Here is a 55,061-nt window from a genome sequence, read left to right as displayed (position 1 = left end):
ACTGAGTGCAATTTGCAATTCCGGCTCCAAGCCAAGGATGGTCCATCCATGGATGGATACTAAGGCGTTCCTCCATTTTTTGCACGCTGCAGCAGAATGCTTGGGAGAAATGGCGGCTAGGGGACCGGGCGACCCGGTTCCGGCGGATGACGAAAATAGAGTTCTCGAAAAGGATGCTCATCAAGCAGGTTGGCCGCGATGCCTCCGAGCCGAGATCCGTCATAAAGCATGATGCCAGAGTAAAAGTAGATGGGAAGGATGGGAAGTTCCTCGTTTACGAGAATCGCCTCGGCCTTATGCAGCAAGGCAAAACGCTCCGTGGGCGCAAGGGTGGCGGACGCTTCGGCGAGGAGCGTTTCGTACCGGTCGCTGAACCAGCCCGTGTTGTTGTTTCCGCTGTTGCGCAGAAAGCAGCCGAGGAAGGTGAAGGGATCTTCGTAATCGCCTACCCAACTGGATCGCGCGATCTGATAGGAGAGGGATTGCACGGAGTTGAGATAGACCTTCCACTCCTGATTGCGCAGGCTCACCGAGATCCCCAGAATCTTCCGCCAAAGGGCTTGGATCTCGGTGGCAATCTCTTCGTTCTGCTCGCTGGAGTTATAAAGGATGGTAAGCGGAGGAAAACCGCGACCCTCGGCATACCCTGCCTGGGCCAGAAGAGTTTTGGCCTGAACCGGATCAAAGTTCAAACCGTCCGGTGGGGTATAACCGGGAATTCCAGGAGGAGTCAAAGAGTGGGCTGGGAGTTCTCCGCCACGGGTGATCGTGCGGATGAGCCGTTCACGGTCGATGGCCAGGGAAAGCGCCTTCCGGACCCGAGGATCGTTGAGCGGCGGAGCGGTCACGTTGATCCGGTAAAAATAGGTCGCCAGGAAGGGAGCGGAGTGAAAATAGGGCTGATTTCGCAAATCGGAGAGGAAAAAGGTCGGAACAAGACCCTTGTCGAGGACAAGGTCGGCATTGCCGCTGACAAAGAGATTGAACGCCGCCGACGCACGAGTCACGGCCAGGGCTTCGATACGCGGAATGCGGACCGTGTCTGCCCGCCAATATCGCGGATTTTTCCGGAGGACGATGCGATCATTGATTTTCCATGATTTGAGAAGGTACGGACCATTGCCGATGAGTTTACCGGGCTTGATCCAATTTTCCCCCTCTCTGCGTATCGCAGCGAGGGAAACGGGAAAAAAGATGGGTTGGGCGCAGAGGGAGGGAAAAAACGAGGTAGGGCCGATCAGCCGAACCTCGAGCGTTCGAGAATCGATCGCACAGACGCCGACTTGGGAAAAATCCCGGAGCTGTCCCATGTGATACGCCTCGGCATTCTCGATGAAATGGAAGAGATCCGCATATTTGGCTCCCACTTGCGGATCGAGAGCACGCTGCCAGGACGCGACGAAATCCTCTGCGGTTAGCGGGCTGCCGTCGCTCCAGGAACTCCGGCGGAGGATAAACCGGTAGACTCGTCCATCCGGGGAGGTCGTCCATTCTTGCGCGATTCCCGGCACGATCCGCCCATACTTGTCCTCCGCCGTCAGTCCTTCAAAAAGGGCTTTGCAAATGCGCCCCTCGGGTTGCCCTGTGATGATGTGGGGATCGAGGCTTTCCGGCTCGGGGCCGTTGATCAGTACCAAGCGATCGGATCGCGGCGGCTGGCTGCAGTTCGCCAGGACGACGAAGAAGAGAGCGCAAACGAGAGTTCGATGCCAGCGCGAACCCATCGCCCCGGGTTATTTTGCCTGCTTCTGCGTCTTGGCCGGAAGGAGCGGGGAGGCGGTGGATGTGGAGGGATGACGCAATTTCTCTTGGATCGTTCCATGATCGGAGGCAAGCCGACCAGAAAGAAAAGAGAGAATCACGGCGAGGAGAAAGAAGAGGGTTGCCAGCCATGCCGTTCCTTTGACGAGGATGCTCGAGGTTTGAGCTCCGAAAAGGGCATCGGTGACCCCACTGCCGAATGCAGCTCCCAATCCCTCTTGCTTGCTCCGCTGCATCAGGATGACAAAAACGAGCAAGAGCGCGACCAGCGCATACGCCACAGCGAGAATTTCGAAAAGATTCCGTACCATTTCCGTCCTATCCTACAGCAAGCACAATGGAGGTAAAGCTTTCGGCATTCAAGCTTGCACCACCCACGAGCAGCCCGTCTACGTCGGGCTGGATTAAAAGCTCGTGGGCGTTCTGAGGTGTCACGCTCCCGCCGTATTGGATGCGCATTCGAGACGCGATGGACGCGCCGTGAAGCGCCTCCATCTCTTTGCGAAGTAAGGCATGGGCCTCTTGCGCTTGCTCGGGCGTGGCATTTCGCCCAGTGCCGATGGCCCAGACCGGCTCGTAGGCCAGGACGATTTCCGAGAGAACATCGACCGGGACGCCGTGAAGAGCGCCTTGGAGTTGGGAACGGAGATGGACTGGCCATCGGCCCGATTCTCGATCGGGAAGTTCCTCTCCCACGCAGAAGATCGGCCGCAATCCCGCCGCGACGGCGGCAAGCAGCTTTTCACGAAGGAAGGCGTCGGTTTCCCCGAAATTTCGGCGGCGCTCGGAATGGCCGACAATGACAAATTGGCAGCCGACATCGCGCAGCATCGCGGCGGAAATTTCTCCAGTAAAGGCTCCTTGTGGTGCGGGATGGAGATTTTGCGCTCCAAGATGAATCTTGGGAAAGGAGCCCAAGAGCTTTGCGACGCTTGGCAGCGCGGTGAACGGAGGGCAGAGGATCACATCGCCGCCGGAGAAGGCAGCCAGATCTTTCTTGAGCTGCTCGACCAGGGAGATTGCCTCGGCAACTGTTTTATTCATCTTCCAGTTGCCGGCGACGATTTTTGTGCGCGCCGTCACGCTGGGAGAAGAACCACGTTTGAACCTTCGTCGGAAGAAGGCGATGCCTTCTGGTTTGCCTCCTGCTCGACTTTGTCCGGGATTACAGAAATCCCCGGAAGTGGCTTGCCCTCGAGAAACTCGAGGGAAGCACCGCCGCCGGTAGAGATGAAGGTAATTCGGTCGGCGAGCCCGGACTGGTGAAGGGCCTTCACCGAGTCCCCGCCGCCCACGATGCTTACCGCATCCCGATTCTCGGCGACCATTTCCGCGACGGCGAAGGTGCCCTTGTCGCACCCGCGAATCTCGAACACTCCCATAGGGCCGTTCCAGAACAGCGTCCGTGCTCCGGCAATCTCCTGCCGCATGGCAGCGAGCGTGGCCGCTCCGATATCCACGCCGCGCCAGCCTTCCGGAATCTCTTCCCCGGGCCTGGTATAGCGCCCCGGCGAGGTCTGGCGATTTTCGAAATCGATCGATTCGACAACATAGCTGTCGACGGGGAGGAGAAGGTCTATGCCTTGGGCAGCCGCTTTTTCCAGCGCCTTCCGCGCTAACTCCACCCGATCTGGTTCAACCAGCGATTTTCCAACTGGCTTACCCTGCGCCAAGTAGAAAGTGTAAGCCATCGCGCCGCCGATGAGGATGGCGTCGGCTTTGCTGAGAAGATGATCGATCACGCCGATCTTGTCGGAAACTTTCGCCCCGCCCAAAATCACCACGAAAGGGCGAGCCGGGTTTTCCAACTCTTCACCAAGAAAGTGGAGTTCCTTTTCCATGAGGAAGCCGATGGCGCGCTCCCGGATAAGGTGGGCGACTCCCTCGGTCGAGGCATGGGCGCGATGCGCCGTTCCGAAGGCATCGTTGACGTAAACGTCCCCAAGCCGGGCAAGTTGCTGGCTAAATGAGGGGTCGTTCTTTTCCTCTTCCGGATGGAAACGAAGATTTTCTAGGAGGAGCACGTCTCCATCCCGTAGGGAATTCACGCAATTTTCCGCCGCTGCGCCGACGCAATCGTTTGCAAAGGAGACCCGAGTTTGCGTCAAATAACTCAGGCGGTCGGCAATAGGGCGAAGGCTCAGTTTCGGATTCGCTTTGCCCTTGGGACGACCCAAGTGGCTCATCAGCACGACGCGCGCGCCACGCTTCACGAGGTTCTGCACGGTCGGCAAGCTGGCACGAATCCGGGTATCGTCGGTAATTCTCGGATCCCCATCGACGTATTCCACCGGAACGTTGTAATCGACCCGCACAAGTACCTGCTTTCCTTGCACGTCCACATCGAGGATTGTTTGCTTTGCCATGTTTTTCTTGCCTCTGTTAGAGGGTGAATGTTCGGTTTCGATCGCTTCGCCTTCGGCTTATTTCGATTGGAGGAGATATTGAACAAGGTCCACGCAACGATTGGCATAGCCCCATTCGTTGTCATACCAGGAGATCAACTTGAAGAAATGGCCGTTGAGACCGATCCCGGCCCCGGCATCGAAGATGCTCGAACGGGGATCCTTCAGAAAGTCTCGCGAAACGACCGGATCTTCCGTATAGCCGAGGATGCCTTTGAGGTAGGTCTCGCTTGCCCGCTTCATTGCCGCACAAATTTCCGGATAGCTCGTCGCTTTCGTTGTCCGCACGGTGAGGTCGACGACGGAAACGGTGGGCGTGGGAACCCGGAACGACATTCCGGTCAGCTTTCCCTTTACCTCCGGCAAAACAAGGGCAGTTGCCTTGGCGGCACCGGTGCTTGCCGGAATGATATTGCCCTCGATCGCCCGTCCGCCGCGCCAGTCTTTTCGGGAAGGTCCATCCTGCACCTTCTGGCTTGCGGTGGCGCTGTGCACCGTGGTCATGAGACCCTCCTCGATGCCGAAACCCTCCTTGAGCAGGACGTGGACGATCGGAGTCAGGCAGTTCGTCGTGCAGCTCGCATTCGAAATGATCGAGTGCTTGCTTCGGTCGATCTGATCATGGTTGACGCCCACGACGACGGTAATGTCGGCATCTTTGCCGGGTGCGGTGATGACCACGGTTTTGGCTCCGGCCTTAAGGTGACCTCGCGCCTTGTCGGCGCTCGTGAAGAGGCCGGTGGATTCGAGCACGAGATCGACCCCGAGATCGGCCCAGGGCATGGCCGCCGGTCCTTCCCTCACTTCCAAGCAGCGAATCTCGCGCTTGTCGATTCGCAGAATATCGTCCTTATCGAGCCTCGGATTGGATTTGGCCGACTCGATCGAGTAGGAAAAACCGTGATAGTTGCTGTCGTAGCGCAACAGGTAGGCGAGATTGTCGGCAGGAACGAGATCGTTGACCGCGACCACTGGAATCTGCTCCAGCAACTTTCGCTCCGCGATGATGCGCAAAATGAGCCGCCCGATGCGTCCAAACCCATTGATTGCAATTCTTGCCATGACGTTTCTCCAGAAAATTTACGATTTTCTTGCGCTCATTCGACTTAATCCTATCGTTGAGGGTAGATGTCGAGCATGCCCGCGTCAACGGCAAAAGAGGTAATCGCATCAGAATCCGGCTTCCCATTCCTCAGGGGTGACTTTCTTGAGGAGAATGGAGGAAAATGCAACAGCAAAATGGGCTCGAATTTCTATCAGCGGGAGAAAAAGCTACGCTCCTTTCTTTTCTTGTTTTTCCTGGGGATCCATTTCCCGCTTACCGGAAGCGTATCTGAAGCCGCGCCCGGAGGCGCCCTTATGGAGCAAGGAACGTTCGTTTTTTTGGATGAGTGGGGACGGCCGAGCTCTCCGACAAAGGGCGCCTTGATCCGGAAGCGGAACGAACAATGGCGCTACCTGTTGGGCGAAGAAACCTATGCGATCACTCGGGAAGCGGGGACGGAGCGCCCGTTCTGCGGCCGGTTCGTGGCCAGTAAGGAAGAGGGTTTCTACTTGTGCGCCGATTGCGGCCTACCTCTCTTTTCCTCGGCGGCGAAGTATGTTTCGGGAACTGGCTGGCCGAGCTTTTTTGCTCCTTTTGCTCCCCAGAACATTCAGCAGACGGAAGATAGGAGCCATGGGATGCTTCGGGAGGAGATCCTCTGCGCGCGTTGCGGAGCCCACTTGGGACACGTCTTCCCTGACGGACCTCGCCCGACTGGACTTCGTTATTGCATCAATTCCGGAGCGCTTGTCTTTGTGCCGGAGCGCCTGCTCCAGGGAAGAGGGAAGGACGGCAGGCCGTTGCAGCGGGCGGTCTTCGCCGGAGGCTGCTATTGGGGGATGGAGCAAAATTTTGCGAAAGGCAAGGGGGTGGAAGCAACGTTCGCCGGATATTCGGGTGGAACGGTTCCGTTTCCAACCTATGAGGAGGTTTGCACCAGCCGGACGGAGCATGCCGAAGCAGTGCTGGTGTTCTTCGATCCTCAGCAGGTTTCGTACGAAGGGCTTTTGGCCAGGTTTTGGGAGTTCCATGATCCGACGACTCCGAATCGGCAGGGTCCGGACGTTGGGCCTCAGTATCGCTCGGTGATTTTTGTCTATGACGAGGCCCAGCGGAAGGCTGCCGAACGTTCGCGGCAGGCTTTGGCGGAGAGCGGAAGGTTTCGCGACCCGATCGTGACAGAAATCGTGCCGGCCAGGGGATTTTTTTTCGCCGAGGAATATCAACAAAGATATAACGAAAAGCACGGCATCTCGGGTGGTTGCGGGCGCGTCCCTTGAGTTTCATCTCCCCTGCGACCAAGCCGATTTGGCTTGGGGATTGCCGAACTTCTTTTCCCGGTGCTGGGTGAGGTGACGCGGAAAGGAGGGTGCTGCGTCGTGCTCGCCCGACAACGATGGGGAATACAGAAGGGGGTTCTATGTCGCTGGCCGCTGCTGTCGACTTAGGGTCCAATAGCTTCCATCTGCTGGTCATCCAGGAGGAAAAGGGGCAGCTTCGCGCAATCGATCGCCTCAAAGAGCCAGTACGCTTAGCCGCAGGACTCGACGCTGCTGGGATCTTAACCGGAGAGGTCATCGAGCGCGCCTTGCGATGCCTGGAGCGGTTCGGGCAGAGATTGAAGCCGATTCCGCCGTCGCGGGTGCGAGTGGCGGGAACCAATACCTTGCGGAAGGCGAGGAACGCCGACGAATTCATTCGGAAGGCCGAAAAGGCCCTCGGCCATTCGATCGACGTAATTTCCGGCCACGAGGAGGCGCGTTTGATCTACCTGGGTGTTGCCCACGGCACCGAGGATGACGGTCGATTGCGCTTGGTGGTGGACATCGGAGGAGGAAGTACGGAGCTCATCCTGGGAAGGGGGCTGGTACCGGAACGGGTGGAAAGCTTGTTCATGGGCTGCGTAAGCATGAGCAGGGCACACTTCGCCGAAGGGACAATCACCCCCTCCCGCATGCGTCGAGCGGAACTGGAAGCCCTTCGTGAATTGGAGCCGATTGCCGCCACTTACGGGTCCGCGGGATGGGGAAGGGCCATAGGTTCCTCTGGGACGATTCTTGCCGCCTTGGATGTCATCCAGGCGGAAGGATGGTCAAATGATGGAATTACGTCTGGTGCACTCAAGAAAACAGAGAAGGCTCTGGTGGAAGCGGGCAGGGTGGATAAGCTGCCCTTTGGGGGGCTCGATGAAGAGAGGAAGCTCGTCTTCCCCGGTGGGGTCTCGATTCTCGTGGCGGTTTTCCAGGCGCTCGGCATCGATGTGCTGGAAGTGTCTCATAACGCTTTGCGGGAAGGACTGCTTTATGATCTGCTGGGCAGGAACTCGGAGGCCGATTCCCGGGAGACGACGGTGCGAAATCTAGCCGAGCAATTCCACATCGATGCTCAGCAATCCCATCGAGTGCAAAAGCTCGCTTTGAATCTCTTTGAACAGGTAGCCGCGATCTGCCGATTCACGGACGAAGACCGCCATGTTTTATCCTGGGCAGCTCTCCTCCATGAGATTGGGCTCTTCATCTCTTACACCCAGTATCACAAGCACGGTGCCTATATTTTGAGTCACATCGACATGCCGGGGTTTTCGCTGGGGGATCAGCAACGGCTGGCCTTTCTGGTCCGGAGCCATCGTCGGAAGTATCCGGGGCAAGAGCTTCTTCTGCTTCGGGAAACCGATCGGAATTCCACGTTTTGCTTAAGCATCCTGTTGCGGATCGCAACCATTTTGGCGCGGGGTCGGCAAGATCCTCTCCTCCCGGAGATCGGGATGGAGGGAGGGGGACGCCGTTGGAAGCTTCGGTTTCCTCCGAACTGGCTGAATGAGCACCCGCTGACGAAGGCCGACTTGGAAGCGGAAGCAGCTTACCTGGAGCCGCAGGAATTCCGATTACGATTCGATTGAAGGTTCTTCGCCCTTCTTAGAAAGCTCTCCCATCCACCACCCGAGGTATCGTTCTTCGACCTGCTCCGGACCTAGGGCGACTATTTCGGGACATTCATAACTATGGATTTGGTGGACAATGGCTTGTAATGCATCCCACTGCTCTTGCGCGCTCTTCACCAGTAGAAGGACTTCTTCGGCCTCTTCCCGCTTGCCTCGCCACCAGTAAAAGGAGCGGACTCCGGACAGGAGGTTGACGCAGGATGCCGCTCGGGCTTCCAAGAGGGCTCGCGCGAGCTGTGCTCCCTCCTCGGAGGAGGAGGCGGTGAGGAGAACCAGGATCGGGCTCATGGAGTGACCTCAGCTCGGTCCTCTCCGGTCGATGGCTCGATCCATCCGCCGCCGAGCAAGAGATCATCGACGTAGCAAACCGCTGCCTGGCCTGGGGCGACTCCCGGCTGAGGAGACTCGAAATCGAGTCGGGCCCGCCGATCGGAAAGAACGGTAAGGCGCGCCAGGGAAGCCGGATAATTGTACCGCACCTTGACGGTTACCGGAAGAGGTGTTGTCGGCGGTTGCTGCTGCCAGTTCGTCTCGTTCAAGAAACAATGTGTTTGGTAGAGGGCTTCCCATGGGCCGACGACAATGCGCCGCTGGGCGGGATCGATGGCGAGCACGTAAAGGGGCTTGCCTTGGCCTCCGGGAAGGCCGCGACGTTGGCCGACCGTGTAAAACTCGATGCCCCGATGTTGGCCAATCGGCCGACCGGAAAGATCGACGATCTGACCAACCTTGTCTTTTCCCTCGCCGATCCGTTCCGCTAAAAAGGCTCCATACTCGTTACCTGGAACGAAGCAGATCCCTTGGCTCTCTTCTTTATCCCAGACTGAAAGGCCCGCTTTTCGCGCAAGCTCTCTTACCTCCTCCTTGGTATAGTCTCCCAGCGGGGTCAACATCCCATCGAGGGTTTTTCGCCCCAGCCGGAAGAGAAAATAGGTCTGGTCCTTCCGTTCGTCTTTGGCTCTTTTCAGCAGAGCGCCTTCCTCGATGTGTTCGATTCGGGCGTAGTGGCCGGTGGCCACATATTCCGCACCCCACGCCTTTGCTTTTCGTGGAAGACGGTCGAATTTCATCTTTTCGTTGCAGAGTACACACGGGTTGGGGGTGCGGCCATGCTGATACCCCCTCACAAACGGTGAGATCACTTCCTCTTCGAATGCTTCCGCTTCATCGAGGACGAAGTGGGGAATCCCCAACTGGTGGGCGACGAGGCGTGCGTCGACAATCGACTGGGGCCCGCAACATTTTTCGTGGGAACGAGAAAGGCATGAGTCGGACCAGACCTTGAGCGTAACGCCGATTACCTCATATCCCTGCCGTTGGAGAAGATAGGCGGCAACGGAGGAGTCCACTCCCCCGCTCATTCCTACGACGACTCTCGTCTTGGTCGACATTCTCCCGTTTCCCAGACCGTCAGCCTAACCGCCATTTCTCACAAGCTCTCTCCTGCGGCTTGCAAAATGGGCTTGTCTGCTTCGTTGGGCCTTGGTTTTCCCTCCTCGCAGTATGCATCATACAGCTCCGGGGGAAAACCGGCGCCGCGCCTCTCGCATCCAAACCCGTTCGCCGCGCCTCGGGTACGAACTTTGTGAGATAGGCAGGCTAGGCTGCTTCTCGTTCGGAGCGGCGGCGTAGGATGGGCGGACGTTTCCCTTCCACGACGGGACGGCTGATGACGACTTCTTCCAAGTCGTTTCGGGAGGGAAGATCATACATGACTTCGAGCATGATCTTTTCCAGGGCAGCGCGAAGGCCGCGCGCACCCGTCCCTTTCCGGATTGCCTCTTGCGCCAGAAGCCGCAGGGCGTCTTTCGTCAACGACAGCTTAACTTGGTCCATCGCCAGCAGTTTCGCGTACTGCTTGGCTAGGGCGTTCTTTGGTTCTGTAAGAACGCAGACGAGTTCTTCCTCGCCCAATGCCTGCAGCCAGGAAACGATCGGCAACCGACCAACAAATTCCGGGATCATCCCGTACTGGACAAGATCTTCGGGCTCGATCTCCAGGGTCGCAGCTTCGGCCAACTGTTGATCTTCAGGCCGCGTGGAAAAGCCTAGGCATCCTTTTCCATGACGGCGTGCGATGATCTTGTCGAGACCGACGAAAGACCCGCCGCAGATGAATAGAATATGTTGAGTGTTCACACGGATGCATTCCTGTTGTGGATGCTTCCTTCCTCCCTGGGGCGGCACATAGCAGACCGTACCTTCCAGCATCTTGAGCAAGGCCTGCTGCACGCCTTCTCCAGACACGTCTCGAGTGATCGACGGACTATCGCTCTTGCGAGCGATCTTATCGATCTCATCGAGATAGACGATGCCCATCTCGGCACGTTTCACATCAAAATTCGCGTTCTGGAGCAGCCGAAGAAGGACGCTTTCGACATCATCGCCGACATATCCGGCTTCCGTGAGGGATGTGGCATCAGCCAGGCAAAAGGGAAGATCAAGCATTCGAGCGAGCGTGCGGGCCAAAAGGGTCTTGCCCGAGCCAGTCGGACCAATCAGCAGGACATTGCTCTTTTCGATTTCGACATCGGGATGCTTATCCAATCGGTTTCCCGCTGCCGTGCCGCTTCCGAGCGTCATCACGCGCTTATAATGATTATGAACAGCAACCGAGAGAACTTTCTTAGCTCGCTGCTGACCGATCACATAGCGATCAAGAAAGCGATGAATTTCGGTTGGCTTCGGAATCGCCATCGTCCTAACAGGAGAGGCATCCCCTTTTTCCTCCCGCTCGAGAATGTCTTTGCAGACGTTGATACAGCTATCACAGATGTATACTCCTGGTCCCGAAATCAGCTTGCGAACCTCCGCATGGCTTCTCCCGCAAAAGGAGCACATGGTTACTTGAACGGGGCGCGCCATGGAGCACTCCTACCCGATGGTCGGCTCGGCGACTTGCGGGACGGTGATCTTGGTCTTCACCACTTCGTCGACGATCCCGTACTCCTTCGCTTCTTCAGCCGACATGAAGAAATCTCGATCCGTGTCCTTGACCAGCCTCTCCAGGGGCTGGCCGGTATGTATCGCCAAGATCTGATTGAGCTGACGCTTCGTCCGTAGAATTTCCTTGGCTTGAATACTGATGTCCGAAGCTTGTCCTTGGGCTCCTCCCAGCGGCTGATGAATCATGATCCGGGCGTTAGGCAGGGCAAAGCGTTTGCCTTTGCTTCCCGCAGCTAAAAGAACCGCTGCCATGCTCGCGGCTTGGCCGATGCAATAGGTGGCGACATCGCAACTGATGAACTGGAGCGTGTCGTAGATCGCCATGCCCGCCGTGACGTATCCGCCGGGAGAATGAATGTAGATGCTCACATCCTTCTTGGGGTCTTCCATTTGAAGGAAAAGCAGCTGCGCAATGACGACGTTGGCAATCATGTCGTCGATGGCAACGCCCAAGAAGATGATGCGATCTTTGAGTAGCCGGGAATAGACATCGTACCGACGCTCTTCTCGGCCAATCTGCTCAATCACGGACGGAATGATTTGTGCGGTGAACCGTTGCTCTCTCATACGGAGGCAACCTTGGCTTTTTCGATGAGGAAGTCCATTACTTTCTCCAGCAAGAGCTGTCTTTTCAGGGGCTCCAGGCTTTCGCGCGGGAGCCGCTGCATGAATTGCCGGAGGGAGAGATTCTGGCGCAGCGCGAACGAAACAAGCGATCGGGAGAACTCCTCGTCGCTGACCGTAATCGATTCGTTCTTTGCAATCCGGTCAATGAGAAACCGGAGCTTGACCCGTTGAGCGGCCATCCCTTGGGCGTTTGAAAAGAGTTCGCTCTTCTTCTCCTCGAGCACGGACAGAGGAACTCCGCGTTCCTGATTTTCCGCAACGATTTCTCGAACGGCGTTTGCCGTTTCCTCTTCGACAAGCGATTCCGGTAGGGCGAACTCCACCGAGTGGAGGAGGGAATTCAGAATATGATTGCTCTGTTCGCGCCGCGCGGTCCGCTTTTTTTCCTTTTCCACCGCGGATTGCACCATGGAAAGGAGTCCAGATTGATCGGTCCCGGCAATCTCATTCGCGAAGGCATCGGATAAGGGAGGAATCTGGCGTTCCTTGAGCGCCGAAAGGGTGATCGAATACTCTACGGTCTTTCCGCGCAGCGGCTCAAAAAACCAATCCTCCGGGAAACAAACCGAAAGCTGGCGGGTTTGCCCAACTTCCATTCCGAGAATTCCTTCCGCGAATCCGGGAACGAAGACGCCCGGTTTGACCAGTAGCCACTGGTCCTCGGCCCCAGCCAGAATTCCTGCGGCGGGGAGAACCTCTTTTACGCGCTGGCCATCGATCGTGCCTTCGTATCGAAGAACCGCGTAGTCGCCTTCGGACAATGGGCGGGCCGGAGCATCCGAAAACGTGGCACGTCCTTCTAGGAGCTTGTCGAGCGCCTGGTCCACTTCCTCCTTGCTTACCTCAATTTCCGTGCGGGGAAGAGGCGTCCCCAAGTAATTGGGCAGACCAAAGGTGGGAGCGCAATCGACCAGAGCGGCAAAGGAAAAGGAAAGTCCCTTGAGATAGCGCACGTCCTCGGTTCCGAGCCCGCGGACCACGTCGATCTGCTGCTTTTCAATGGCTTCTCGAAGCCCATTGGTCACGAGCATTTTCTGCAGCTCCTCGTTGATCTCCTTCTGAAACTGTTTCTCGACCAGCGGAATGGGAGCTTTCCCTGGGCGGTAACCCGGCAGCCGAGCCATTTGGGAGAAGCGCTGAACCACTTCCTTCCGGACTTGAGTGACCTGATCGGCAGAAACCTCGATGCGGAGCCGCTTCCGGCAAGGAGCTAACTCCTCGATCTGAACCGTTACCATGTTGGCCTTCTTGTAAAAGGTTTCACCCTATCTCTTGGGCACTCTGGAATCAAGCGCGGGAAGCCGTGGAGAGTGCGGAGAGATAGCGTTCCGCATCCAAGGCGGCCATGCAGCCCATTCCCGCCGCCGTCACGGCTTGCCGATAGGTGAAATCGACGCAGTCTCCTGCGGCAAAGACCCCGGCCTGGCTGGTCAGGGAGCCATCGTGAACGCGGATATACCCGCGTTCGTCGAGGTCGATCTGCCCCTGAAAAGACTCGGTGCTGGGTTGGTGTCCAATGGCGACGAAAAGAGCAGCGCAAGAGAGCACCCTCTCTTTGCCCGTGTGCAGGTCGCGGAGGCTCAACCCGGTGAGCTTGCCTTCCTCGCGTCCCATCACTTCGGTAACGACCGTGTTCCAAACCGGTCGGATCTTGGGGTTGCTCAGGACCCGATTGGCCATAATCGGAGAAGCGCGTAACCGATCACGCCGGTGGATCAAATAGACCTCAGAGGCGAAACGAGTCAGGTAGAGGGCTTCCTCGCAGGCGGAATCGCCTCCGCCCACGACGACCATGGTTTGATTGCGAAACGCGGGAAGGGCACCGTCGCAGGTCGCACAATAACTGACTCCTCGCGTCTCCAACTCCGTTTCCCCTGGTGCAACCAGGTGCCTTGGACGAGCTCCAACGGCGAGGATCACGGCTCTGGCTTCCAGCACCTGATCCTCGAGCACGACTTGCTTGAAGCCGTCGGAGAGCCGGGTGCCGGTTACCGTTGCCATGGAGAGGACACGCGCTCCAAAACGCTTGGCCTGTTCTTCCATGGCGACCATCAAATCGGGTCCCTGTATGCCATTGGGAAAACCGGGGAAATTTTCGACAAGGGTAGTGGTCGTCAAAAGCCCCCCCGGCTCTGTTCCTGTGATGACGAGCGGGCGAAGGTCCGCTCGCGCGGCGTAGATCGCCGCCGTCCAGCCGGCGCAACCGGAACCAACGATGAGGAGTTCTTCCATAGCAAGACCGATATAAGCGGCTTCCGAGGGATGGCGCAAGCGCTTGGGTGAATCCCTCCGATCGAGCGATGTCTCGTCGAATCGAGAGCAGGAAACCTTAGAGCAGAAGCAGACTATTTTCATAAGCAATGGATCATCGCGGCTGGCTCAATCGTTCTTTGGGGGCGAGTGTGGACGCTATCTCACGTGCCGGAGAAGAAGTTGACGAGCCGGTGTCCGGCGAGCTATCAGAGCAATGGCTTCAAGCTCCCTTTTGGAAGCATGCGGGAAAGTGGGTCGCTCACGCTAGCGTCGCAGGCTTGGCGGCTGACCCGAAAGTTCTCGCCTGGATGTTACGTTTAGAATGCAGTCGAATCCTGTACGGAGGGCGAATTGTTTTTGCAAAGGCCGCCTAGCCTGCATGTCTCCCAAGCGTTCTCCTGCGGCTTGCGAAATGGACTCGGCTGCTTCGTTGGGACTTGGTTTTCCCTCCTTGCAGTCTGTCGTCATCCAGCTCCAGGGGAAAATCTGCGCCGCGCCTTCCATCCAGGGCCATTCGCCGCGCTTCGGGTACGAACTTTGTGAGACATGCAGGCTATGTCCGGCGATCATCCAGAATCCGATTCGATTTTGAACGCCCACGATCGATTGTCGCTGCTGCGTAGTGGAATGCCGACTTCCGGGCTGCTTGCCCAGAAGGAATGGCGCGTGAGCGATGCCGCATTCCCCCTGAGCGCGCGGCATGTGGCTGTCTTAGGCAGGTTAGGTCCGGTTCTGCTGCGTTTTGTGCAGGGTTGCAACCTTCTCTACCGATGGAGCTTGCAGGGGAGGGCTCCCACCTGGATCGCCGACCTTCTCGATCGAGGTAAGCCTCCAGAATTGGTCTCCCTCTCTCGGCAGCCTGCACTGGCAGGCCGGGTTCCGTGCGTGATTCGGCCCGATCTTATCTGGACGGAATCGGGCTTTTCCCTTTGCGAGCTGGATAGCGTGCCGGGAGGCATTGGAGTGACCGCCTGGTTGCAGAAGCAATTCTCTCTCTGGGATTCGGCTCTTCTGGGAGGGGCTGCCGGGATGAAGGAAGGGTTTGCCCGTATCTTTCCGACCGGGGACGTCGTGGTTTCCGAGGAAGCTTCTTCCTATCGTCCTGAAATGGAATACCTCGTGGGTTCCGATCGGGTGCGCGCAGCGGAAGACTATCGCTGTAGCGACCCAGCGATCTACCGCTTTTTCGAGTGCTTCGACTGGGAAAGGCTCTCCACGATCCGAGAGAGCTTCGATCCAGAACGAGTCCCGATGACGCCGCCGCCGAAGCCCTACCTGGAAGAGAAGCTTTGGCTCGCACTCTTCTGGTTGCGACCGCTGCAAGATTTTTGGCGACGCCAGCTCACGGACAAGGGATTCCAGCTGTTACGAGAAATCATTCCTCAAAGCTGGATTCTCGATCCAGATCCTCTTCCCCCGCAGGCGGTCTATCCAGGTTTGGAGATCAACGACTGGCGGGAACTCAGCCATTTTAGCCAATCGGAAAGAGATCTAGTGCTCAAGATATCTGGTTTCTCTCCGTTAGCCTGGGGGTCGCGGGGAGTCTTCGTGGGATCCGATTTGGCCCAAGCCGAGTGGCAGAAACGGATCGAACATGCCCTGGAGGAGTTTGGATCGCATCCTTGGCTTTTGCAACGATTTGCCAAGGGCGCGCTCGTCGAACATCGATTTTTCACATCCAATGGAGAGGAAGAACGAATGACCGGCCGGGTCAGAGTTTCTCCCTATTATTTCGAATGGAACGGAAGAACGGAACTTTGCGGTGTCCTGGCAACCATCTGTCCCGCAGACAAGAAGCTGGTTCACGGAATGCGCGATGCGATTCTCGTTCCTGCTACCCGGATGGAAGGAGCGGATGAGTCGAGGAGATCCCGTGATCGGGAGCGCAAGATCGGTGCTGTCCCGTGAATGTCTTCGAATATCAGGCAAGGGATCTGCTGGGTCAATATGGCTTGCCCATCCCCGTTGGGGGTGTGGCGACAAGTCCTGAGGAGGCTCGGCACATTGCGGAGCGGCTAGCCAAGGGTCCCTTCGTCGTGAAGGCACAGATTTTGGCTGGCGGGAGAGGAAAGGGACGCTTCCTAAGCGGGTTCTCCGGAGGCGTGCGGCTCTGCAGCCACCCGGCGGAGGTGGAGGAAATCGCGCGGGTGATGCTGGGAGGGGTTTTGGTCACGATGCAGACCGGTCCGGAAGGGCGGTCCGTGAACAAGGTGCTGGTTGCCGAGGCGCCGCAGATCAGCCGCGAGCTCTATTTGGCGATCCTCATCGATCGTGGACGTCGATGTCCCGTGGTGATCGGCAGTGCTCAGGGTGGGGTCGACATCGAAGAGGTGGCCCGAAAGGATCCTGAGGCAATCCATCGGATCTGGGTCGATCCCCAAGTTGGATTTTGGCCCTATCAAGCAAGGGAACTTGCCATGCGCATGGGTTTGCATGGCCCGTTGCTCAATCCGGCAGCGGATGTAATCGTTCGGCTCTATCGTTTCTTTTGCGAATGCGACGCGAGCCTTTCCGAGGTCAATCCGCTTGCCGTAATCGAGAACGAGAAGTTCGCTGTGATCGACGCAAAAATCGGTTTTGATGAAAATGCCCTATTTCGCCATCCGGAGATCGCTGCTTGCCGAAACGAAGTGGTGGAGGACGCCCGTGAGGCGGAGGCGTTGAAGGCTGGCCTCAATTATGTCGGCCTTTCGGGAGAGATCGGCTGCATGGTCAACGGGGCCGGGCTTGCCATGGCGACGATGGACATCCTCCATCGCTATGGCGGAGAACCAGCCAATTTCCTCGACGTCGGCGGAGGTGCCGACCAAAACCAAGTAACCAAGGCGTTCGCCATCCTGATGGCGGACCCTAAGGTGCGAGCGATTTTCGTTCATATTTTTGGCGGCATCATGCAATGCGACGTGATTGCCCGAGGCATTGTGGAAGCGGTTTCTCACACGAAGCCTAAGGTGCCGGTTGTCGTGCGGCTGCAAGGCACGAACTTCGAAGAGGGCAAGGCGATCTTGCATCAGTCGGATTTGCTGATCCGAACCGCGGATGATCTCGCGGAGGCGGCCCAAAAAGCCGTGGCCGCAGCTAGGGAGACTTGATAAATGTCCATTCTCGTCGATGGTTCCACTCGAGTCGTCGTTCAGGGTATTACCGGAAGGGCTGGATCCTTTCACGCCCGTGCGTGCCTGGATTACGGGACGAGAATCGTGGCTGGGGTGACGCCTGGGAGAGGGGGGCAAAAGCTCGACGATCGGGTGCCCATCTTCGATTCGGTGGCCGAAGCGAAGCAGTTGACCGGATGCAACGCGAGCTTGATCTTCGTGCCCGCCTCCGGAGCGGTGGACGCCATGCTGGAGACGGCGGCTTCCGGGATTGAGCTGATCGTCTGCATTACCGAAGGGATTCCGATTCTAGACATGGTTCGGGCGCGGCGATCCTTGGAGGGGACAAGCACGCGCCTGATCGGGCCAAATTGTCCGGGTGTGATTACGCCGGGACAATGCAAGATCGGAATCATGCCGGGCTACATTCATAAACCGGGTCCGGTTGGAATTGTCTCTCGCAGCGGGACTCTCACCTATGAGGCGGTTTGGCAGCTTTCGCAAACGGGAATTGGGCAGAGCAGTTGTGTTGGCATCGGAGGGGATCCCGTCCACGGTCTCGGACTGCGCGAAGTCATCGAGATGTTTGACAGGGATCCCGCAACCGAAGCGATCTTGGTCATTGGCGAAATCGGAGGATGTGAGGAACAGGAAGCGGCCGTATTCTGGGAAACTTCCTCTCGCAAGCCGACAGCGGTTTTCCTGGCGGGAGTCACCGCGCCCCCTGGAAGACGTATGGGCCACGCGGGCGCGGTCATTACGGGAACCTCTGGCACGGTAGCGGCGAAAATCGAGGCGTTCCAGGCAGTGGGGATCCCCATCATCCTTTCCCCTGCGGACATCGGAAAAGGCATGGCAAAGGCGCTGGCGGCCGCCGTTACCTGACCTACAAGTCTCACAAGCGTTCTCCTGCGGCTTGCGAAAAGGTGCTGCCTGCTTCGTTGGGCTTGTTTTTCCTCCTAGCAGGATGTCGTTATGCAGCTTCGGCGGAAGACCGGCGCCCCGCCTTGCATCCAGGCCCATGCGCCCCGCCGCGGGTACGAACTTCGTGATCCATGCAGGTTAAGCGGCGCCTGGATTGGGCCGCAACGCCATTGGTCAGGCGATCACGCGGATCTCGCGAACCGGAATGCCCAAGGCTTCGGAAAGCTTATGGGGTAGATCCGGCTGTCTGCGCAGCGAGAAGGCGAGCGAAGCGTTGTGCGATCGCAAGATCGCGCGCTCCGCGGCCCGGTCGATACGAACAAGCTGCGATTCCGAAGCAATTTGGGAACCGACGGTCTTCTGCCAAACCAGATCGAGCCCAGCGCGGCTGTTCCTGCGACGCCGTTCGATGTGCGAGAGGACCCTTTGCACCAGGGTACGACGATAGAGATGGGCTCGCCGATCCGGCGAGATCGGGGCCGTTGTCATGTCCGACGGGCGATCTTGCTCTCGCAGCAGCTTGTCATAGACATTGGATCGGAAGCGCTCGCGGAAGTAGGCCGTGAGAAAGGCTGGTGAGAAAGGAGAGAATGGGCTCGTATGACCGCGAAGCTGCTCGCGGACGAGTTCGCTAAGGGTCTTCTCATAGCGGCTTCGTCCGATGAGCATCCGAGGGAAGTCAGGAGTCTCTCCTCCAAGAGCGACGGCCTTTTCCCGAAGACCAGGCTCGCCCTCCAGCCGCAAAGGAACTCTCCCCAGTCCCAGCGCGCGATAGGTTGCCTCGGCGTCTTGCCCGTCGAAGCTCATGGCGTCGAACTCGCTACGTTGGTTCGCCTCTGTTCGGCTACGAGTTGGCGGCAAGCACTTTTCATGCGCGCGAGGATGTAATAGATGGTCTGACTTCGCTGACGCACCAACTCCGTGCCCACGATTTTCGGCACAAAACCGCTGGGAAGCGCCATTACCTCTTCCGCAGTGGAGCCAGCCAGACCCTGACAGAGGATGGATGCCATAGCGCGCGTGAGGGTCTGCACATGAGAGCCGAGGGACATTCGAAAAAGAAGCCGATTTTCCGAATCAACCTTCAAAAAGACTCCGACCGAATCCGTGCACTCCTGATCCTTGCGGATATCGGAGAGAGTAAACGACTCCCCCTCCTTGGGAGCACATTCGCGGCACCGATCGCTGTAGGCGATGAGCAACTCCCGCTTCTCCTCCTCAGGAAGATTTTGAAAGAGGTTGATGATCTCTTGAAGGCGTGGGGGTAAAGACGGGTCAACGTTTTGCATCAAGGATGAATCAAGACCCAATTGGCTCGAACGTCAATCCCCCCTCTAACCTGCACGTCTCACAAGCGTTCTCCTTCGGCTTGCGAAATGAACCTGTCTGCTTCGTTGGGACTTGGTTTTCCTCCTCGAAGTATGTCGTCATCCAGCTCCGGGGGAAAACCTGCGCTCCGCCTTGCATCCAGGGCCATCGGCCCTCGCCTCGGGTACGAACTTTGTGAGCCATGCCGGCTAAGGTCGTTGGATCGGGGCGCCGACCCTGTTCCCCCATTCGGTCCAGGATCCATCGTAATTCCTGACCTTCTTATGACCCAGCAGGTAGGTCAGCACGAACCAGGTGTGGCTAGAGCGCTCACCGATGCGGCAGTAGACGATCGCTTCCTGATCCTCGGAAAGCCTGCAACCTTCCTCGTAAATACGGGCCAGCTCATCGGCTGACTTAAAAGTTCCGTCCTCACGAACGGCTGTTTTCCATGGCACGCTCTTGGCGCCGGGAATATGACCCCCGCGGAGAGCTCCCTCCTGAGGATATTCCGGCATATGGAGGAGCTCGCCCGTGAACTCGCCCGGGCTGCGGACGTCGATCAAAGGCCCGCGTGTCTTTAAAAAGGCCAGCACTTCATCGTAGAAAGCCCGAATCTCCTTGTCGTGCCGGACCGTCGGTACTGGGTAAGGAACTTCTGGATAGGAGGGTTTTTCGCGGACCATTGGACGACCTTCCTGAATCCATTTGTCTCTGCCACCATTCAGAATCTTCACGCGGCAATGGCCATAGAGGCGGAAAGCCCAGAGAGCATAGCAAGCCCACCAGTTGGACTTGTCTCCGTAAAAGATGCACGTCGTTTCCGGGCTGATGCCGCTTCGGCGGCAGAGCGCCGCGAAGGCCTCCGGGGAGATGTAATCGCGAACCATCTGGTCCTGCAGGTCGCTTCGCCAGTCGATATGGACCGCTCCCGGGATATGGCCGTTAGCGTAGAGAAGCACGTCCTCATTGCTCTCGACGATGCGAATTCCAGGGTCTTGCAGATGATCTGCAAGCCATGTTGTCTCGACCAGAGCCTCCGGATGCGAATATGTCTTCATATTCTATAGGCTAAAAGGATTTGGACTGCTTGTCCAGCAAGTTCCCTTGTTGCTTCGGATAGTATCATCGATGGATAGGCATCGCTTGCGGCGGGAACTTCCGCGAAGGCAACCGACAAGCCATGCGGATCTTTTCAAACGTTTCCACGCGCGGCAGAACTGGATACCTCGATTCCCAGAGTCGAGAAGAGAGATTGATCCACGTGGAACGACGCATTGGGAGTGGTGAGAAGATGCTCGCCGATGAAAAGCGAGTTTGCTCCCGCAAGGAAACAGAGTGCCTGCGCCTCCGGCGACAAGCTGCGGCGGCCGGCCGCCAATCGAATGCGAGAGTAGGGCAACAGGATGCGCGTCACGCTAATGAGGCGAACGAGGTCAAAGGGATCGACCGGAGTTTGCGATGCCAGAGGAGTGCCCGGAATGGGAACGAGAAGGTTGAGGGGAACGCTCTCCGGCGCAGGGTCGAGCTTGCAAAGCGTCAGAAGCATCTCCAAGCGGTCCTCGACGCTCTCTCCCAGGCCCAGAATACCCCCGCTACATAACCGTAGCCCTGCCTCTTGGGCGGCGCGCAGCGTCTTGACCCGGTCCGCGAAAGTATGCGTTGTCGTAATCCGTTCATAGAACTTGGGTCCGGTGTTCAGGTTGTGGTTGTAGATCATTACCCCTGCTTCTCGAAGGCGACGAGCTGCTCCCGGGTCGAGGAGTCCCAATGTCACGCAAATCTCCAAACCCTCCTCGCGGATCGCTTCCACGAGCCGGCAAACCGCTTCGAGTTGTTTGTCCCCCTCCTTCAGTCCTCTCCAGGCGGCCCCTAGGCAGAGCCGCGTAGCTCCGTGAGCGCGGGCTTCCTCCACGGCTTGACGAAGCGCGACAGGCTCCAGAAGCTTGTGAACGTTCAAGCCCGTCGCATACCGGGCGCTCTGCGCACAGTAGCCGCAATTTTCGCTGCAGCCGCCTCCCTTGATGTTCACCAACTGGCACCGCTGGATTTCGTCGTCCGGATGGTTCGCGACGTGAACACCGCGCGCTTGCGTCAAAAGGGAAAGAAAGGGCTGGCAGTAAAGGGTTCGAAGACTCTCCAGGGTCTCCATTGGGGCAACGTTATGGGCTTGTCCGAGGAAGGCAAAGCACTTTCTTCCGGAATGAGTGATAAGGTGCCCTTGTCGCTAGCCGCGGGGGAACGCTTGGGAGATATGCAGGTTAGAATGGATTAAAGATGGAACTTGAATGGAATGTGGCCGTACAGAATTGCGAAGCGAAGCGACAGGCGCGTGTTGCTCTGCCCTTCATGGGAAACTCGGACAAGCTCCAAACAGCCGGTCGCCCGCGTCGCCTAAGCCGGGAAGAAGAAAACCTTGCCGATTGAGTTCGCGATCGATCGCTCCGACGTAGATGACGGACTCTGGGTGGCTTTCGTGGACTCTGCGGATCCCTTCCGGGGAGGCCAGGCAGCAGACCAAGCAGAGTCGGTTGGCGCCTCGTTTTTGGAGCAGGGTGAGGACTGCCGTTGCTGTGCCCCCGGTAGCTAGCATGGGATCCAGAAGAAAGACGCAGGTGTCGGGGGGGATGGCGGCGATCCGGTCTAAATAGACCGACGGCTCGAGTGTTTCCTCTTCCCGTAGGGCGCCAACGAACGAAACGGCGGCTTGCGGAAGAAGAGAGCGGAAGGACCGAAGCATCCCCAGGCCAGCCCGGAGGATCGGCACCAACACGACCGAGTCGGCGAGGATGGGCCCCTGAGTCTCTTCCATCGGGGTGACGACGGGCACCGGCTGCAGCGCAAGGTCCCGTGTCGCCTCGACCGCGAGAACGAAAGAGGCTTCTTCCAGCAGATGAACGAAGAGACGCGGATCGGTGGTCCGATCACGAAGACGGGTGATCCGATCGAGAAGAATGGGATGTTGCACTTGGTGCAAGCGTGGCATGGTCGATGTGATCTCGTGGGTTCTTTTTTCTAGCCTGCAGATAACTCACAAGCGTTCTCTTGCGGCTTCCACGATGGACCTGTTTGCTTCGTTGGGGCTTGGTTTTCCCTCCTCGCAGTATGTCGTCCTACGGCTACAGGGGAAAACCCGCGCCCCGCCTTGCATCCAGACCCATCGGCCGCGCCGCGGGTACGAACCTTGCGAGATATGCAGGCTAGGAGGACAAAAAGCGATGGAAAAACAAGGAGGAGATTGTGCAAATTGTCCTTAATCATCCAAGTTCCTTGCGGCGGAGTGGCATCAGGCATGGCCGAATGCTTCTATCCGGGCCGAGGGCACTGCCGTGGCGAAGATCAGAAGCGGGGCGAGTGGGCCCCGGGCTCGCAGCGACCGCCGCGTACCGGAAGATCTACAAGATTGGTGGAAAAATCCATTGGAAAGACAAAAGAGGACAACGTAGCGTGGAGGCATGGCCAATCCGTCCGAAAAACTGGCACTGCGGCGCCGCCCTCGGAGACTGCGAGCGTCTGAAGGGATCCGGCGGCTGATCGAAGAGCATGTCCTGACCGTCCACGATCTTATCGCCCCCATTTTTTGCAAAGAGGCCGGCTTGCGCGAAGAGATCGAATCAATGCCGGGCGTTTTCCGCCACAACCCGGAAGACGCTTGTCGATTCGCTCTCGAGTTATATGAGCGGGGGATCTGTGCGATCGCTCTCTTCCCCTGCATTCCCGAAGGAAAAAAGAACTCGCACGGGACCGCTGCACTAGATCCCAATGGCTTGGTTCCCTGGATGGTTCAGGAGATCAAGGGAAGGGCGCCCGGGCTGCTGGTGATCGCCGACGTCGCGTTGGATCCCTATACCAACCATGGGCACGATGGCCTTTGGAATCCGGAAACGGGGGAGATCGAGAACGACGCCACCGTGCACCTACTCTGCGAGATGGCGCGGATTCTCGGCGAGGCGGGCGTCGACTTTGTCGCGCCCTCGGACATGATGGACGGAAGAATCGGCGCGATCCGGGCGAGCTTGGACGATGCGAACCTTGAGCGGGTGGGGGTGCTGGCGTACGCAGCCAAGTTTGCTTCCGCCTTTTACGGACCGTTCCGTGATGCCATCGGAAGTCGGAGAGGGAAGGGATACCTGGATAAGCGGACCTATCAGCTCAATCCGGCCAATCTTCGCGAAGGGCTTTTGGAAGCTCAGATGGATGAAGAGGAAGGCGCCGATATTCTGATGGTAAAACCGGCGGGGCCTTATCTGGACGTGATTTCGAAGGTTCGTGCCCGCACCTTCCTGCCCCTTGCAGCCTATCAAGTGAGTGGCGAGTATGCGCAAATCGTGGCTGCTGCGCGAAACGGGTGGCTCGACCTGGAAGCCGCTTATCGGGAGTCCTTGGTCGCAATCAAGCGGGCGGGAGCCGACATGATTTTTACTTATTTTGCACCGTTATTTGTTGGCTATACGGTCTAATGAATTGAAGGTAAGATTTTTACACATCAGTTTCTTTTTTACACCGGAGAGGGCGCTGCTTCTGGTGTAAGGTCGGCAGGGATCGTTTGGCGCGAGGGGATCAGGAGTAGGACCGATGGAAGGACGTTCAGGGCGCTTCTCGACATTTGACTCGGCGCTAGCGGCTTTCCAGAAGTTTTCGCGGGTCTCTCGCAGTCGTTTGGCGTCCCATCCGGATTGGATCGATTGGCTCTCCGAGATGGTGGCTCACCGCGGAACTGTGAACCGTGGCGCCGGCAGGTGGAGGTTGGATTGGAGCGAGCTTTGCCGAGTGGCCGCCGATGCGGCCAGAAAGCTGGATGCGCTTAGGTTGTTCAAGCAGCGAGAGCTGCTGCGGATCGGTTTCCTCGACTTCGCGGGTCTCTACTCGTGGGAAGAAACAACCCTGGATCTTTCTCGTCTTGCCGATTTTTGTCTCAACGTCGTTTTGCAGGTCACTTGCGAGGAACTGCGCGTAAACCGGATGCCGCTTGCCATTCTGGCGCTAGGGAAACTGGGCGGGCAGGAGCTCAACTACAGCTCGGACATCGACATCCTATTTATTGCGGGGGAAGAGGAAACCGCTCCTACGGATACCCTGTACACGACGACGGCCCAGCGCGTGGTGTCGGCTCTCTCCGACTCGAGTGGAGTCGGCCCGCTCTTTCGAGTGGATTTGCGGCTGCGGCCAGATGGTAACGCCGGCGCTCTGGTGCCATCGTTCTCCGAGTGCGAGCGTTATTATGCCGCGTCGGGAGAAACCTGGGAGAGAATGGCGCTGATCAAGGCGCGGTTTGTCGCCGGGGAGCCCAACTTGGGGTATGAGTTCGAAGTCCTGCGTCAGCAATTCTCTTATCCTCGCCACTTCACGGAAGAGGTCTTCGAGGAAATCGCCGCGATAAAAGCGAGAATTGATGGAGAAGTCCTCCTGGGAGATCGCCGGCAGAGGGACGTAAAGCTTGGTCCCGGAGGAATTCGAGAGATCGAATTTCTCGCGCAGGCACTTCAGCTTTTTTATGGGGCGCGGCAGCCCATCCTTCAAGTTCGTCCCACGTGTGCGGCACTGCGGGCGCTGGCAACAGTCGGGATACTGCCGCGGCCGCAAGTAGACGCGCTCATCGCTGCTTACGGGTTTCTTCGGAATCTGGAACATCGGCTGCAAATGATAGAAGAAATTCAGACCCAATTGCTTCCTACTGATGAAGCGGGACGGGCGGAGATCGCGGATTCCCTTGGATTGGCCGCTCCCGAGTTCGAGTCGGCGCTGCAATCCCACCGTTCTGTGGTCCATGAATTATTTCAGCAATATTTCATGAAAAAGTATGCCTCTGCTATACAGATCCGTCTGGACCTTTTTTCCTGTCCGGAAGAGGCCGCGCGCGATCTCGAGGCGCTCCAAGCAAAAGACTCCCTCTTGAGCGCTCCGCAGGCCGCACGAGCCTATCGGCGCTTGGCTCCCTTTTTGGAAAAGGCGTTCCACAAGGTGGTCGATCCCGATGCCGTTCTTCGCAGATTTGTCCATTTCGTCTCGAAGTATGGAGCCCGATCGTTTCTCTTTGAAACCCTCGCAGCGAACCCCAAGGCGCTTGAGCTTTTAATGAAGCTTTTCGACGCCAGTTCCTTCTATGGCGAGATTCTCTTTTCCCAGCCGGAACTCTTCGAAGAGATTGCGCAGAGCCGGTCCCTAGGGGAGCAGAAGGGGAAGGACGATTATCTCGAAGAACTGAGCCGCTTGCAGGGAGACGTTGCGCTTGCCTCCCGACTCTATCGGCGTGGCGAACTCTTGCGGATCCTTCTTCGCGACATCTTGGGATTGGCCGATCTAGTTGAGGTCCAACAAGAATATACGGCGCTTGCCGAAGCATGCCTGGAACTTGCTTGCCGAACCTTCGGCTCCGCGGGGTTCGCCTATGTCGCGCTCGGTCGGTTTGGAGGCGGGGAACTTGCGTATGGATCGGATCTCGATTGTCTGTGCGTTGGATCGGAAGAAGATGTGGCGTTGCGGGTTCATCGCTTCCTTGGGGAAGCTCTGGCGGCCGGCATTCTTTTTGTCATGGACTACAGGCTCCGGCCGCATGGCGAAGGACCTCTCGCTTTGCCGCTAGAAGCGTACGAGAGCTACTATGCCGATGAAGCTCAATTCTGGGAGATCCAAGCGCTGACCCGGGCGCGGTTTGTGGCTGGAGACGCGAAGACAGGCCAGAGATTTATTGGAATGGTCGATCGGCTTTGGAGTGAGCGCACCGCATTTTGTCCAGTGGACGAAATCGTTGGCATGCGAGGGCGGATCGAGCGGGAACGAGATGCAGATGTTTCCTCTTTCCGCCGATTCAAAACCGGGGCAGGTGGGCTGCTCGATATAGAATTTGGGATGATCCTTTGGTCGATGAAGCAGCGAAAACGGGTGCCCAATCTCTGGACAGCATTGGACCATCTTCGCTCCACTGAGCCGAAGTTGGCTCAGAGTCTTGGAGACGGCTATCGGTTCCTGCGGCGCTTGGAAGCCGTGCTTCGAAGAGAGAGGAACCAGCAGCAAGAGGTCTTGCCGGAAGATTCGACTGGCTTGGAAAATCTAGGGCGGCGCATGGGGTTTTCTACGAGGGAAGAATTTATCCAGGAATATGATGGGCAGCGGAAGACGATCCGAGCGGCTTATCGGGAGCTATGCGAGCGAGCGCGTCGCTTGCCGCATTGAGCTCCGCCTCTTTTTTGCTGCTGCCGAACCCTTCGCCGAGACGCTCGGCACCCCATTCGACAACGACGCCATACCGTTTTCGGTGAGCAGCGCCGGATTGGCTGATACATCGATACCGGGGTGGTTCGCCCCCTTGCTTCTGTAATAACTCCTGCAGCATCCCTTTTGGGTTGCCGAGCAGGGCCGCGGGAGAGCAAGCAAGCTGTTGGATGGCCTCGGCGAAGAGCTTTCGGATCACGGCCTTGGCCTTAGACCAACCCCCGTCGCGGTAGATGGCACCGATCAACGCTTCGAACGAGTCGGCCAAATTCGATTCCTTTCCCCGGCCGCCGCTCCTTTCTTCTCCTTTGCCTAAGTAGAGTACTTCTCCAATGCCCAGGTTGCTGGCAATCGCGGCAAGGCTGGAACGATTGACCAAGAAAGAGCGCATCTTGGTAAGCAGACCTTCGTTGTGGCTCGGAAAGAGGGCGTGGAGGCGATCGGTGACGGCAAGTTGGAGCACAGCGTCCCCGAGGAACTCCAACCGCTGGTAGTTTGGTCCTTCCAGTCTCTTTTCGACGGTAGAGGAAGGATGAGCAAGGGCCTCGCGTAGGAGTTGAGGGCTCCGGAAGCGATAACCAATTGCCGCTTGAAGACGTTCCAGCTTCATACGCAGTTTTTCTCGCTCATGCGTAAATATGTCTTTAGCCAGTTCATCTGTAACATGTTAGCGTATTCATTACTTCTTGAACGGGGGGGCGCCGATTCGCGAAGCACGACGAAACCGATGGATGTTCCCGCAGCAGAACTCGAACGGCGAATCGGGGAAGGTGCCTTTTTCTGCACAATGGTAAAAAGGGGGTTTCGAACCGAGGGGGGGGTTATTGCCCTCTGGGGTGAAATTGACGGTGCACCGCGCGCAAACGATCGATTTCGACATGGGTATAGATTTGCGTCGTAGCCAGATCGGCGTGTCCGAGCATGAGCTGCAGAGAGCGGAGATCGGCGCCGCGATGAAGGAGATGAGTGGCGAAGGAATGTCGCAAAAGGTGAGGATGAATCCCGCGGCGGAGGCCAGCCTTTCGCGCCAATTGGAGAAGCAGGTGATTAATGGAAAAGCGGCTGAGAGGCCGTCCGCCTCTTTTTAAAAAAAGAAAGTCACATCTCCTGGGACCAAGCAGGCGAGGGCGACCCTTCTGGAGATACTCCTCGAGCGCGCCAATGGCGGCACTTCCCAGGGGAACGATTCGTTCCTTCCGACCCTTACCGAGCACACGCAACAGCCGTTCCTCGGGCAAGAAAGAAGTCAGACGCAGGTCCACCAGTTCGCTCGCCCGCAGTCCGGCGCCATAGAGCAGTTCGACGATCGCCCGGTTGCGCACTCCCTCCTCCGTTTGTGGAAATTCAATGGATAATAATTGCATTACATCCTTCTCCGACAATGTGCGAGGAATCCGCAGACCAACCTTGGGTAGTTCTAGATCTTGTGAAAGATCTATGGATACAAAGCCTTCTTTTCGTAAGAAGGAAAATAGATGGCGCAGGGCTACGATAGACCCCTTGAGCGAGCTGGGAGCCAATCCCCTCTCCCTCTCCATTGCCAGATACTCGTGCACGTGGTCGATGGTGACCGCGGCCGGATTGGGAAGCTTTTTATCGATAGCCCATCGAGCGAACGCCTCAAGGAGGAGGCGATTGGTGATCTGCGTGTTGACCGAATGATTCTTTTCGGTCGCCAGCGAGCGCAACGTCGACTCAAGCGCTCCCGCCCACGTGTCGCCTTGGATGTTCATCGGATGCGGAGGCTCCTATGGGCGGCGATTGAGTCCCGCAAGGATTTCGGGATCCCGGACATCCGCCCAATCGCCTTTCAAAACGAATCCATGGACTTTCCCGCCGTGGGAAAGTTGGCGTAAGGCATCCGTCAGCTCATATTCTCCCCGAGCTGATTTTTCCAGTTGGGCCATAAAAAGAAAGGCTCTAGGGTGGAGGACGTAAATTCCCGCATTATAAAAGCTGTTTGGGAAGAGTTCCGGCTTTTCCGGTTTTTCGATAATATCGCGGACCAGGCCGGCCTGGTCGAGGAGAACGGCGCCACCGAGGCGAACGTCTTGACCGGGACAAAGAGCGATGACTCCGTCATCTCGATAGGCTGCGACCAAACGGCCGTATTCCTCAGGCTTGACCAGGATGTCTCCGTAGGAAAGGAGGAAAGGGTTATCCTGGACCCAGTCTCGCGCGAGGAGCGGTGCACGGCCGGTGCCATCGAGGACTGTCTGCTCCCGGTAGGTGATAGAAACTCCAAGAGCGGCTCCGCCTTTAAAATGAGAGAGGATCCTCTCTTTCTGGTGGCCGACGATGAAGCAAAACACGGTTATACCCGCGGAGTCGCGCAATCCACAAACAATCCATTCGAGCACCGGGCGCCCGCCCACGGTCAGCATAGGCTTGGGCATGTCCGAGGTCAGGGGACCCATGCGAGTGCCTTTACCTGCCGCCAGGATCAATGCATTCATTGCGAAATTCTGGTCCAAGCCCTTACAAAAGGTCGAGAGAATTGCGGGAGGAAAGCGCGACGGAGACTCAACTCCAACGATCGGGAGGGTGGGTGCGGAGAAGCTGCGCAACCGCCCGTGCCCGATGGCTGTACTGGTCTTTTTCGGCAGGCGTCATCTGAGCAAACGTGGCAGTAGCGCCCGATGGGAGGAAGATCGGGTCATATCCGAATCCTTCGGTTCCGGCAGGCAATCGGGCGATTCTTCCCGGGCAGCTCGCCTCGACGGTGGTCAAGATCTTTCCATCACGCGCCAGGGCTAAGGCACACCAGAAGGTGGCCGCACGCGCCTCCTCAGGCAAGTGCGCAAGGCGAGCCAGAAGCAGGCGTCGATTGTCCTCACCGGTAGCGTGAGGGCCGGCGTAGCGGGCAGAATGGATGCCCGGCTCTCCTTCAAGCGCAGCGACAGAGAGGCCAGAATCGTCGGCAAGAATCAAACCCTCCCTCCGCTCACTATAAAATACAGCTTTTTTGATGGAATTATCCATAAATGTATAGCCGTCTTCAATCCATGTATTAAAGATGGATGCATGATGAGGAGCAAGTAGGGTAAAGGAAGAGCCAAACAAGCGAGTGAACTCTTTGATCTTGTGACGATTGGTGGAGGCCAGATGAACCGTGTGCATATCCTTCTTTACCACAAAAGGGGACGATGAGGCGAGGGAAGCAGGTTGCTGCTCTCGATCTTTTCTTTCCTTGCGCCGCGCGCGGCGGTGCGTTAGGGTTGCCGCCGTCGAGCGCGGTTAGCTCAGCGGTAGAGCACTACCTTGACACGGTAGGGGTCACAGGTTCAATCCCTGTACCGCGCAGTGGTCATTTCTTCGCTGCTCCGTCAAAAAATGTCGCGCGATTTCGGGTGGGGCATCTGCGACAAAGGTCATCGTTATCATTGTTATTAGTTTCTCTTGACCAATGGTTTGCAATGTTTACACATAAGAGCGTAAAAAGTGGAGTGTGCCTGAGGTCCAGGCCGACGAAAAGAGGGGAAGCGGGATGACTCGCGGGTGGAAGCAGCGAGCGTAGCGACGAAAGAGCGCAATGAACGGGGAGAGCGTGCGGATCCCATTGGTCATGTTGGCATTCTTCTGGAGCGCGTGGTCCGGAAGCGGGGGCATCAGCTCAGCCTGGGCGGAATCGGAGAGTGTCCCGGCGGTACGTGTTCATGCCGAGGCAGAGGACCGGGCTCCCATCGACCGCGCAGTGGTCAATTTTATTGCGATCAGCGAAGCGAAGACACCAGGCGATGCCGAGAAGAAGGATGAGGCGCGTTTCGGCGAGGTTTGGAGACTGGTTGATGCGGAGTTGGGCGGGAAAGGCGGTGGCGATGGCCAGGGAGAAGGCAGAATGTCTGGCCAAGGCATCTAGCGTCCAATTGGGACCTGTCTTGAGCATCCAGGAAGAGAGCGCTGTCCATCCGGTGACATGTTTCCTCGGCACTGTCATGGCGTCCACCCTGAATGCGCGCGCTCCAGTCGCGATCAGCGGCGGCGAGATGAAGATCCAGGCTTCGGTTCAAGGGGTCTATCGCTTATGGTGAATCGATCCAGCAGGAGTAAAAACGGGGAGCGGCCCTTGCCATGGCAGAGGGTCGGCTGTATGGGAAGGTAGATGCATCCGGACTTGCCCGCCTTGATTGAGCTTCAGGAGCTAGACCAGAAGATTGCTCGACTTCGTTCGGAGCTTGCCCAGTTGCCTGTTGCCAAAAAACGGATGGAAGGGGAACTCGAGGAAGCAAAGCAAAAGCTGCATAAAGCTAAACTCGAGCAACAAGCATCCGAACTCGTTCGGCGACAGAAAGAAGGAGAGATCGATGAGTTGCGGCGGCAGCTTGCCCGGTACCAGACGCAACAGCTTCAGGCGCGAAAAAACGAGGAATATCAAGCGCTCTCCCATGAGATCCTTGTGGTCACCGGTGAGATCGAGCGCGAAGAAGACAACGTCTTGCTTCTGCTCGAGAAGGCCGACATCTTGCAGGCGAACGTCAAGCGAGAGGAGCAGAAAGCGGAGCAGGCGGAGAAGGAGATTCAAGGGAAGAAAAAAGAGCTGGCCGACAAAGAGTCGCGGCTGGCGCTCCTGTTGGCCGAGACGGAGAGCGAGCGGGAAAGAAAAAAAATTCGAGTAGATCCAGCACTCTTTGGTCAATATCAAAGGCTTGTGCATGGTCGTCGAGAAAATGCCGTTGTCTCCGTCGTTCACGGGAGTTGCGGAGGATGTCACATGAAACTGACTCGGCACACCCTATTGCGCGTGGAAGTGGCGACGGAAATCGCCTTTTGCGAGAATTGTGGGCGCATTTTGTTTGCTATCCCGTGAAGCTGCCGATTGCCTTTGCCTTCCGGCGGGAAGCGAGAGAGGGGCGGACACGATTCGCTGCTTGAGAAGAGATTGCTTTTCCCGATGATTTGCTTTACAAGCGTCCTTTTAACTTACGAATGAACGTATAAAACAGTGAGCGATACAATTTCTACCCTTCTATCCTCGGCTCTCGGGAAAATGGATTCTCCCGAAGTGTTGATCAATGCAGTCTCCAGCCGAGTTCGTCTTTTGGCGAAAGGGGCTAGGCCCTTGGTGGAAGTCCACCCCCAATGGAGCTTTCTGCAAGTGGCCTTGAAGGAGATCGCCGACGGGAAGTTGACGGTAGGTCCCGCAGAGGAGCCTCCTACGGCGTTCACCTCTCTTGTTTCGGAAGAACCGACGGTTTAACCGTTCATTGAGCGGCGGTTTCGGTGAGGGCGCGAGGAACGATGTCGAGCGCACACTCGCTCCAACAGACTGAGCGACAAGAGTGGAAAGGCCGTTCGAAAGATCGTGAGTGGAAAGGCCGCCGTTGATCTGTTGGTGAACCGCAGGGCTCGAAGGGATTACACCTTTCTCGATACCTACGAAGCAGGGTTGGTTCTCCTCGGCTCGGAGGTCAAATCCCTGAGGCAGGGGAAGGGACAACTCGAAGGAGCATATGCCCAGATAGAGGGTAGCGAGGCTTGGCTTTACCAAGCCAATATTCCGACCTACGCAAATGCCGCCAGCTTCACGACTCGCGATCCGAAAGCGCGGAGAAAATTATTGCTTCATAAGGCAGAGATTCGGAAACTTTTTGGAGCGATCTCTCTCAAGGGAAGGACGCTGATCCCTCTCAAGCTCTACTGGAAGAACGGGACGATCAAAGTTCTCCTCGGGCTGGGGATCGGCAAGGCAGAGCATGACAAGAGGGAGGAGATCCGTACGCTCGAAGCAAAACGGGACATTCGAACCGCGCTGCACCGCCGTCGCTAGCCGCAGGAGAACGCTTGGGAGATATGCACGCCAGCCAGGCTGCCTGCTGTGGGATAGCTAACGCGGGAAAATCCGGAGGCCGAGGGAGACGAACAGCCCGAGGGAGAATTGGATGACGGATAGAGCGAAGAGGGCAAGGGAGCATACGAGAAAAGAAAGTTGCATTCGGCTCTCGTTCTCGTCCTCGCCCCGAGGCCATCTGGGATTTCTGACCATGGTCCGGCGAACCTCTACCGCATGGCCGAACGGAGGCCGCCTCCATTTGACATGCGGCGATGCATTCGATATTCTTTACCCAGTTACTTAAGGGGGCGCAAACGGCAATCGATTCCCGTGCATCCCCGTTCGTGGCAAGTCGAGGGCTGGAGAGCAGGTTGGCCTCGTAAAAAAACCCGCTCAAAGAAAATAACTGCCGACCACGAGTTGGCTCTTGCTGCTTAAGCGAATCGCTAAACAGCAAGCGTTTGTTTCGTATCGCGCCGGTGCGGGCGAGACAAATGTGTTTTATCGCCGGACGATCTGTTCGTGGTTACGAGTTCCATGAACGGATCGTAAGAAAAAGCTCGGCGTGTCGCTCGCATCGCGGGTGGCTTGGCTAGCGGCGGTGCGCGGTTCGTCTATCGAGCCACTAAACTTGTAGAAGCGAACGAGGTTCCACGAGAAGACGAGGGTTCGACTCCCTCCGCCTCCACCATTTAGGAAAAGACGAAGCCATCTCTTTTGGGTGATTACGGGTTGTCCTTTTCCCTTGTTTCTCGATTTCCAGCGGGTTACACGCTCGACGACGTTTCTCGCAAATGAGTCAAGAAAACGAATCAGGCTGTGAGACTCTTTTGCGGCACCTGGGCGTTTCCCTCCCTTTTCCCGCTTTAGCGTAAATAGTGCTGGATGCGTTGTTAGCAAAGAAGCACGCGCCCCTGGCCTGGCACGAGGGTGCCGATGATTCGGCCGTTGACCGCACGGGCAATCTGTTGTCCATGATCGGCGGACGCCACCAGAACCATCCCGATCCCCATATTGAAAACCCGATAGCTTTCTTCCTGCGAGATCTGTCCAGCCTTGGTTAGAAAGCGGAAAAGGGGGGGGACGCGCCAACTTTTGGTTTCAATTCGAGCGTCCAGGCGTTTCGGCAAAATCCGCGGGAGATTTTCCGGCAAACCTCCTCCGGTAATGTGAGCAATTCCCTGTAACGGGAGGTGGAGCTGACGAAGCCGGCGCAGTTCCGGCAGATAGCAGCGATGGACCCGAAGAAGCTCTTCTCCCAGGGTGAGTCGGCAACCAGGGATTCGCGTAGCCAGCGAAAGATTCTCTTCCTCGAATAGGACTTTTCTCGCCAACGAATATCCGTTGGTGTGGAGGCCAGTGGAAGAAAGGCCGATGAGCAGGTTGCCTACCTTGATTTCCTTTTTGGGGAGCAAGGCATGCCGGTCCGCGACGCCGACGATCGCCCCCACCAGATCGTACTCGTCGTCGTGGTAGATTCCCGGCATTTGGGCGGTTTCTCCTCCTAAGAGGGCGCAGCCGACTCTTCGGCATGCTCGCGCCATCCCCCGCAGAACGTCACGGAAGCTTTCCGGATCGAGTCGAGAGGTTCCTACGTAATCTAAAAAAAAGAGTGGTTCCGCCCCGGTCGTTGCGATGTCATTGACGCAATGATGGACTAAGTCTTCTCCCACCCCCTGATGATGGCCGGCAAGCGCGGCGACTTTTAGCTTCGTGCCGACACCATCGATGCTCGCAACCAGAACTGGTTCTCGATAGGCTGAGAGGGCCGGCCGGAAGAGGCCTCCAAAACCACCGATTGCACCGAGGACCTCGGGACGGGTGCTTTTGCGGACGATGTCGCGCAGGTCGGCCTTTACTGTGGCGGCCAGATCAAGGTCGACTCCTGCTTCGCTGTACCGATCCATAACCAGAAAAACGGAAGCAGTCCTTGCTATTTGGCAGCCAGCCGAGCCGATTGGCTGCCCTCCAGGATCTCCTTGTGCAGTCCTCGGTTAAAGGCAACGGGATATCGGCCTGTGAAACAAGCGGAGCAAAAGCCCATGCCGGATTCCGGTGAGCCGCATGCGCGGAGGAGACCGTCGAGATCGAGATAGCCAAGGGAATCGGCGTTCAAGTACGACAGGATGCGGTCCGCCGTCAACTGATTGGCCAGGAGGGAACTTGGATCGGGAAAATCGATCCCGTAATGGCAGGCAAAGCGGTGAGGGGGGCAGCTGATCCGGATGTGAACCTCTGCGGCGCCCGCTTCTCGGAGATTGGCGACTCGGGCGCGCGCCGTGGTGCCGCGAACGATCGAGTCGTCGACCACGACGACCCGCTTCCCGCGAACCGATTCTTGTACAAGGTTCAATTTGATACGGACGTTAAAGTTGCGAATGAGTTGAGTAGGCTGGAGAAAGGTACGGCCGATGTAGTGGTTGCGAACAAACGCGAAGTCGAATGGGATGCTTGACTCCTCCGCAAAGCCGAGGGCTGCATAATTGCCGGAGTCCGGTACCGGGATGACAAGATCGGCTTCGATTGGGTGAAGCCTGGCCAGCTCACGCCCCATTTGGATACGGGCCTGGCTGACGTTCACTCCATGAATCGTGCTGTCCGGCCGGGCAAAGTAGACGAATTCAAAGATGCAAAAGGCTGCTGTAGCGATTGGCTTCGGCGCGCGTAGCGTATGGATCCCTTCCGCATCTATGGAGACCACCTCTCCGGGAGCAAGGTCACGGAGGAACTGTACATGAAGAAGATCGAAGGCGCAGGTTTCGCTGGAAACGATGTAGCCATCATCCAATTTCCCGAGTGACAGAGGGCGAAATCCCTGCGGATCTCTCGCCGCGAGGATCTTGTCCTTTGTCATGAGCACGAGGGAGTAAGCGCCTTCGGTTTGGCCCAAGGCCCAGATAAATGCCTCTTCTACCGGCTTGCTGACGCATTGCGCCATAAGATGCAAAATGACCTCGCTATCCGTGGTTGTCTGAAAAATCGATCCTCGACCTTCCAGACGCGCACGAAGAGCGGACGCGTTGACAATGTCGCCATTGTGTGCCAAAGCCAGTTCGCCTTGCGAGCAGACCACAGCGATTGGCTGTGCATTCGCGAGATTGCTGGAGCCCGTCGTGGAATAGCGAACGTGTCCGACCGCAATCTGCCCGGGAAGAGAGGCAAGGGAGGCCGAGTCAAAGACCTGCGAAACAAGTCCCATTCCTCGGTGGATCCGAAAGGGGTGCTTGCCGTCCGATGTGGCGATCCCGGCGCTCTCCTCCCCGCGATGCTGCAAGGCATAAAGTCCGTAGGTCGTAAGCGTGGCCGCGTCCGGATGCCCGTGTACCGCGAAGACCCCGCACTCTTCTCCGGGATAAAAGCGCACTAACCATTGTTAGCGCACGATGGCCGGAGGCACAAGGGCAAGAATTGATAAAGAAGCTCTGAGCGGCGATAAGGTTCTATCGATGAAGCGGGAATGGATAGAGAATGACTAAACGCTGGCATCACACGCTTTTAAGCGAAGAGGCCATTTTTGCTTTGACGAGGGAAAGGTAGGGGCTTAGAAAGGTGTAGCATGGCCGGAACGCCCTACCGGAGCAAGCTGGAAGCTTACTGGGATTCGATCCGGGAGTTGCGTCAGAGGCGCAAAAGTTGGCGCGAGATTGCCGAAGTTTTGCGAACGCAGGGAGTGGAAGTCAGTCAGCATGCTTTGTACAATTTCGTTCAAGTGCGCAGGAAATGGGCGCGGAAAGGAAAATTTGACGAGCTTCCTCCCGCTGATGCCATAGGGAGAGGACGGGGTGACTCGGAGAGCGCGACCGCAAAGCTCAAGGTAAAGGCAGAGCAGACGGCGAAGACGCCTCTTCCGGAAGAGCCGGAGAATCCCTCGGTGGAGAGCTGGTTGGAAGGCGCGATTGCCAGTGCCAAGGAGGCGGCGAAGAGGCGGGCAGCCCACAGAACGCCGGAGCAACCCGCCGAGCGGATCGAACGGCTGACTTTCCTGCCTTCCAGTAGAAGCACGGAAACAGGAGAGAAGCCGATGAAGGAAAAGGGCCGAAGCCGTGGTCCCTCTTCGCGAATATAGACCACGGCAGATAAAACAATCGGAGTTACTTACAATGGCGAAAAGCGTAATCCATGTCGTCCTCGGCACAAAAGGCGGAGTTGGGAAAACTACATTGGCTTGTCACTTGGCGGACTACCTTGCGGGTCAACACGTCCCGCACCTCCTTGTCGATGCGGATGACGAGAATCATTCGTTTCACCGTTTTTTTCCTGACTCGCTGTTGGTCAATCCACGGAACATTCGGAGCATTGACTCTATTGTTGGAATGGCAGAGAGCGGCGACCACCGAATCGTGCTAGTGGATCTGCGCGCAGGGAGCGGAGAAGAGATGCTACAGTGGTTCGAAGACGTGCCTTTCGACGAGTTGCGGGAAACCGTTCGCTTCGTCGGCTGGGGGTGCGTTACCACTGATCCAGATTCCGTCATAGTCCTTTTACGATGGGCAAACTCCTTGAGTGATCGGGTTCGGTACGTCGTCGTGAAGAATGAAAAGGATGGCAAGGAGATCACCGCTCTCGAGCAGACCAAAGAGGGGGCCGCATTCTTGAAGCAGCGGCGTCCAGAGGAGGTTCGCATCCCGTTGCTTTCTCCTTCTGCCGCTGTTGCCGATCTTAACAAGAACAACCTCTCTTTGGGGAGTGCTCTTGCGTTGAAAGAAAAGATTCCTGGCCTGACCGATACGATGATGAAAAACCGTTTCCGACGGTATCAACGGGTCATCTTTGATCAATTCGATCGGCTGGCAGAAGTGATCTTTCCTTGAACGGAGAGTGCCTGGGCTTCCCAAGCGCGCAGGCGCGTGAGAGAGCACCCGCGTTTACCACTCCAGCAGGGCACTAGCCCAGGTGAGGCCACCTCCAAACGCGATCAGGAGGACCTTTTCGCCGGGTTGGATCCTCCCTGCGGTCAGGGCCTCGTGGAGGGCGATCGGGATGCAGGCGGCCGAAGTGTTGCCATAACGTTCCAAGTGGATGAAGAAGCGTTTGAGCGGTAGGCTCAGACGTTCGGCCAGCAGTTCGATGATCCGCCTGTTCGCTTGGTGTGGAATCACATAGTCGACCTTCTCGAGGGGAAGGCCAGCCTTCTCCAGGGAGCGTCTTGCCGTGCATTCCATGGCATCAACGGCGAGCCGAAATACCTTCTTGCCTACCATGTGAATGAACTGCAGTCCCTCTCCAATGTTTTCCGCGGTGAGGGGAATCCGAGACCCGCCCGCCGGCACCGTTAGCACCTGTCCTTGGGAACCGTCCGCCCCCAGGTCGTGAGCGAGCAGTAGTCCTCCTGAGGCCGACTCTTGGACGATCACAGCCCCTGCGCCGTCGCCGAAGAGAACGCATGTATTTCTGTCCGACCAGTTTACAATAGAGGAGAGCTTCTCCGCACCCACGACAAGGACAGTACGATAGGTTCCGAGCGCGACCAGGTGATGCGCCATCACGAGACCGTAGAGAAATCCGGAACAGGCGGCTTGCAGGTCGAACGCGGGAATTTTGCGAGCTCCGATCTTCTGCTGGATTTGGCACGCCGTCGAAGGAAAGAGCGTGTCCGACGTCGTCGTTGCCACGATGATCAAATCGAGATCCTGAGGTGTCAGACCCGCTCGTTCGAGGGCCATCAATGCTGCCGCGGTCCCCATGTCGGATGGGCATTCCTTTTCGGCCGCGATTCTCCGCTCCTGGATACCCGTTCGTTCGACGATCCAGCGGTCGCTTGTGTCGACCATGCGCTCGAGGTCGCTATTCGTGAGAACCTTCGCAGGCAGATAGGCGCCCGTTCCCACAATCGAGGGTTTAGGCTCTCGATGCTGCTGTGTCTTCGGACTTGGCCTCACAATGGCGCCTCATCTCCTGAATGATCCTGTTGTTTACGTTCTGCGTGATGGCTTCTCGCGCAATACGAATTGCGTTGCCAATCGCCTTTGGGGTCGAGGCTCCATGGGCAATGATGCACGTTCCATTGACCCCAAGAAGGAGAGCGCCCCCATATTCCTCGTAGCTGGCTTTCTGTTTTACGGACAAGAAGGCTCCGCGAGCGAGATAGGCACCGAGCATCCGAAGCGGATTTTGTCCAAGCTCGGAACGCAACCAGTGCATGACCGCCTTTGCGATACTCTCTGCGGTTTTAAGCACGACGTTGCCGACAAAACCATCGCAGACAACGACGTCCACAGGATTTTCAAAAAGGTCATGACCCTCGACGTTGCCGCTGAAGTTGATCCCAGCCTGCGCCAGAAGCTTAAAAGCCTGTTTCGTCAGTTCATTGCCTTTTGCGTCTTCCGTCCCGATGCTCAGAAGCCCCACGCAGGGATTGACGACGTGAAGCAGCTCTCGTGAGTAGATGCTGCCCATGATCGCATAACCGAGCAGATGCGTGGGATCGGAATCGATATTGGCACCGGAATCGATGAGCAGAAACCGCTTGTGTTCCGTCGGGATCACCGTGGCAATCCCGGCTCGCGGAATCCCGGGCAAGGTTCGCAAGAGGATCGTAGCCGCCGCGACCACCGCCCCGGTATGGCCAGCAGAAACCAAGGCATCGGCTTTCCCTTCCTTTACGAGTCGAACGCAGCGGCTGATGGAGGAGTCTCGCTTTTGACGCACGCTTTCGATGGCCTGATCGTCCATTGCCACTACTTGAGTGGCATGAACAAACTCAACCCGATCGGCAAAATGGCGTCCTCCATGACGCCAAAACTCGTCAGCGATCTGATCTTGATCGCCGACGAGAAAGAGCATGATGTCGGGATAGGCTTGGAGTGCTCCCATAGCCCCCAAAAGAGGGTTTCGAGGTGCAAAATCACCCCCCATCACGTCTAAAGCGATCTTCATCCGCACTAGCGGCCGGTCATTCCTCGGTCTTCTGGGTCAGCACCTGGCGATCGCGATAACTTCCCGTCGCAGGATCGACGCAATGGGGAAGGTGTAGGTTGCCCGTTTTTGGATCCTTGTAAAGACCTGGGGGCCTCCACCGGTTTGCCGCTTTCCGAGAGCGAAGGCGGGCCTTCGATGTCTTGCGTTTAGGAACTCCCATGATATCTCCTTTTTAAGTCCGTTACGGGAAAACCGGGTTCCGTCAGTGCTGCCGTCATCGTTTCCCCTCTTTTCCCATTTTCTCCCGAGCAAGTGGGATCAGCGATTCCTCTGAAATCGTTCCAGGATTCCCCAAACGTCCTTTCCGTGAATCGACTGCTCTACTCCAGTTTCGCTCAGTGGTCGAATCCCTTCCGCGAAACATCCTCCCACCGCCTGTTCGTCGCAAACCGCTATCATTGGAAGGGTCAACAGGATGTCCTCTCGGATATAGGGTGTCAAGTCGATCCACAAGGGCAGGGGAGGGCGCACGCGAACGTGAAAATCGGGCAGTCGAATCGGCCAGTGCAGCCAGCGGCAGCATCGACCGCACTGCAGCTCCACGGCAGTTTCCACCCGTCCCCGGCCGACAACGAGATCGTCGACCAGGGACAGGGAGAGATCGACCACGATCGGATCCTTTGCGTGAGCGGCGGGCTCGTCCAGTTCGAGAATCAAAGGCTGCAGGACCTCTTGCACGCGAAGCGGTTCTACGGAAAGACTCGCCGTCTTGATTTTCATGGTCCAACTAAGCCTACGGACGGCCGCCTTTCCACAAAAAAGACAAAATCTCTGCTCGAGAAAATCGGCAGGGAAGTATTGTTTTGGATGCAAGGAACTGGTATTTGCCTCCTTAACCGGCATGTCTCACAAGCGGTTCGCTGCGGCGGATTCTTTCCGTAAAAATCAATCCGGCCACTCCATGATCACTGAGACCGCGGATGGAGAAGGGGCGTTTCCTCTGGTCCGAGGATCGACCCGGAGCCATTGTTTCTTAAAAGCGAGTGAGTTGGACCTCCATCCACGGGCCGCACAACCGTGGTGCCTGTCGTCGTGCCACGATGAAATGTCCAAAATGCGGAAAGCAAAAGGACCGGGTCATTGACTCCCGGCCGTTACGCCAGGGTGCCGCCATCCGTCGCCGTCGAGAATGCCTTCTCTGTGGGACCCGTTTCACCACCTATGAGGAGATCGAGCAGCTTGCCCTCCGGGTCAAGAAGAGGGACGGCAGCTTCGAGATCTTCGATCGGCAGAAGACGATCCTGGGAATCGAAAAGGCCTGTGAAAAGCGCCCGGTTAGCCTCAAAGAGATTGAAAATCTCGTGGACCAACTCATCGCGCACCTTGTGCGCTCTTACGGCCGCGAGATTCCTTCCAGCGCGATCGGAGAAGGCATCGTCGAAGGGCTCCGAGCGCTCGACGAGGTCGCCTATGTACGCTTTGCTTCCGTCTATCGGAAGTTTCGAGATGCGAGCGACTTCGTTCATGCGATAAAAAAATTGAACCGCGCTGGGCCTAGCCCGGAGACGCTTCCGCTGCTCTAAAACGCATTAGAAAAGATCCTTCGCCATGAAAACCCTCTTTAGCCGCATTATCGACCGGGAGCTTCCGGCCCAGGTGGTCTACGAAGACGAACATTGCATTGCGATTCACGACATCCATCCGGTCGCTAGGGTGCATGCTCTTCTCATCCCGAAAAAACCGATCCCGCGTCTTTCGGACGCAGGATCTGCCGAACAAGAGCTTTTGGGCTATCTGCTTGTCGTCGCGACGACGCTTGCGGAGAAGCTGGGGATCGCGGAAACCGGCTTTCGCGTGATTATCAACAACGGCAAAGACGCGGGCGAAAGCGTTCCTCATCTTCATCTTCATATCCTGGGCGGCGAGCCGTTGGGCTGGAAACACGGCGGGTCGAACTGAAGGGCCCAGAGCTAAGTCGATTTGAAAGCGCCGGAGAGAAGCTTCCGGCAGAGCCTTGCGTTTCTGCGCCAACCCGCTTGCGTGGCGCAATCCATTTGCTATCGAACGGGCGGTCGCTGGTCCAGCCCCATTCGCTGCGCCTCGGCTACGAACTTTGTGCGACATGCAGGTTAGGGTGTCGTGCGGCCATTCCACTGACCTCTAAATTAGTGCGCACAATAATTGTTATGTTAAAGCAATAGGGGTGTATTGTCTGGTGGTCCGATCCTCCTTTGCTTTCCAGAACCGGGCCGGATGCTCCGTGGTTTCGGCAATCGCAGCTACCGATTTGGGAGTTGAAAATCGGTGCCGCCGACATCCTTCCTGTGCGCAAGTCCGCCGGTCTGATGGCATAAAAGATGCTTTTCGTGTTGCAGTCCTGGCAAAAGCCGGTTAGCAAAAAGGCTAGGCTTGCCCCGTAAAGTGTGTCGAAGGCGGGAAAAAGGAATTAGGAGAGGAAAACATGGCGCTCTGCAAGATCGAGGCGGTAATCAAACCCTTTAAGCTTGAGGAAGTAAAAGAAGCGCTAACGGAAATCGGCATCGCCGGTTTAACCGTGGCGGAAGTCAAAGGGTTTGGCCGGCAAAAGGGGCATACGGAAATCTACCGAGGTAGTGAATACACGGTCGACTTCCTGCCCAAGGTGAAGATCGAGGTCGTCCTGGAGGAGGAGTTGGTGCCAAAGGCCACGGAGGCAATTATCAAGGCTGCGAGAACAGGCAAGATCGGCGATGGAAAGATCTTCGTAATCCCTGTCACCGAAGCGATTCGGATTCGGACCGGGGAGCGAAACGAACATGCCATCTAGCGGTTGGCCGCTTCCCTTCCCCCTTTCGGGTTGGTGGCATTTGTATCAGGCGTTGGGTGCGTCCGGCGATCTCGCTTGAATGCCGCTCTCAGCAATGGGAGAAGAAGTCCGGCAAGGAACCTGGTTGTTTTTCTCTGTTTGGCGCTAATGGTTTGGGTACGAGGATGATCCAGATGATACTTAGCGCAGAAAGGGAGCGGAATTGCCGGTGGTTGCGCCGGCAGCAGTTCCAGTGCTGCTCCAAAATGGAAGGTGAAGGAATACAGGAGGAATAGGGAGTCGTTTATGGCGGAAAAGTACAAGCGATGCGCTTCCGGAGAGGAAGCGTTGGCGTTCGGGCGTGAGCACAATGCACGCCTAGTCGACCTGAAGTTTTGCGATCTGCTGGGGACATGGCAGCACTTCACCATGGGCATCAATGAAGTGCCGCCAGAAGCCTTTGTGGAGGGGCTCGGGTTCGATGGCTCTTCGATCCGGGGATGGCGTGGGATCCAGGAATCGGATATGCTGGTCATGCCCGATCCCTACACGGCATTTATCGATCCGTTCATTGCGGAGCCGACCTTGAGCTTTATCTGCTCGATTTCGGATCCGATCACGCGTCAGACGTACGCTCGGGACCCGAGAAGCATCGCGATTCGTGCCGAAGCCTACTTGAAGAGCACGGGCATCGCGGATACGGCCTACTTCGGTCCGGAAGCCGAGTTTTTCATCTTTGACGATGTCCGGTACGAAAATCAGTCCAACGGATCGTTCTTCGAGGTCGACTCAGTCGAAGGCATCTGGAACACCGGACGCGACGAGGAGCCGAACCTCGGTCATAAGATCCGGCACAAGGAAGGCTATTTCCCGGTACCGCCAGCGGATACGCTCCAGGATGTGCGGGATCAGATGGTTTTGACGCTGGAAAGCCTCGGAGTCTCGGTCGAAAGGCAGCATCACGAGGTCGCGACGGCGGGGCAGGCGGAGATCGATATCCGCTTCAACACCCTACTCCGGACCGGCGATGACATGATGACGTACAAGTACGTGATCAAGAATATCGCGCGCCGATTCGGAAAGACCGTGACCTTCATGCCCAAGCCGCTATTCGGCGACAACGGCTCGGGGATGCACACCCATCAATCCCTCTGGAAGGATGCAAGGCCCCTTTTTGCCGGCAACCGGTATGCCGGGCTAAGCGAACTCGCTCTCCACTACATCGGGGGCATTCTGAAGCACGCCCCGGCGCTAACGGCCATCACTAATCCGACGACGAACAGCTACAAGCGGCTGGTTCCCGGATTCGAGGCTCCTGTGAACTTGGCCTACTCGGCGCGGAATCGGAGCGCTTCGGTTCGGATTCCGATCTACTCTCCGAGCCCGAAGGCCAAGCGCGTCGAATTCCGTACACCCGATCCGGCGGCCAACGTCTACTTGGCCTGCGCGGCGATGATGATGGCGGGCTTGGATGGGATTCAAAATCGGATCGACCCGGGCGAGCCATTGGAGAAGAACATCTACGAGCTTCCGCCGGAGGAACTGAAGAAAGTTCCGACCGTCCCGGACTCCCTGCGAGGAGCCGTCGAGGCGCTAGGGAAGGATCATGAGTTCCTGCTCAAGGGCGACGTGTTCACCAAGGATGTGATCGACACCCTTCTGGAGTTGCGTAAAAAGGATTACGATGCTTTGCGGCTGCGCCCTCATCCGATCGAGTATCAGATGTACTACGACATCTAAGCCGACGGCTGAGAGCAGATCAAAGCAAGGAGGCCGCGCCCGGAAAGCGCGGCCTCCTACTTTTGGTGCGCTCAGCAGGGGCGCACCAAACAAAAGCGGCATGGACTAGCCATGCCGCTCTGTCGGGAATCGTCAGAGGAGGTAACGATTCGCTCCAGGTTTCTGTATTGTTTGACGTCGGGTCCAGCAATTTCGTTCAAATCTCCTTTTCGGGTCGAGACGCAGGAGGTGCCGTCGCGCAGCGCGGCAGACGTCGGCCAAGCAGCGTGCTAAAAAGCATCCCCCAGAGCGCACCCCAGATTGCGCCTACGACAACATCCGAGAGGTAGTGTTGCCGCAGTTCCATTCGCGACCAGCAGATTCCGAGAGCAAGGAGGCCAACGGAGCTGCCGAGCCGCGGAAGCAGACGGATGACCGCCGCAGCGCTTGCGGTAGACGAGGCCGCATGGCCCGAAGGAAAGCCCTGAAACATGTGGATGCCCACCGGGCCGTACAACCCATCGGGGAGATCGTTGTCCGCGCGGGTTCTGCCGAAGGAGATCTGCATCTCCGGCTTATGCCCGAGTCGAAGAATCGCCGCTTGCGCCGTAGCGTACGGCCGGGGTCGGCCGAAAGAGAAGCGGCCGGCGTCCAGGCTAATTCCTGCCGCGGAGGCGGCCAGGAAGCTTGCCAGGGCAGCCGATCGGGCCCGATGGCTTTTGGCGATCCGGCCTCCAACAGACAATAGGAGCGAGACGAGGATGCTTCCTGGGATATAGTCGCCCCAGAAGCTGAACTGCTGCGCGATCTGTTGGAAGAGCGGACAGTCCATCTGCTGCATCTGCCGGTAAACGGAAAAATCGATCGGAAAGGAAAAGACAAATCCGGCTGCAAGAAGTCCTGCGGAAATCGCGAGCCAGCCGAGCCAGCGTTTCTTCCGGAAGGACACCCTGCCGTCGACTTGGCTCGCCGCACGACTTCCGGAGGTGTTCACGGGCTCGCTTCTCCCACGGACGACTGCGAAGACAAGCGACCCTTCCCTAACTGCCAGGCAGGCGACATCGCCCGCAACCGCTCGATGACCCCGGTGTAGATTTGGCAAAAAGAGTGAAGGTTCTCCTCCGAAGTCTCCTTGCTCAGCGTGACGGAGACAGCAGACATCGCCAGACGCTGTGGAATCCCGATTTCCCGAAGGACGTGACTGCCGCGCAATGACTTGCTTATGCAGCTCGGGCCAGCGGCAATCGCAACGCCTTTTAGGTCGCAGGCGAGCACCTGTGCTTCTCCTTCGGCGCCTTCCGCACTCCAAGCAAGGTGGTGCGGCAGACGCTGCTCCCCTGGTGGAGGACCGTGCCAATGGAGAGCGGGAATTTCACCGTGGATGCTCTCCCAGAGTTTGCTCGAAAGAGTGCGAAGGCGGGATGCTGAAGCGGCTAGGGTTCCGGTGGTCAGCTCGACCGCCTTGACCGCTCCGACGATCCCCGGAAGATTCTCGGTGCCGGCGCGGAGTCCCTTCTCCTGGGAGCCTCCATGAAGCTGGGACCAGAGGGCGATTCCCTCCTGCTTGCGCAAGGCCCCTACTCCCACCGGCCCTCCGCACCCGCGGAAGTGGAACGCAAAGAGCGGGACGGAGATTTGGCGCAAGTCGATGGGCAGCCATCCTGCGCTCGCCGTTGCATCGCAGAAGAGGGTTGCGCTCGTCTCCTGACAGATTTGGGCAATCTCTGGAATCGGCTGAATCGTGCCGGTTTCCCCGTTGGCCCATTGGACGCAGACAAGGATGGTCTCGGACGTAAGAGCCGCCGCGATCGCTGCGGGATCGACCGCCCCTTCCCGATCAACGGGAACCCAGTCGATCTCCGCCCCCTGCCCGCGCAGCCAGTCGAGCGAGCGCAGGACGGCGACCGATTCCACAGGGGAGGAGAGGATGCGATTGCCTCGCTTGCGGTTCGCTTCATAGAAGCCTTTGAGGCCGAGATTGATGGCTTCCGTTCCCCCGGAGGTAAAAAAGATCTCCGAGGCAGAGACGTTCAGAAAGGATGCAACGCCCTCCCTCGCATTTTCCAGCGCTTGCCGCGCCCGAACACCCGCACTGTGTAGGCTGGATGAATTTCCTGGCTCCTGGAAAAAGGGAAGCATCGCCTCGAGCACCGCCGGATGAACGGGTGTCGCCGCTGCCGAGTCGAGGGAAATCACAGAATGAGGCCGCAGTTCCTAAGAAGCCGACGAATCCGCCGTTGCGAATGAGCCGGATTCCTTCGCCACAGCGGAAGCATAAATCGGCCCAAACCAGGTGTCGACAAGGCAGAGACCGAAAAAGAGGGCGAACGGGATGGTGTAAAAGAGGGACATCAGGATGGCGTTGAGTCCGCCGAAGAGGGCCGAGGCGATCAAAAAGTCTCCGCGCCTTCTCCAAAACAGGCGGAAAGTTTCCCGATAATCGAGGGCACAAGCGGAGACGGAGGCGCCATCGAGCCAGCGGCAGCAGGCGACCGCGCAGAACGGCACTGCGAACCAGCTCCCAAACGGGATAAAAACGGAAAGCAGGTTGGAGGGAAGTCCCAGGAGCCGGATGAAGAGACCATAGCAGGCCGCCACCCAAACGAAGAGAGGCAAGAGCAAGGTCGTCAGGGAGATTGTGAATTTCACCGCGCCTTCGCGGAGATATTGTTTAAGAACACGACCGCTCCATTCCGGCAACTGCCCCCCGCCGAAGCGTGCTCTGCGCAGAACTTCGTAGGTAAAACCCAAGGCGAACCAGAAGCTAGAGGCATTGGCGAGGAGAAGGCCGAGCGAGAGGAATTTGTGCTGCGTCCATCCGCCGAACCAGTCCGGGGCCACGGCCAAGAGGACGGGATTGATCAGCAGGATGCCCCCAAAGATGACCTTGGGAAGCCAGAACCGATCGGCAAACAGGGTGGCAAACCCGGCGCGAATGTCCCGAAAATAGCAGACCTTCTCTCCATTCCCGCGAGGCGAATCGACTCGGTGATGCATGCTGGCTCTCCTTCCAAAGAGGAACTGGTAGATTGGGATCAAAGCGTCGGCCTCCGCAAGCCAATCCTTGACCGAGGAGACCTCGGGATCAAGATGCGGTTTCTCGTCTTCTCATGCCGACATCCTCTCGCCTAAAGCTTCGCAAGCGTTTTTCCAAGGGCCGAAAGAGATTCGCGGTCCGGCAGACCCTTTCCGCTCCTTCAAAACCGAGCACGTCGAAGAGTGTGCGATAGCTCGGCGTCGCCTTCGGTCCGCAGGGATAGACAAGGCCACGTTTCTGACGCTCTCGATAGAGTTCCGCCGCCTCCCTCAGGTTGTCTTTGGCGATCTCCCGGAGCACCCGGAAATAGGTCCATGCCGCCGCTTCCCTTCGCCGCCCCGTCCATCGCTGCTGCTCCTGCAGCCAGCAGGTCATCCTGTCGAGCAGGGAGAGCTCTGTCCGAAAAAGGGCTGCATGATCGCGATGGCAAAAAGTGCCTTGCGACCAATCAGCCCGGTAGACGGCGCCGGCGGTGGGCGTCCAGGCGAAAAGAAAATTGGCCTGCAGTGCCCGCAGGTAGATCTCGTTGTCCTCCGTCGCGCAGCGAATCGAACGATTCCATCCGCCAATGCGCATAAGCGACTTTTTGCGCCAGAGGCCGGCAGCGACTTGTGGGTTTTTCCGCTCAAGCCAGCGGACAATCGGGTCAGCGTCTCCCTCGTCTTTTGGCTGGTGGATCGGAAGCGGCTTTCCCCCTTTCCACCGCTCTTCGAGCAGAGGAGAGAGAATGGCGTCGGCATCCGGATTGGTGCACTCGGTCCACTGGCGCTCGATCTTCCAGGGTTTTAAGTAGTCATCGGCATCCAGATATTGAATCCACTCCCCTTGGGCTTCCAAGAGAACACGGTTCCTTGCCGCCGCCGCGCCCTGATTGCTCTGACGATGGACGACCACCCGGTCACGGTACCCGTCTAAAATTTCCGGCGTTTGGTCCGTGGAGCCGTCGTCCACTACGATCACCTCGGTCGGTTGCCAGCTTTGGGCCAAAACGCTCTCCAACGCTTGCGCCAGGAAGCGGGCTCCGTTGAAAACCGGAATTCCCACGGTAAGCCGTGGCCTTTCGGAATGGGACATCAGCGTGCTTCTTTCTCCTGAGAGCGTTCCCTCGCCAGGGTAGCTTCCGCCGTTTCCCCCTCCGGCTTCCAGCAGGGGATCACGACTCGATTCATTGGATCGCGATGATAGGCCCGTGTCGGCCTACCGAAAAGCAGCGGATCGAGCGCGGAGCCGACATCAAGATAGATGTTCTCTGGGGAAACTTTCCAAAGAGCGTGGATGATCACCTTCCCGAGAGGCCCTGCCGCGATGAGAAAAAGCGCTCCCCGGGAGAGAGAGGCTTTCAGATCGAGAAGGTCGAGAAACTCCCGCTCTCTCCTCTTCCATAGCTTGACGCAATCCCCCGAAAGCGGAAGGACATCGGAGATGCCGAGAGCCTCCTCGAGCCGAGGACGGGAAAGGCAGGCATTCCCCACGAAGATCCTCGGCCGGCTCGTCCGGCGGAATCGGGGAACGAACTCCTCCAGAAAGCGATTGTGATTCCCGTTGGCGAAGAGCGCGGCAAAGGTCAGGCTTTCCCGACGCCCAGCGGTGAGGCCCCGCACCAGGTCGTGCATCCACGGGCTCATGTCCCAGGAAGGAAGGCCGTAAAAATAGGAGTCGTCTTGGATTCGGAGCGACTCTCGAAGCGCCGACCGGAAACGGAGATCCTTGTCCGGACGGTATTGCCATTCGTGCTTGCATCCGACCGGCTGATTGGCCAAGACGCGGGCTTCCCCATCGTTGTAGCGGGCAAAGGCGAACGGCTTTCCGGAATCGAACAGATCCAGAAGCTCGTCGAAATCCTTCCGGAAGTCCTGTGTCATTCGCGAGCCCCTCCCAAGGCGGCAGGCTGCCAATGGCCGAAGGAGAGAATCCGTTTCTTCGGGCGGACTTCTCCCCTTCCCGCCGCCGCTGCCCGAATCGCTCCATACTTTCCCCATCGCTCCTTCCAGGAGCCGCTGCATCCGGCGATCGGCCAAGCCAGTCCGAGAAGAAAAAGCTCCCAGGAGCTCTTCACCCATTGACTGATCCGGATCCACCGAAGCGCACGCGCCGAATAGTGCTTTCGGTAAAAGAGATATTCCCCTTCCAGCTTCTTTTGCCAGTAGGCCCGCGGGTCCGTGCCCTGCTCGCTGTGGCGGCCGATATGAAACGCCCGCACCTCTGTCAGGCAGGCGAGCCGCAAGCCAAGTCGGCGCACGCGAAGGCAGAGATCCTGGTCCTCCCCGTAGAGAAAGAAGTCCTCGTCAAATCCCCCGACCGCCGCGGCAGTTTCCGCGCGCAATGCGAGGCAGGCGCCCAAAAGGGCCGCAAGCTCACCCGGCAGGGTGCCAAGCTCCCCTCTCGTCCAGCGTTCGTTGGGATAAGCACAAGCCATGCTCGGCTGCCGTGAGCCGTCCACCTCGTAGAGGGAGGGACCCACTGCACCCAATGAGGAGTCGGAACGCAGGGTCGAAACTAGCTGCGCCACCGCATCCGGATCCGGAAATCGCAGATCCGGGTTCACAAAAAGCAGAATCTCGCCCCTTGCCTCGAGCATGCCCTGGTTGCAGGCCCGGGCGAACCCGACATTCTCGGGATTTCTCCAGAGCCTGATCTCGGGAAACTTCCCGGCGATCCAATCCGCCGTCCCGTCTCCGGATGCATTGTCGACGACGAGAATCTCCAGTCGACCCCCCTCTTGCGCCTGAAGCGACCGGAGGCAGCCGTCCAGCACCGGACGGCTGTTGTAGGTCACAACGATGGCGGATACCTCGATCGATTCCCTCACTGGTCGGCACACCTAGGGTGAAACGCGGAAGAAGCACTGTCAAAGCCAAAGCGGGGGAGGCGCATCTCACGAGGGCTTCGCTCCGTCGCGGAAAAAGACCTATCTTTCCCCATGGACCCGAAGTCCTCTTCCCTGCCCACGCCCGGTTCTCTCGTTTTTACGCTCGGACACGGAACACGCTCCCTGGACGAGTTCGTTCAGATCCTCAAAACAGCAGGAATCCGGCTCGTCGTCGACATTCGGACCATTCCCCGGTCCCGCCATAACCCGCAGTTCAACCGGGAGACGCTACCCGCCGCACTCGCGACAGAGGGCATCGACTACGAGCATTTTGGCGCGCTCGGAGGCCTCCGTCGCCCGAAGCGGAACTCCCCGAACGGAGCGTGGCGAAATCCCAGCTTTCGCGGCTTTGCCGACTACATGCAGACGCCGGAGTTTGCTTCTGCGGTGGCCCATCTGGAAGAAACGTCTCGCCGGACCCCGCTCGTCCTCCTCTGCGCGGAGACCGTTCCCTGGCGCTGCCACCGTTCGCTCATCGCTGACGCCCTAGTCGTCCGCAGACTTCCGGTGCACCATCTTCTTGACGCCACACATGGCCACCCTCACCAACTCACTCCCTGGGCGCGGGTGAGAGGCCGCCAAGTGACCTATCCGTCTGCGTGCGCACGGTCGACCTCCGCGGATCCGCTGCCCAGCCAAGCTGGTGCCCATGGGTGAATCGAGAAAACCTCCCTCTGCTGGATGCGCGGCGAGCCCCAATCGCCTAACAGAAGAAGAGAGGGGCCCCCTTCCCGCCAAAACCGAGCAGAGTGGGGATTCCCGATGGAGCAAGAAGAAAAGAGGAAAGACGGAGGTGCCATGCCCGAAGAAGATGGGAAGCCGGAGGAAAGAGCAGAGCAGTTCATCCAAGATCTCCCCCCCTCCCAGCCGCTCGAGCGAGCGGTGGACCAGTTTTTAGGCCAAACCCTAGATTTGGGCCAGAAGGTAACGGCGGCAGTTTGGAATGGGACGGGACTGAACTATCTGTTTGAAAAAAGCAGCCATAAGGCCGATGCCCCTTACCCGAAACGGGATGCGGAAAAGCAGCGCGAATCCCCCTTGCTCGCTCTCAACAAGGAACGGGACGACAAGAAGCCGGAGGAAAGAGGAGAGAACTCCACCCAAGATCTCCCCCCGACGATCCGGCCTCAGAGCCAATCTGAGGCCATGCGCCGCCCAGGATCCTAAGGGCAGCAGCTACGATCGCCTCTTGAGCGCGATGAACGAGAAGCTAGTACATCGCCTCATAAGTTCGCAGCAGCATATTCGGCTTGGAATTGCTGGGTGAGCTCGATGATGTGCTGAAGCTTTTCCGGCCCTTTAGTCCAATGGAAGGGCTGACAGTGGTCATTGTATTTGGCGAAGTAAGCCTTGAGGAAGCGCTCTAAGTCCTTGCTCGATTTGTGAACAGAGTGTTGGAGGCCCTGTCGGGTCAGGATGCTGAAGAAGCATTCGATGAGGTTTACCCAGGAAGCATGGGTCGGCGTATAGTGAAAGCCGACATTAGGGTGAAGCCTGAGCCAGTTTCGGGCTTTTTCATTCTTGTGCGTGTTCAAATTGTCCAAAACCACGTAGAGCCGCTGGTCCTCGTAGCGTTTGACAAGCTCGTCCAGAAACGAGAGGAAATCGGCCGAGGTCCGGGTCTCCTTGACATGGGCAAAAGACCTCCCGGTCTTCACCTCCAGGCTGGCCAAGACCGTGCGCGTTCCGTGCCGGACATACTCGTTGGTCCAGCAACGGGGCCTTTTCGCCCGCAAAGGCAGCATCGGCTGCGTGCGATCCAGGGCCTGGATGCCGGTCTTCTCGTCCACGCAGAGCACCACGGCGTTCTCCGGAGGCTGCATGTACAGAGCGACCACTTCGAGGAGTTTCTCCTTGAACTGGGGATCCGGGCTAAACGTGAAGGTGCGAAGGCAATGCGGATGCAGATCGTAAGCTCGCAGAATGCGCGCGATCCGAGCTGGGGGCAAACCCAGCTCCCGCGCCAGCGTGCGGATGCTCCACCGGCTCAAACCTCTCGGCGGTTTACTGCATGCGGTCATCACCACTTTGCGCGTAAGCGATTGGCTTATCGTTACCGGGCGTCCGCTCCGCGGCTCATCGTTGAGCCCAGCGATCCCCTCCGCGGAAAACCGTCGCCGCCATTTGCCCACGATATGCGCGTTGCACTGGAGCTGCCGGGAAATCGCCGCGCTGGAAACCCCATCGGCAGCCATCAGAATTATCCGTGCTCTCATCACCAACCCAGCTTTCGCATTCCTCTTGCGGACGATCTCTTCTAACACTTCTCTCTACTCTTCACGAATCGGTAATGCAGTTAAAATGGCTCCCATAATGAAAGCCATAATACCTAGTCTGCACTGTTATGGTACGTAATTATGAAGCGATGTACTAGATCAGGCCCAGAAAGAGCTGCTCGAACTTCGGACGAAGGTTGACGAACTGAGCCAAAAAAGCAGCCATAAGGCCGATGCCGCCCACCCGAAACGGGATGCGGAAAAGCAGCGCGAATCCTCCCCGCCGCTTCCGCCCGTGGAGTGGGACGAGTACGCTATTTCCTCGCCCGGTCCCTATCCTACTGAAAAGACCCACTCCTCCTCGACCCATCATCCCACAAAAGAGCATCCATCAGAGGAGGGTCCGGCAAGAACGACCCCGATGCAGGCCCGTGAAGCGCTCCGCCACCTCCGGGAAGAGTCCCGGACCATCGGTGGGGAAGCTCCCCGGGAAGAAAAGCAGCTGGAAAAGGAGTTTGGCCGGCTCCAGCACCAGAGGAAGGAGTTTTTCGAACAGACCACGAGGGTGGTTAAGGACGCAACCCAACTTCAGCAAGACCAGCGCCTCCACCCCGAGCGGGCCGCCAAGGACGAGGAAAAGCTGCGCCACGACTGGCAGATCCTCCGCAAGGACAAGGAAACCGTCCGACACGACTCTCAATCGCTCGAACGCGATGCCGCCCGTTTGGGCAAGGAGCATCCCGAGCTGCGAAAGGAAGGAGATGTCCTGGCCAAGGAAGCCCATCGAGAAGGACGCGACCTTCCGTCCATTCCTTCCGATCCTGCATCCTGCCCTGGCGCCCATCCGCGGAGCCATGCGCAAAAGGCGATGGAAGCGCTTCGCCAAAAAGCCAAGGAGTCTCACTCCCCCACCTGCCTGATCGTCACCCAGGCCGGCCGCCACGTTCACATCTTCGAAAACACCCGCAAGGAGCTGCTCACACTCCACAAAAAATATGGGGAAGATGTGGTTCGCGCCCAGAAAGACAAGGCCCTCCATCCGGAAGAGTGGAAGCGGCTTTGGGACGATCGCAAGAGGCTGGCCCACGATCAGATGGCGATCGACAAGCAGGAGCAGATTCTGGGGAGAGAATTCCACACGATCGGTGCCTTCGCCCAGGAGATCGGCAAGGAAGATCCCTCCCTGCGCAAGAGTGCCCAGAGCCTGAGCCAGCAGGTTCAGTCCGAGACGCGGGATGCCCACCGCTTCATCCCCAGCGTTCCATCTCGTGAGCCTCGCGGAGGATGCCGGGACCGCTGATCCGTTCGCCGTTGCCGGCTGACCCGGTCAGGGCATTGGGGATGGCTGTCGCAATGTGCCGAAGTCATACTGGAGAGCGACCCACCCTTCGAAATCCTGGTACCAGCCGGTACGCGAGTGGATCGAGGAGACCACATCCGGATTGAGGCCCTCCACCGTCGAACTGGTTGGAGCAATGAAACGGGTCGCATATCCGAGGATCCAATTCCAATGGGGGACGATCCGGATGGCGACCCCCGCTAGAACCTTAGTCGACGGGGCATAGGTGAAGACCGTCTGTCCGGGAGCGACCAACTCTTCTCCCGAAGGGCTTACCACCGAATTCCCACTCGTCCAGGATAATGCGACCCCGGCGGTGGCTCCCAGGAACGGCACGAATCGGGTGGGGTTGGAGATCAGGACCACTCCGCCGATCTCCGGGAGAAACGTCCGGCTCGATCCGCTGGAAGCGGTAGGCCCGGCGGAAGTGGGACTGTGGGAGAGGGCGGAGGAGCTCATTTCCGCGTAGTTGAGGATTAGCAGCACCCCGGGAATCGCCTTCCACTTCCCGTCCTTAGTCAGCGGCAAGCCGGCGTCCATGAAGTTGTAGCCGAGGTAGGGACCGGCGAAGATGCCGGTGTGGGTCTGGGAAGCGCCATGGGAGCTTTGCGGGCCTTCCGGAGTTTGGGCGACTCCCGAAACCCGCTGTGAGGTCGGCCAGGCACCGCCGAAGAAGCCGCCGACCACTAACCCCTTGGTCCAGTTCTCCTCAGGGTCCGGAGAGCGGAGCAGCTTGAGCCGCGCCGCCGCCTTTTCGACCGAGGGCTCCTCCACGGAAATCTCCTCGCTGGAAATCGGCCCGCCCATGCTGAAAAACGGAAGAGCCACGGCCCAAAGCGCCGCACCCACTGTTGCGATGGAAAGCCTTCCCCTAGCTAGGGCGTGCGTTGCCATGTTGGTTGGGCCAGCGCACCTTGGCGGAAGGAAAGAGCCCTGTCAATTCCACAATACCAATACCGTCGTAAGAAACGGAAGGGACCGCTTGGGCATGGGCTGGAGAGTCTATGAAATGGGGCGTGGACGGCTTTGGCGAAGCGGAAGCGGTCTCGCCGGTTCCAGTGGACGGCGCGAGAACGACTTTCTTTACTGTTAGACAACAAACCCGAAGACCGACCCACACACGAAAAAGCGGGCCTCTTCGCTGTTTTTCGTGGGTTATGAGGTTACGATGGGAAGATCCAACCTCAGCTTTCCGGCTTTGAGGAAAGCGGCGATCCGCAAGTAGCGGAAGCTTCGGAACCCTCTGGCCATCCTTTTGGCGAGCTGGATGCGGCCGTTGATCGCCTCGATGAGACCATTGGTCACCCGGCTCTGGAGGAAAGCAAGGACGCCGTCCAGGTGCTTTTTGAACGTCTTGGAAAGCTTTCGGAAGGGAGCGAGCCGACTGCGGTCGGCCCACTGGAGCCACCAGCGAAGCTCTTGGGGATCCTCCTGGGCGAGGATCTCTTGTAGAGCCTCACGTAGCCCAATGGCTCTTCCCAGTCGGGGGTAGGCGGCGCAAAGGGAAGCGCGCAGACTCTTCTGCTCCCTGCTCCGCGTCCATTCGTTGCCTCGCAGCGCCCAGAGGCTTCCCTTCGGCAGCAGCCCCTGACGCACGAACTCCTTGCGTACTTGGTCGACCGCCTCTCCCGCCATCTGCATGATGTGGAAGCGGTCAAAGACGATCTCCGCCCTGGGGAAGTGCTCCTTGGCTCCGGAAATGTAGGAGGGGCTCATGTCCATGCAGATCAGCCCGATCTGCTCGGGATCCGCTCCGTGCTCCCGCATCTCCCCGGCAAATGCCTCCAAGGTCTCCTTCCCTTTGCCCTCCACCAGGAAGAGGAGCTTCCGGCTGTCCGCGTCGGTAACGGCGGTCACGTAGCGGTGACCCCGCTTGCTGCTTGTCTCGTCGACCAGGATCCGCTTCACCCCGCTCCAATCCTCCTTCCGATAGGCCTTTTCCACGTAGTGC

Annotated in this window: 58 protein-coding genes, 1 tRNA gene and 1 other RNA gene; 22 read left to right on the top strand and 38 right to left on the bottom strand. The window is 57.9% G+C overall.

The features are described 5' to 3' along the window. Positions 1 to 116 precede the first annotated feature (116 nt). The 5 genes from A37A_RS0112845 to gap are packed head-to-tail and all read right to left on the bottom strand — an operon-like array spanning position 117 to position 5,228. Positions 117 to 1,724 (bottom strand): peptide ABC transporter substrate-binding protein, encoded by a 1,608-nt coding sequence (locus tag A37A_RS0112845; RefSeq protein WP_018291890.1) that lies wholly within the window; start codon positions 1,722 to 1,724, stop codon positions 117 to 119. 9 nt (positions 1,725 to 1,733) lie between these two features. After that, positions 1,734 to 2,072 carry a preprotein translocase subunit SecG gene (gene secG, locus A37A_RS17525; protein ID WP_018291889.1) on the bottom strand — a complete coding sequence of 113 codons (339 nt, stop codon included), beginning with the start codon at positions 2,070 to 2,072 and terminating at the stop codon, positions 1,734 to 1,736. A 7-nt stretch (positions 2,073 to 2,079) separates the two neighbouring features. Further along, entirely contained in the window at positions 2,080 to 2,844 is a 765-nt protein-coding gene (gene tpiA / locus A37A_RS0112835; RefSeq protein WP_018291888.1) for a triose-phosphate isomerase, read from the bottom strand. After that, positions 2,841 to 4,127 carry a phosphoglycerate kinase gene (pgk, locus tag A37A_RS0112830; RefSeq protein ID WP_018291887.1) on the bottom strand — a complete coding sequence of 429 codons (1,287 nt, stop codon included), beginning with the start codon at positions 4,125 to 4,127 and terminating at the stop codon, positions 2,841 to 2,843. The genes tpiA and pgk overlap by 4 nt, the downstream gene beginning before the upstream one ends. Before the next feature lie 57 nt (positions 4,128 to 4,184). Beyond that, entirely contained in the window at positions 4,185 to 5,228 is a 1,044-nt protein-coding gene (gene gap / locus A37A_RS0112825) for a type I glyceraldehyde-3-phosphate dehydrogenase (RefSeq protein WP_018291886.1), read from the bottom strand. A gap of 297 nt (positions 5,229 to 5,525) precedes the next feature. Between gap and msrA the strand changes: the two genes are divergently transcribed. Together msrA and A37A_RS0112815 are read left to right on the top strand one after the other, a co-directional pair. Further along, the gene (msrA, locus tag A37A_RS0112820) at positions 5,526 to 6,491 is read left to right on the top strand and encodes a peptide-methionine (S)-S-oxide reductase MsrA (RefSeq protein ID WP_155996682.1); all 966 of its coding nucleotides are present in this window, start codon (positions 5,526 to 5,528) and stop codon (positions 6,489 to 6,491) included. A gap of 140 nt (positions 6,492 to 6,631) precedes the next feature. Beyond that, complete coding sequence (locus tag A37A_RS0112815; RefSeq protein ID WP_018291884.1) at positions 6,632 to 8,110, top strand: HD domain-containing protein; 1,479 nt, start codon at positions 6,632 to 6,634, stop codon at positions 8,108 to 8,110. On the opposite strand, the gene cutA is transcribed toward A37A_RS0112815, so the two are convergent. The 6 genes from cutA to trxB form a co-directional block, all read right to left on the bottom strand. Further along, a complete protein-coding gene (cutA, locus tag A37A_RS17520; protein ID WP_018291883.1) occupies positions 8,096 to 8,440 on the bottom strand; it encodes a divalent-cation tolerance protein CutA in 345 nt (114 codons plus the stop codon). The two genes, A37A_RS0112815 and cutA, sit on opposite strands and share 15 nt — an antisense overlap. Further along, positions 8,437 to 9,543 carry a tRNA 2-thiouridine(34) synthase MnmA gene (gene mnmA / locus A37A_RS0112805; protein ID WP_020494433.1) on the bottom strand — a complete coding sequence of 369 codons (1,107 nt, stop codon included), beginning with the start codon at positions 9,541 to 9,543 and terminating at the stop codon, positions 8,437 to 8,439. The genes cutA and mnmA overlap by 4 nt, the downstream gene beginning before the upstream one ends. 208 nt (positions 9,544 to 9,751) lie before the next feature. Next, positions 9,752 to 11,017, bottom strand: a complete 1,266-nt coding sequence (clpX, locus tag A37A_RS0112800) for an ATP-dependent Clp protease ATP-binding subunit ClpX (protein WP_026195832.1) — start codon at positions 11,015 to 11,017, stop codon at positions 9,752 to 9,754. A 9-nt stretch (positions 11,018 to 11,026) separates the two neighbouring features. Then, positions 11,027 to 11,665 (bottom strand): ATP-dependent Clp endopeptidase proteolytic subunit ClpP, encoded by a 639-nt coding sequence (gene clpP / locus A37A_RS17515; RefSeq protein WP_018291880.1) that lies wholly within the window; start codon positions 11,663 to 11,665, stop codon positions 11,027 to 11,029. Then, positions 11,662 to 12,963, bottom strand: a complete 1,302-nt coding sequence (tig, locus tag A37A_RS0112790; RefSeq protein WP_018291879.1) for a trigger factor — start codon at positions 12,961 to 12,963, stop codon at positions 11,662 to 11,664. The genes clpP and tig overlap by 4 nt, the downstream gene beginning before the upstream one ends. 49 nt (positions 12,964 to 13,012) lie before the next feature. Beyond that, complete coding sequence (gene trxB, locus A37A_RS0112785; protein WP_018291878.1) at positions 13,013 to 14,080, bottom strand: thioredoxin-disulfide reductase; 1,068 nt, start codon at positions 14,078 to 14,080, stop codon at positions 13,013 to 13,015. 525 nt (positions 14,081 to 14,605) lie between these two features. On the opposite strand from trxB, the gene A37A_RS0112775 reads away from it, so the two are divergent. Genes A37A_RS0112775 through sucD form a run of 3 tightly spaced genes read left to right on the top strand, consistent with a single transcriptional unit; the run spans position 14,606 to position 17,958 of the window. Beyond that, entirely contained in the window at positions 14,606 to 15,886 is a 1,281-nt protein-coding gene (locus tag A37A_RS0112775; protein ID WP_018291876.1) for a hypothetical protein, read from the top strand. Next, on the top strand, positions 15,883 to 17,070 hold the full coding sequence (gene sucC, locus A37A_RS0112770) for an ADP-forming succinate--CoA ligase subunit beta (protein WP_018291875.1): 1,188 nt from the start codon (positions 15,883 to 15,885) through the stop codon (positions 17,068 to 17,070). The genes A37A_RS0112775 and sucC overlap by 4 nt, the downstream gene beginning before the upstream one ends. Positions 17,071 to 17,073: 3 nt before the next feature. Then, on the top strand, positions 17,074 to 17,958 hold the full coding sequence (gene sucD, locus A37A_RS0112765) for a succinate--CoA ligase subunit alpha (protein ID WP_018291874.1): 885 nt from the start codon (positions 17,074 to 17,076) through the stop codon (positions 17,956 to 17,958). A gap of 213 nt (positions 17,959 to 18,171) precedes the next feature. On the opposite strand, the gene A37A_RS0112760 is transcribed toward sucD, so the two are convergent. The 5 genes from A37A_RS0112760 to upp all read right to left on the bottom strand — a co-directional run bounded on the left by A37A_RS0112760 (position 18,172) and on the right by upp (position 22,291). Further along, entirely contained in the window at positions 18,172 to 18,804 is a 633-nt protein-coding gene (locus A37A_RS0112760; RefSeq protein WP_018291873.1) for a hypothetical protein, read from the bottom strand. After that, on the bottom strand, positions 18,801 to 19,286 hold the full coding sequence (locus A37A_RS0112755; RefSeq protein WP_018291872.1) for a SufE family protein: 486 nt from the start codon (positions 19,284 to 19,286) through the stop codon (positions 18,801 to 18,803). The genes A37A_RS0112760 and A37A_RS0112755 overlap by 4 nt, the downstream gene beginning before the upstream one ends. A gap of 228 nt (positions 19,287 to 19,514) precedes the next feature. After that, positions 19,515 to 20,366, bottom strand: coding sequence for a sulfurtransferase (locus tag A37A_RS0112745; protein ID WP_018291871.1), 852 nt, complete (start codon positions 20,364 to 20,366; stop codon positions 19,515 to 19,517). A gap of 134 nt (positions 20,367 to 20,500) precedes the next feature. After that, positions 20,501 to 21,457, bottom strand: coding sequence for a biotin synthase BioB (gene bioB, locus A37A_RS0112740; protein WP_018291870.1), 957 nt, complete (start codon positions 21,455 to 21,457; stop codon positions 20,501 to 20,503). A 195-nt stretch (positions 21,458 to 21,652) separates the two neighbouring features. Further along, positions 21,653 to 22,291, bottom strand: a complete 639-nt coding sequence (upp, locus tag A37A_RS0112735) for a uracil phosphoribosyltransferase (protein WP_020494431.1) — start codon at positions 22,289 to 22,291, stop codon at positions 21,653 to 21,655. Between the two features lie 469 nt (positions 22,292 to 22,760). Here upp and hemB point away from each other — a divergent pair, with 469 nt between their 5' ends. Further along, positions 22,761 to 23,765 (top strand): porphobilinogen synthase, encoded by a 1,005-nt coding sequence (hemB, locus tag A37A_RS0112730; protein ID WP_018291868.1) that lies wholly within the window; start codon positions 22,761 to 22,763, stop codon positions 23,763 to 23,765. A 115-nt stretch (positions 23,766 to 23,880) separates the two neighbouring features. Next, positions 23,881 to 26,478 carry a glutamine-synthetase adenylyltransferase gene (locus A37A_RS0112725; protein ID WP_018291867.1) on the top strand — a complete coding sequence of 866 codons (2,598 nt, stop codon included), beginning with the start codon at positions 23,881 to 23,883 and terminating at the stop codon, positions 26,476 to 26,478. Here A37A_RS0112725 and rnc read toward each other — a convergent pair. From rnc to A37A_RS0112705, 4 genes are all read right to left on the bottom strand, one after another. Further along, positions 26,393 to 27,127 (bottom strand): ribonuclease III, encoded by a 735-nt coding sequence (gene rnc / locus A37A_RS19585; protein ID WP_018291866.1) that lies wholly within the window; start codon positions 27,125 to 27,127, stop codon positions 26,393 to 26,395. The two genes, A37A_RS0112725 and rnc, sit on opposite strands and share 86 nt — an antisense overlap. A gap of 211 nt (positions 27,128 to 27,338) precedes the next feature. After that, positions 27,339 to 28,250, bottom strand: a complete 912-nt coding sequence (locus tag A37A_RS0112715) for a tyrosine recombinase (RefSeq protein WP_018291865.1) — start codon at positions 28,248 to 28,250, stop codon at positions 27,339 to 27,341. 15 nt (positions 28,251 to 28,265) lie between these two features. Further along, positions 28,266 to 28,973 carry a sugar phosphate nucleotidyltransferase gene (locus A37A_RS0112710; RefSeq protein WP_018291864.1) on the bottom strand — a complete coding sequence of 236 codons (708 nt, stop codon included), beginning with the start codon at positions 28,971 to 28,973 and terminating at the stop codon, positions 28,266 to 28,268. A 67-nt stretch (positions 28,974 to 29,040) separates the two neighbouring features. Continuing rightward, a complete protein-coding gene (locus tag A37A_RS0112705) occupies positions 29,041 to 29,637 on the bottom strand; it encodes a non-canonical purine NTP pyrophosphatase (RefSeq protein ID WP_018291863.1) in 597 nt (198 codons plus the stop codon). Between the two features lie 111 nt (positions 29,638 to 29,748). On the opposite strand from A37A_RS0112705, the gene A37A_RS0112700 reads away from it, so the two are divergent. Beyond that, a tRNA-Val gene (locus A37A_RS0112700) sits at positions 29,749 to 29,820 on the top strand. A gap of 117 nt (positions 29,821 to 29,937) precedes the next feature. On the opposite strand, the gene A37A_RS19580 is transcribed toward A37A_RS0112700, so the two are convergent. Next, positions 29,938 to 30,084 carry a hypothetical protein gene (locus A37A_RS19580; protein ID WP_155996681.1) on the bottom strand — a complete coding sequence of 49 codons (147 nt, stop codon included), beginning with the start codon at positions 30,082 to 30,084 and terminating at the stop codon, positions 29,938 to 29,940. Positions 30,085 to 30,269: 185 nt separating this feature from the next. Here A37A_RS19580 and A37A_RS19575 point away from each other — a divergent pair, with 185 nt between their 5' ends. The 5 genes from A37A_RS19575 to ssrA all read left to right on the top strand — a co-directional run bounded on the left by A37A_RS19575 (position 30,270) and on the right by ssrA (position 32,978). Then, entirely contained in the window at positions 30,270 to 30,548 is a 279-nt protein-coding gene (locus tag A37A_RS19575) for an SIMPL domain-containing protein (protein ID WP_196799625.1), read from the top strand. Positions 30,549 to 30,721: 173 nt separating this feature from the next. After that, positions 30,722 to 31,324 carry a zinc ribbon domain-containing protein gene (locus A37A_RS18565; RefSeq protein WP_231363931.1) on the top strand — a complete coding sequence of 201 codons (603 nt, stop codon included), beginning with the start codon at positions 30,722 to 30,724 and terminating at the stop codon, positions 31,322 to 31,324. A 195-nt stretch (positions 31,325 to 31,519) separates the two neighbouring features. Continuing rightward, the gene (locus tag A37A_RS0112680) at positions 31,520 to 31,714 is read left to right on the top strand and encodes a DNA-directed RNA polymerase subunit omega (RefSeq protein WP_020494425.1); all 195 of its coding nucleotides are present in this window, start codon (positions 31,520 to 31,522) and stop codon (positions 31,712 to 31,714) included. A 105-nt stretch (positions 31,715 to 31,819) separates the two neighbouring features. Continuing rightward, positions 31,820 to 32,284: an SsrA-binding protein SmpB gene (smpB, locus tag A37A_RS0112675; protein WP_020494424.1), complete on the top strand. Its 465-nt coding sequence runs from the start codon at positions 31,820 to 31,822 to the stop codon at positions 32,282 to 32,284. Positions 32,285 to 32,591: 307 nt separating this feature from the next. Then, positions 32,592 to 32,978: a transfer-messenger RNA gene (gene ssrA / locus A37A_RS19570) on the top strand. A 202-nt stretch (positions 32,979 to 33,180) separates the two neighbouring features. On the opposite strand, the gene purM is transcribed toward ssrA, so the two are convergent. Together purM and purF are read right to left on the bottom strand one after the other, a co-directional pair. Next, entirely contained in the window at positions 33,181 to 34,194 is a 1,014-nt protein-coding gene (gene purM / locus A37A_RS0112665) for a phosphoribosylformylglycinamidine cyclo-ligase (protein WP_018291855.1), read from the bottom strand. Positions 34,195 to 34,220: 26 nt separating this feature from the next. Further along, a complete protein-coding gene (purF, locus tag A37A_RS0112660) occupies positions 34,221 to 35,651 on the bottom strand; it encodes an amidophosphoribosyltransferase (RefSeq protein ID WP_018291854.1) in 1,431 nt (476 codons plus the stop codon). A 192-nt stretch (positions 35,652 to 35,843) separates the two neighbouring features. Between purF and A37A_RS0112655 the strand changes: the two genes are divergently transcribed. Continuing rightward, positions 35,844 to 36,353, top strand: a complete 510-nt coding sequence (locus A37A_RS0112655) for a hypothetical protein (protein WP_018291853.1) — start codon at positions 35,844 to 35,846, stop codon at positions 36,351 to 36,353. A 25-nt stretch (positions 36,354 to 36,378) separates the two neighbouring features. On the opposite strand, the gene A37A_RS21565 is transcribed toward A37A_RS0112655, so the two are convergent. Next, positions 36,379 to 36,534 (bottom strand): hypothetical protein, encoded by a 156-nt coding sequence (locus A37A_RS21565; RefSeq protein ID WP_231363930.1) that lies wholly within the window; start codon positions 36,532 to 36,534, stop codon positions 36,379 to 36,381. Here A37A_RS21565 and A37A_RS21560 point away from each other — a divergent pair. Next, positions 36,460 to 37,098, top strand: coding sequence for a hypothetical protein (locus A37A_RS21560; protein WP_018291852.1), 639 nt, complete (start codon positions 36,460 to 36,462; stop codon positions 37,096 to 37,098). The two genes, A37A_RS21565 and A37A_RS21560, sit on opposite strands and share 75 nt — an antisense overlap. A gap of 54 nt (positions 37,099 to 37,152) precedes the next feature. Here the strand turns inward: A37A_RS21560 and A37A_RS0112640 are convergent, their stop codons facing one another. From A37A_RS0112640 to A37A_RS0112625, 4 genes are all read right to left on the bottom strand, one after another. Further along, positions 37,153 to 38,166 carry a beta-ketoacyl-ACP synthase III gene (locus tag A37A_RS0112640; RefSeq protein WP_304412318.1) on the bottom strand — a complete coding sequence of 338 codons (1,014 nt, stop codon included), beginning with the start codon at positions 38,164 to 38,166 and terminating at the stop codon, positions 37,153 to 37,155. Next, entirely contained in the window at positions 38,126 to 39,163 is a 1,038-nt protein-coding gene (plsX, locus tag A37A_RS0112635; protein WP_026195827.1) for a phosphate acyltransferase PlsX, read from the bottom strand. Before plsX ends, A37A_RS0112640 begins: the two co-directional genes overlap by 41 nt. A 16-nt stretch (positions 39,164 to 39,179) precedes the next feature. Beyond that, positions 39,180 to 39,365, bottom strand: coding sequence for a 50S ribosomal protein L32 (gene rpmF / locus A37A_RS0112630; protein ID WP_018291849.1), 186 nt, complete (start codon positions 39,363 to 39,365; stop codon positions 39,180 to 39,182). A gap of 98 nt (positions 39,366 to 39,463) precedes the next feature. Then, positions 39,464 to 39,925, bottom strand: a complete 462-nt coding sequence (locus A37A_RS0112625; protein ID WP_026195826.1) for a DUF177 domain-containing protein — start codon at positions 39,923 to 39,925, stop codon at positions 39,464 to 39,466. 320 nt (positions 39,926 to 40,245) lie between these two features. On the opposite strand from A37A_RS0112625, the gene nrdR reads away from it, so the two are divergent. The 4 genes from nrdR to glnA all read left to right on the top strand — a co-directional run bounded on the left by nrdR (position 40,246) and on the right by glnA (position 43,670). Beyond that, complete coding sequence (gene nrdR / locus A37A_RS0112620; RefSeq protein WP_018291847.1) at positions 40,246 to 40,728, top strand: transcriptional regulator NrdR; 483 nt, start codon at positions 40,246 to 40,248, stop codon at positions 40,726 to 40,728. A 25-nt stretch (positions 40,729 to 40,753) separates the two neighbouring features. Then, entirely contained in the window at positions 40,754 to 41,104 is a 351-nt protein-coding gene (locus tag A37A_RS0112615) for a histidine triad nucleotide-binding protein (RefSeq protein ID WP_018291846.1), read from the top strand. A 502-nt stretch (positions 41,105 to 41,606) separates the two neighbouring features. Next, positions 41,607 to 41,951, top strand: a complete 345-nt coding sequence (locus tag A37A_RS0112610) for a P-II family nitrogen regulator (RefSeq protein WP_018291844.1) — start codon at positions 41,607 to 41,609, stop codon at positions 41,949 to 41,951. A 285-nt stretch (positions 41,952 to 42,236) separates the two neighbouring features. Next, positions 42,237 to 43,670, top strand: coding sequence for a type I glutamate--ammonia ligase (gene glnA / locus A37A_RS0112605; protein ID WP_018291843.1), 1,434 nt, complete (start codon positions 42,237 to 42,239; stop codon positions 43,668 to 43,670). A gap of 196 nt (positions 43,671 to 43,866) precedes the next feature. Here the strand turns inward: glnA and A37A_RS17505 are convergent, their stop codons facing one another. From A37A_RS17505 to A37A_RS17495, 6 genes are all read right to left on the bottom strand, one after another. Continuing rightward, positions 43,867 to 44,643: a phosphatase PAP2 family protein gene (locus tag A37A_RS17505; RefSeq protein WP_018291842.1), complete on the bottom strand. Its 777-nt coding sequence runs from the start codon at positions 44,641 to 44,643 to the stop codon at positions 43,867 to 43,869. After that, positions 44,640 to 45,845, bottom strand: a complete 1,206-nt coding sequence (locus A37A_RS0112595) for a cysteine desulfurase family protein (protein ID WP_018291841.1) — start codon at positions 45,843 to 45,845, stop codon at positions 44,640 to 44,642. The genes A37A_RS17505 and A37A_RS0112595 overlap by 4 nt, the downstream gene beginning before the upstream one ends. Positions 45,846 to 45,863: 18 nt before the next feature. Further along, positions 45,864 to 46,646, bottom strand: a complete 783-nt coding sequence (locus tag A37A_RS0112590) for a hypothetical protein (RefSeq protein ID WP_020494420.1) — start codon at positions 46,644 to 46,646, stop codon at positions 45,864 to 45,866. Positions 46,647 to 46,734: 88 nt separating this feature from the next. Next, positions 46,735 to 47,760, bottom strand: a complete 1,026-nt coding sequence (locus tag A37A_RS18560; RefSeq protein WP_018291839.1) for a glycosyltransferase family 2 protein — start codon at positions 47,758 to 47,760, stop codon at positions 46,735 to 46,737. Next, entirely contained in the window at positions 47,760 to 48,548 is a 789-nt protein-coding gene (locus tag A37A_RS0112570; RefSeq protein WP_018291838.1) for a hypothetical protein, read from the bottom strand. The genes A37A_RS18560 and A37A_RS0112570 overlap by 1 nt, the downstream gene beginning before the upstream one ends. Beyond that, a complete protein-coding gene (locus A37A_RS17495) occupies positions 48,545 to 49,495 on the bottom strand; it encodes a glycosyltransferase family 2 protein (RefSeq protein WP_018291837.1) in 951 nt (316 codons plus the stop codon). Before A37A_RS17495 ends, A37A_RS0112570 begins: the two co-directional genes overlap by 4 nt. A 111-nt stretch (positions 49,496 to 49,606) precedes the next feature. Between A37A_RS17495 and A37A_RS0112560 the strand changes: the two genes are divergently transcribed. Together A37A_RS0112560 and A37A_RS0112555 are read left to right on the top strand one after the other, a co-directional pair. Continuing rightward, the gene (locus A37A_RS0112560) at positions 49,607 to 50,212 is read left to right on the top strand and encodes a DUF488 family protein (protein WP_018291836.1); all 606 of its coding nucleotides are present in this window, start codon (positions 49,607 to 49,609) and stop codon (positions 50,210 to 50,212) included. A 141-nt stretch (positions 50,213 to 50,353) separates the two neighbouring features. After that, entirely contained in the window at positions 50,354 to 50,722 is a 369-nt protein-coding gene (locus tag A37A_RS0112555) for a hypothetical protein (protein WP_155996678.1), read from the top strand. 56 nt (positions 50,723 to 50,778) lie between these two features. Here the strand turns inward: A37A_RS0112555 and A37A_RS17490 are convergent, their stop codons facing one another. Then, entirely contained in the window at positions 50,779 to 51,771 is a 993-nt protein-coding gene (locus tag A37A_RS17490; protein WP_231363928.1) for an IS630 family transposase, read from the bottom strand. 154 nt (positions 51,772 to 51,925) lie between these two features. Continuing rightward, positions 51,926 to 52,144 (bottom strand): hypothetical protein, encoded by a 219-nt coding sequence (locus A37A_RS0112545; RefSeq protein WP_155996677.1) that lies wholly within the window; start codon positions 52,142 to 52,144, stop codon positions 51,926 to 51,928. A gap of 48 nt (positions 52,145 to 52,192) precedes the next feature. On the opposite strand from A37A_RS0112545, the gene A37A_RS0112540 reads away from it, so the two are divergent. Continuing rightward, on the top strand, positions 52,193 to 53,071 hold the full coding sequence (locus tag A37A_RS0112540) for a hypothetical protein (RefSeq protein ID WP_018291832.1): 879 nt from the start codon (positions 52,193 to 52,195) through the stop codon (positions 53,069 to 53,071). Between the two features lie 27 nt (positions 53,072 to 53,098). Here A37A_RS0112540 and A37A_RS17485 read toward each other — a convergent pair whose 3' ends face one another. After that, positions 53,099 to 53,959: a hypothetical protein gene (locus tag A37A_RS17485; protein ID WP_018291831.1), complete on the bottom strand. Its 861-nt coding sequence runs from the start codon at positions 53,957 to 53,959 to the stop codon at positions 53,099 to 53,101. A gap of 306 nt (positions 53,960 to 54,265) precedes the next feature. Continuing rightward, the coding region (locus A37A_RS19565; RefSeq protein WP_018291830.1) for an ISL3 family transposase at positions 54,266 to 55,061 on the bottom strand (796 nt) is incomplete at its 5' end.

The sequence above is a fragment of the Verrucomicrobium sp. 3C genome (genome assembly GCF_000379365.1).
GTDB lineage: Bacteria > Verrucomicrobiota > Verrucomicrobiia > Methylacidiphilales > Methylacidiphilaceae > Methylacidimicrobium.
This window is presented reverse-complemented; position numbering and strand designations above follow the sequence as displayed.

Excerpts from the sequence above, each read along its gene's own strand:
- A37A_RS0112845 (WP_018291890.1), bottom strand. The coding sequence starts at position 1,724 with ATGGGTTCGCGCTGGCATCGAACTCTCGTTTGCGCTCTCTTCTTCGTC.
- secG (WP_018291889.1), bottom strand. The coding sequence starts at position 2,072 with ATGGTACGGAATCTTTTCGAAATTCTCGCTGTGGCGTATGCGCTGGTC.
- pgk (WP_018291887.1), bottom strand. The coding sequence starts at position 4,127 with ATGGCAAAGCAAACAATCCTCGATGTGGACGTGCAAGGAAAGCAGGTA.
- gap (WP_018291886.1), bottom strand. The coding sequence starts at position 5,228 with ATGGCAAGAATTGCAATCAATGGGTTTGGACGCATCGGGCGGCTCATT.
- msrA (WP_155996682.1), top strand. The coding sequence starts at position 5,526 with ATGGAGCAAGGAACGTTCGTTTTTTTGGATGAGTGGGGACGGCCGAGC.
- A37A_RS0112815 (WP_018291884.1), top strand. The coding sequence starts at position 6,632 with ATGTCGCTGGCCGCTGCTGTCGACTTAGGGTCCAATAGCTTCCATCTG.
- cutA (WP_018291883.1), bottom strand. The coding sequence starts at position 8,440 with ATGAGCCCGATCCTGGTTCTCCTCACCGCCTCCTCCTCCGAGGAGGGA.
- mnmA (WP_020494433.1), bottom strand. The coding sequence starts at position 9,543 with ATGTCGACCAAGACGAGAGTCGTCGTAGGAATGAGCGGGGGAGTGGAC.
- clpX (WP_026195832.1), bottom strand. The coding sequence starts at position 11,017 with ATGGCGCGCCCCGTTCAAGTAACCATGTGCTCCTTTTGCGGGAGAAGC.
- clpP (WP_018291880.1), bottom strand. The coding sequence starts at position 11,665 with ATGAGAGAGCAACGGTTCACCGCACAAATCATTCCGTCCGTGATTGAG.
- tig (WP_018291879.1), bottom strand. The coding sequence starts at position 12,963 with ATGGTAACGGTTCAGATCGAGGAGTTAGCTCCTTGCCGGAAGCGGCTC.
- trxB (WP_018291878.1), bottom strand. The coding sequence starts at position 14,080 with ATGAAAATAGTCTGCTTCTGCTCTAAGGTTTCCTGCTCTCGATTCGAC.
- A37A_RS0112775 (WP_018291876.1), top strand. The coding sequence starts at position 14,606 with ATGCCGACTTCCGGGCTGCTTGCCCAGAAGGAATGGCGCGTGAGCGAT.
- sucD (WP_018291874.1), top strand. The coding sequence starts at position 17,074 with ATGTCCATTCTCGTCGATGGTTCCACTCGAGTCGTCGTTCAGGGTATT.
- A37A_RS0112760 (WP_018291873.1), bottom strand. The coding sequence starts at position 18,804 with ATGAGCTTCGACGGGCAAGACGCCGAGGCAACCTATCGCGCGCTGGGA.
- A37A_RS0112755 (WP_018291872.1), bottom strand. The coding sequence starts at position 19,286 with ATGCAAAACGTTGACCCGTCTTTACCCCCACGCCTTCAAGAGATCATC.
- A37A_RS0112745 (WP_018291871.1), bottom strand. The coding sequence starts at position 20,366 with ATGAAGACATATTCGCATCCGGAGGCTCTGGTCGAGACAACATGGCTT.
- bioB (WP_018291870.1), bottom strand. The coding sequence starts at position 21,457 with ATGGAGACCCTGGAGAGTCTTCGAACCCTTTACTGCCAGCCCTTTCTT.
- upp (WP_020494431.1), bottom strand. The coding sequence starts at position 22,291 with ATGCCACGCTTGCACCAAGTGCAACATCCCATTCTTCTCGATCGGATC.
- hemB (WP_018291868.1), top strand. The coding sequence starts at position 22,761 with ATGGCCAATCCGTCCGAAAAACTGGCACTGCGGCGCCGCCCTCGGAGA.
- A37A_RS0112725 (WP_018291867.1), top strand. The coding sequence starts at position 23,881 with ATGGAAGGACGTTCAGGGCGCTTCTCGACATTTGACTCGGCGCTAGCG.
- rnc (WP_018291866.1), bottom strand. The coding sequence starts at position 27,127 with ATGAAGCTGGAACGTCTTCAAGCGGCAATTGGTTATCGCTTCCGGAGC.
- A37A_RS0112715 (WP_018291865.1), bottom strand. The coding sequence starts at position 28,250 with ATGAACATCCAAGGCGACACGTGGGCGGGAGCGCTTGAGTCGACGTTG.
- A37A_RS0112710 (WP_018291864.1), bottom strand. The coding sequence starts at position 28,973 with ATGAATGCATTGATCCTGGCGGCAGGTAAAGGCACTCGCATGGGTCCC.
- A37A_RS0112705 (WP_018291863.1), bottom strand. The coding sequence starts at position 29,637 with ATGCACACGGTTCATCTGGCCTCCACCAATCGTCACAAGATCAAAGAG.
- A37A_RS19580 (WP_155996681.1), bottom strand. The coding sequence starts at position 30,084 with ATGACCAATGGGATCCGCACGCTCTCCCCGTTCATTGCGCTCTTTCGT.
- A37A_RS19575 (WP_196799625.1), top strand. The coding sequence starts at position 30,270 with ATGAGGCGCGTTTCGGCGAGGTTTGGAGACTGGTTGATGCGGAGTTGG.
- A37A_RS18565 (WP_231363931.1), top strand. The coding sequence starts at position 30,722 with ATGGAAGGGGAACTCGAGGAAGCAAAGCAAAAGCTGCATAAAGCTAAA.
- purM (WP_018291855.1), bottom strand. The coding sequence starts at position 34,194 with ATGGATCGGTACAGCGAAGCAGGAGTCGACCTTGATCTGGCCGCCACA.
- A37A_RS0112655 (WP_018291853.1), top strand. The coding sequence starts at position 35,844 with ATGGCCGGAACGCCCTACCGGAGCAAGCTGGAAGCTTACTGGGATTCG.
- plsX (WP_026195827.1), bottom strand. The coding sequence starts at position 39,163 with ATGAAGATCGCTTTAGACGTGATGGGGGGTGATTTTGCACCTCGAAAC.
- rpmF (WP_018291849.1), bottom strand. The coding sequence starts at position 39,365 with ATGGGAGTTCCTAAACGCAAGACATCGAAGGCCCGCCTTCGCTCTCGG.
- A37A_RS0112625 (WP_026195826.1), bottom strand. The coding sequence starts at position 39,925 with ATGAAAATCAAGACGGCGAGTCTTTCCGTAGAACCGCTTCGCGTGCAA.
- nrdR (WP_018291847.1), top strand. The coding sequence starts at position 40,246 with ATGAAATGTCCAAAATGCGGAAAGCAAAAGGACCGGGTCATTGACTCC.
- A37A_RS0112615 (WP_018291846.1), top strand. The coding sequence starts at position 40,754 with ATGAAAACCCTCTTTAGCCGCATTATCGACCGGGAGCTTCCGGCCCAG.
- A37A_RS0112610 (WP_018291844.1), top strand. The coding sequence starts at position 41,607 with ATGGCGCTCTGCAAGATCGAGGCGGTAATCAAACCCTTTAAGCTTGAG.
- glnA (WP_018291843.1), top strand. The coding sequence starts at position 42,237 with ATGGCGGAAAAGTACAAGCGATGCGCTTCCGGAGAGGAAGCGTTGGCG.
- A37A_RS0112590 (WP_020494420.1), bottom strand. The coding sequence starts at position 46,646 with ATGCATCACCGAGTCGATTCGCCTCGCGGGAATGGAGAGAAGGTCTGC.
- A37A_RS18560 (WP_018291839.1), bottom strand. The coding sequence starts at position 47,760 with ATGTCCCATTCCGAAAGGCCACGGCTTACCGTGGGAATTCCGGTTTTC.
- A37A_RS0112570 (WP_018291838.1), bottom strand. The coding sequence starts at position 48,548 with ATGACACAGGACTTCCGGAAGGATTTCGACGAGCTTCTGGATCTGTTC.
- A37A_RS0112560 (WP_018291836.1), top strand. The coding sequence starts at position 49,607 with ATGGACCCGAAGTCCTCTTCCCTGCCCACGCCCGGTTCTCTCGTTTTT.
- A37A_RS0112555 (WP_155996678.1), top strand. The coding sequence starts at position 50,354 with ATGCCCGAAGAAGATGGGAAGCCGGAGGAAAGAGCAGAGCAGTTCATC.
- A37A_RS17490 (WP_231363928.1), bottom strand. The coding sequence starts at position 51,771 with ATGAGAGCACGGATAATTCTGATGGCTGCCGATGGGGTTTCCAGCGCG.
- A37A_RS0112545 (WP_155996677.1), bottom strand. The coding sequence starts at position 52,144 with ATGATGGGTCGAGGAGGAGTGGGTCTTTTCAGTAGGATAGGGACCGGG.
- A37A_RS0112540 (WP_018291832.1), top strand. The coding sequence starts at position 52,193 with ATGCAGGCCCGTGAAGCGCTCCGCCACCTCCGGGAAGAGTCCCGGACC.